Source organism: Oxalobacter vibrioformis, from assembly GCF_027118995.1.
GTDB classification, from domain to species: Bacteria; Pseudomonadota; Gammaproteobacteria; order Burkholderiales; family Burkholderiaceae_D; genus Oxalobacter; species Oxalobacter vibrioformis.
In genome coordinates this window covers 2,005,686-2,063,356 of sequence record NZ_CP098242.1, presented here as the reverse complement: position 1 = coordinate 2,063,356, position 57,671 = coordinate 2,005,686, and the positions used below count along the sequence as shown (strand labels likewise).

The 57,671-nt window shown below is 54.4% G+C and carries 48 protein-coding genes (2 of these 48 cut by a window edge); 11 read left to right on the top strand and 37 right to left on the bottom strand.

Going from position 1 to position 57,671, the window contains the following annotated elements; genetic code table 11:
- The 4 genes from NB640_RS10115 to NB640_RS10100 form a co-directional block, all read right to left on the bottom strand.
- Positions 1–494, bottom strand: partial view of a hypothetical protein gene (locus tag NB640_RS10115; RefSeq protein WP_269308582.1) — the start only. It extends 685 nt beyond the left edge of the window; 494 of the gene's 1,179 nt are visible here — the first part of the coding sequence; its start codon is at positions 492–494; its stop codon lies off the left edge, out of view.
- A gap of 170 nt (positions 495–664) precedes the next feature.
- Positions 665–1,216, bottom strand: a complete 552-nt coding sequence (locus NB640_RS10110; protein WP_269308581.1) for a hypothetical protein — start codon at positions 1,214–1,216, stop codon at positions 665–667.
- Between the two features lie 10 nt (positions 1,217–1,226).
- Positions 1,227–1,799, bottom strand: coding sequence for a hypothetical protein (locus NB640_RS10105; protein ID WP_269308580.1), 573 nt, complete (start codon positions 1,797–1,799; stop codon positions 1,227–1,229).
- A gap of 612 nt (positions 1,800–2,411) precedes the next feature.
- Complete coding sequence (locus NB640_RS10100) at positions 2,412–13,799, bottom strand: retention module-containing protein (RefSeq protein ID WP_269308579.1); 11,388 nt, start codon at positions 13,797–13,799, stop codon at positions 2,412–2,414.
- A 427-nt stretch (positions 13,800–14,226) separates the two neighbouring features.
- Here NB640_RS10100 and miaB point away from each other — a divergent pair, with 427 nt between their 5' ends.
- The 5 genes from miaB (at position 14,227) to NB640_RS10075 (ending at position 18,469) form a co-directional block, all read left to right on the top strand.
- A complete protein-coding gene (gene miaB / locus NB640_RS10095; protein ID WP_269308578.1) occupies positions 14,227–15,576 on the top strand; it encodes a tRNA (N6-isopentenyl adenosine(37)-C2)-methylthiotransferase MiaB in 1,350 nt (449 codons plus the stop codon).
- 4 nt (positions 15,577–15,580) lie between these two features.
- Entirely contained in the window at positions 15,581–16,171 is a 591-nt protein-coding gene (locus tag NB640_RS10090) for a hypothetical protein (RefSeq protein ID WP_269308577.1), read from the top strand.
- 158 nt (positions 16,172–16,329) lie between these two features.
- Positions 16,330–17,421, top strand: a complete 1,092-nt coding sequence (locus tag NB640_RS10085; protein WP_269310447.1) for a PhoH family protein — start codon at positions 16,330–16,332, stop codon at positions 17,419–17,421.
- The gene (gene ybeY, locus NB640_RS10080; RefSeq protein WP_269308576.1) at positions 17,418–17,882 is read left to right on the top strand and encodes an rRNA maturation RNase YbeY; all 465 of its coding nucleotides are present in this window, start codon (positions 17,418–17,420) and stop codon (positions 17,880–17,882) included. The genes NB640_RS10085 and ybeY overlap by 4 nt, the downstream gene beginning before the upstream one ends.
- Before the next feature lie 11 nt (positions 17,883–17,893).
- A complete protein-coding gene (locus NB640_RS10075; protein ID WP_408637960.1) occupies positions 17,894–18,469 on the top strand; it encodes a DNA-3-methyladenine glycosylase I in 576 nt (191 codons plus the stop codon).
- Between the two features lie 67 nt (positions 18,470–18,536).
- On the opposite strand, the gene NB640_RS10070 is transcribed toward NB640_RS10075, so the two are convergent.
- Positions 18,537–19,649: a porin gene (locus tag NB640_RS10070; RefSeq protein ID WP_269308574.1), complete on the bottom strand. Its 1,113-nt coding sequence runs from the start codon at positions 19,647–19,649 to the stop codon at positions 18,537–18,539.
- 456 nt (positions 19,650–20,105) lie between these two features.
- Between NB640_RS10070 and NB640_RS12950 the strand changes: the two genes are divergently transcribed.
- From NB640_RS12950 to NB640_RS10055, 3 genes are all read left to right on the top strand, one after another.
- Positions 20,106–20,474: a porin gene (locus NB640_RS12950; RefSeq protein WP_332880243.1), complete on the top strand. Its 369-nt coding sequence runs from the start codon at positions 20,106–20,108 to the stop codon at positions 20,472–20,474.
- An 89-nt stretch (positions 20,475–20,563) separates the two neighbouring features.
- Positions 20,564–20,926: a hypothetical protein gene (locus NB640_RS10060; protein WP_269308573.1), complete on the top strand. Its 363-nt coding sequence runs from the start codon at positions 20,564–20,566 to the stop codon at positions 20,924–20,926.
- Positions 20,927–21,088: 162 nt separating this feature from the next.
- A complete protein-coding gene (locus NB640_RS10055; protein ID WP_269308572.1) occupies positions 21,089–22,186 on the top strand; it encodes a porin in 1,098 nt (365 codons plus the stop codon).
- A 410-nt stretch (positions 22,187–22,596) separates the two neighbouring features.
- Here NB640_RS10055 and acnA read toward each other — a convergent pair whose 3' ends face one another.
- The 15 genes from acnA to fliF all read right to left on the bottom strand — a co-directional run bounded on the left by acnA (position 22,597) and on the right by fliF (position 37,541).
- Positions 22,597–25,320 (bottom strand): aconitate hydratase AcnA, encoded by a 2,724-nt coding sequence (gene acnA / locus NB640_RS10050; protein WP_269308571.1) that lies wholly within the window; start codon positions 25,318–25,320, stop codon positions 22,597–22,599.
- 91 nt (positions 25,321–25,411) lie between these two features.
- Positions 25,412–25,801 (bottom strand): hypothetical protein, encoded by a 390-nt coding sequence (locus tag NB640_RS10045; protein ID WP_269308570.1) that lies wholly within the window; start codon positions 25,799–25,801, stop codon positions 25,412–25,414.
- A 144-nt stretch (positions 25,802–25,945) separates the two neighbouring features.
- Entirely contained in the window at positions 25,946–26,857 is a 912-nt protein-coding gene (fliR, locus tag NB640_RS10040; RefSeq protein WP_269308569.1) for a flagellar biosynthetic protein FliR, read from the bottom strand.
- Positions 26,788–27,057 carry a flagellar biosynthesis protein FliQ gene (fliQ, locus tag NB640_RS10035; protein ID WP_269308568.1) on the bottom strand — a complete coding sequence of 90 codons (270 nt, stop codon included), beginning with the start codon at positions 27,055–27,057 and terminating at the stop codon, positions 26,788–26,790. Before fliQ ends, fliR begins: the two co-directional genes overlap by 70 nt.
- Before the next feature lie 10 nt (positions 27,058–27,067).
- The gene (gene fliP / locus NB640_RS10030; protein WP_408637926.1) at positions 27,068–27,838 is read right to left on the bottom strand and encodes a flagellar type III secretion system pore protein FliP; all 771 of its coding nucleotides are present in this window, start codon (positions 27,836–27,838) and stop codon (positions 27,068–27,070) included.
- Positions 27,822–28,268: a flagellar biosynthetic protein FliO gene (gene fliO, locus NB640_RS10025; protein WP_269308567.1), complete on the bottom strand. Its 447-nt coding sequence runs from the start codon at positions 28,266–28,268 to the stop codon at positions 27,822–27,824. The genes fliP and fliO overlap by 17 nt, the downstream gene beginning before the upstream one ends.
- Positions 28,268–28,849 (bottom strand): flagellar motor switch protein FliN, encoded by a 582-nt coding sequence (gene fliN, locus NB640_RS10020; protein WP_408637925.1) that lies wholly within the window; start codon positions 28,847–28,849, stop codon positions 28,268–28,270. The genes fliO and fliN overlap by 1 nt, the downstream gene beginning before the upstream one ends.
- Entirely contained in the window at positions 28,830–29,852 is a 1,023-nt protein-coding gene (gene fliM / locus NB640_RS10015) for a flagellar motor switch protein FliM (protein ID WP_269308566.1), read from the bottom strand. Before fliM ends, fliN begins: the two co-directional genes overlap by 20 nt.
- Positions 29,853–29,877: 25 nt before the next feature.
- The gene (gene fliL, locus NB640_RS10010) at positions 29,878–30,408 is read right to left on the bottom strand and encodes a flagellar basal body-associated protein FliL (RefSeq protein WP_269308565.1); all 531 of its coding nucleotides are present in this window, start codon (positions 30,406–30,408) and stop codon (positions 29,878–29,880) included.
- A gap of 313 nt (positions 30,409–30,721) precedes the next feature.
- On the bottom strand, positions 30,722–31,939 hold the full coding sequence (locus tag NB640_RS10005; protein WP_269308564.1) for a flagellar hook-length control protein FliK: 1,218 nt from the start codon (positions 31,937–31,939) through the stop codon (positions 30,722–30,724).
- Positions 31,940–31,955: 16 nt separating this feature from the next.
- The gene (gene fliJ / locus NB640_RS10000; RefSeq protein WP_269308563.1) at positions 31,956–32,405 is read right to left on the bottom strand and encodes a flagellar export protein FliJ; all 450 of its coding nucleotides are present in this window, start codon (positions 32,403–32,405) and stop codon (positions 31,956–31,958) included.
- A 23-nt stretch (positions 32,406–32,428) separates the two neighbouring features.
- Positions 32,429–33,838, bottom strand: coding sequence for a flagellar protein export ATPase FliI (gene fliI / locus NB640_RS09995; protein WP_269308562.1), 1,410 nt, complete (start codon positions 33,836–33,838; stop codon positions 32,429–32,431).
- The gene (locus NB640_RS09990) at positions 33,838–34,728 is read right to left on the bottom strand and encodes a flagellar assembly protein FliH (protein WP_269308561.1); all 891 of its coding nucleotides are present in this window, start codon (positions 34,726–34,728) and stop codon (positions 33,838–33,840) included. Before NB640_RS09990 ends, fliI begins: the two co-directional genes overlap by 1 nt.
- A complete protein-coding gene (gene fliG, locus NB640_RS09985) occupies positions 34,721–35,734 on the bottom strand; it encodes a flagellar motor switch protein FliG (RefSeq protein ID WP_269308560.1) in 1,014 nt (337 codons plus the stop codon). Before fliG ends, NB640_RS09990 begins: the two co-directional genes overlap by 8 nt.
- Positions 35,727–37,541 carry a flagellar basal-body MS-ring/collar protein FliF gene (gene fliF, locus NB640_RS09980; protein ID WP_269308559.1) on the bottom strand — a complete coding sequence of 605 codons (1,815 nt, stop codon included), beginning with the start codon at positions 37,539–37,541 and terminating at the stop codon, positions 35,727–35,729. Before fliF ends, fliG begins: the two co-directional genes overlap by 8 nt.
- Positions 37,542–37,816: 275 nt before the next feature.
- Here fliF and fliE point away from each other — a divergent pair, with 275 nt between their 5' ends.
- Positions 37,817–38,185 (top strand): flagellar hook-basal body complex protein FliE, encoded by a 369-nt coding sequence (fliE, locus tag NB640_RS09975; RefSeq protein WP_269308558.1) that lies wholly within the window; start codon positions 37,817–37,819, stop codon positions 38,183–38,185.
- 212 nt (positions 38,186–38,397) lie between these two features.
- Here fliE and NB640_RS09970 read toward each other — a convergent pair whose 3' ends face one another.
- The 12 genes from NB640_RS09970 to NB640_RS09915 form a co-directional block, all read right to left on the bottom strand.
- Positions 38,398–39,195: a flagellar brake protein gene (locus NB640_RS09970; protein WP_269308557.1), complete on the bottom strand. Its 798-nt coding sequence runs from the start codon at positions 39,193–39,195 to the stop codon at positions 38,398–38,400.
- Positions 39,196–39,276: 81 nt separating this feature from the next.
- A complete protein-coding gene (locus NB640_RS09965; protein ID WP_269308556.1) occupies positions 39,277–40,038 on the bottom strand; it encodes a flagellar brake protein in 762 nt (253 codons plus the stop codon).
- A 158-nt stretch (positions 40,039–40,196) separates the two neighbouring features.
- Entirely contained in the window at positions 40,197–40,532 is a 336-nt protein-coding gene (locus tag NB640_RS09960) for an EscU/YscU/HrcU family type III secretion system export apparatus switch protein (protein ID WP_269308555.1), read from the bottom strand.
- On the bottom strand, positions 40,519–41,652 hold the full coding sequence (gene fliK / locus NB640_RS09955) for a flagellar hook-length control protein FliK (protein WP_269308554.1): 1,134 nt from the start codon (positions 41,650–41,652) through the stop codon (positions 40,519–40,521). Before fliK ends, NB640_RS09960 begins: the two co-directional genes overlap by 14 nt.
- 5 nt (positions 41,653–41,657) lie before the next feature.
- The gene (locus NB640_RS09950) at positions 41,658–41,981 is read right to left on the bottom strand and encodes a flagellar protein FliT (RefSeq protein ID WP_269308553.1); all 324 of its coding nucleotides are present in this window, start codon (positions 41,979–41,981) and stop codon (positions 41,658–41,660) included.
- 3 nt (positions 41,982–41,984) lie between these two features.
- Complete coding sequence (gene fliS / locus NB640_RS09945) at positions 41,985–42,476, bottom strand: flagellar export chaperone FliS (protein ID WP_269308552.1); 492 nt, start codon at positions 42,474–42,476, stop codon at positions 41,985–41,987.
- A 36-nt stretch (positions 42,477–42,512) separates the two neighbouring features.
- Positions 42,513–44,525: a flagellar filament capping protein FliD gene (gene fliD, locus NB640_RS09940; RefSeq protein ID WP_269308551.1), complete on the bottom strand. Its 2,013-nt coding sequence runs from the start codon at positions 44,523–44,525 to the stop codon at positions 42,513–42,515.
- Positions 44,526–44,750: 225 nt separating this feature from the next.
- Positions 44,751–45,374, bottom strand: a complete 624-nt coding sequence (locus tag NB640_RS09935) for a flagellar protein FlaG (RefSeq protein WP_269308550.1) — start codon at positions 45,372–45,374, stop codon at positions 44,751–44,753.
- Positions 45,375–45,691: 317 nt separating this feature from the next.
- The gene (locus NB640_RS09930; RefSeq protein WP_269308549.1) at positions 45,692–46,105 is read right to left on the bottom strand and encodes a HigA family addiction module antitoxin; all 414 of its coding nucleotides are present in this window, start codon (positions 46,103–46,105) and stop codon (positions 45,692–45,694) included.
- A 113-nt stretch (positions 46,106–46,218) separates the two neighbouring features.
- Positions 46,219–47,238 carry an SEL1-like repeat protein gene (locus tag NB640_RS09925; protein ID WP_269308548.1) on the bottom strand — a complete coding sequence of 340 codons (1,020 nt, stop codon included), beginning with the start codon at positions 47,236–47,238 and terminating at the stop codon, positions 46,219–46,221.
- Positions 47,239–47,314: 76 nt separating this feature from the next.
- Positions 47,315–48,748, bottom strand: a complete 1,434-nt coding sequence (locus NB640_RS09920; protein WP_269308547.1) for a flagellin N-terminal helical domain-containing protein — start codon at positions 48,746–48,748, stop codon at positions 47,315–47,317.
- Positions 48,749–49,087: 339 nt separating this feature from the next.
- The gene (locus NB640_RS09915) at positions 49,088–51,778 is read right to left on the bottom strand and encodes a tetratricopeptide repeat protein (RefSeq protein ID WP_269308546.1); all 2,691 of its coding nucleotides are present in this window, start codon (positions 51,776–51,778) and stop codon (positions 49,088–49,090) included.
- 298 nt (positions 51,779–52,076) lie between these two features.
- Here NB640_RS09915 and NB640_RS09910 point away from each other — a divergent pair, with 298 nt between their 5' ends.
- Positions 52,077–52,826: an FkbM family methyltransferase gene (locus tag NB640_RS09910; protein ID WP_269308545.1), complete on the top strand. Its 750-nt coding sequence runs from the start codon at positions 52,077–52,079 to the stop codon at positions 52,824–52,826.
- Positions 52,827–53,008: 182 nt separating this feature from the next.
- Here NB640_RS09910 and NB640_RS09905 read toward each other — a convergent pair whose 3' ends face one another.
- The 3 genes from NB640_RS09905 to NB640_RS09895 form a co-directional block, all read right to left on the bottom strand.
- Positions 53,009–53,149, bottom strand: a complete 141-nt coding sequence (locus tag NB640_RS09905) for a flagellar protein FlaG (RefSeq protein ID WP_269310444.1) — start codon at positions 53,147–53,149, stop codon at positions 53,009–53,011.
- Between the two features lie 399 nt (positions 53,150–53,548).
- Positions 53,549–55,060: a flagellin N-terminal helical domain-containing protein gene (locus tag NB640_RS09900; RefSeq protein WP_269308544.1), complete on the bottom strand. Its 1,512-nt coding sequence runs from the start codon at positions 55,058–55,060 to the stop codon at positions 53,549–53,551.
- 163 nt (positions 55,061–55,223) lie between these two features.
- On the bottom strand, positions 55,224–55,559 hold the full coding sequence (locus NB640_RS09895; RefSeq protein ID WP_269308543.1) for a hypothetical protein: 336 nt from the start codon (positions 55,557–55,559) through the stop codon (positions 55,224–55,226).
- Between the two features lie 37 nt (positions 55,560–55,596).
- Between NB640_RS09895 and NB640_RS09890 the strand changes: the two genes are divergently transcribed.
- Positions 55,597–56,502, top strand: coding sequence for a tetratricopeptide repeat protein (locus NB640_RS09890; RefSeq protein ID WP_269308542.1), 906 nt, complete (start codon positions 55,597–55,599; stop codon positions 56,500–56,502).
- A gap of 137 nt (positions 56,503–56,639) precedes the next feature.
- On the opposite strand, the gene NB640_RS09885 is transcribed toward NB640_RS09890, so the two are convergent.
- Positions 56,640–57,341, bottom strand: a complete 702-nt coding sequence (locus tag NB640_RS09885) for a UPF0149 family protein (RefSeq protein WP_332880212.1) — start codon at positions 57,339–57,341, stop codon at positions 56,640–56,642.
- Between the two features lie 63 nt (positions 57,342–57,404).
- Positions 57,405–57,671 carry the end of a heme biosynthesis HemY N-terminal domain-containing protein gene (locus NB640_RS09880; RefSeq protein WP_269308541.1) on the bottom strand. It continues 924 nt past the right edge of the window, so only the last 267 of its 1,191 coding nucleotides appear in the window; its start codon lies off the right edge, out of view; it ends in the stop codon at positions 57,405–57,407.

Genomic DNA, 57,671 nt, shown 5'->3' with positions numbered 1-57,671 from the left:
GTGCCTGCCTGCCTTTTCCCCGTGCCCTCAGACGCCCCTGTAGCAGGGCGTGTCGCAGACGGCAGGCGTGAAGGCACAGCGGCAATAGATGTCACCGCTTCACCCGGCTGCATCTCGATGGTCTGTGGCACCCTTTCCGGGGTCACAGCAGGAGACACCGCCTGCTTTTCGGTCTTTGCCGTTGCCTGGGGCTTTACCGGCGTCACAGACTGCATCTGCACCGCCTTCACAGCCTTATCCGGCCCCGCAGGCAGGGCAGTCCCTGCCACGGCCTTCTTGCGCGTCACAGGAGCGCTTGCCGCCTTTGTCGGCGGGGCAGACTCACGCCCCTTCCAGTCACCCACCGTCTCGCCATACAGCTCGGCCAACTCCCGTTCCGCTTTCGCATCCCTGCCTGAAACCACATCCGCAAAAACACCCCCGACTGCCACCATACCAAAAAAGCACAGTCCCGCTGCCAGCCCCCGCAAAAACCATCCCTTCGCCTGCACCACGACTCCTTTCCGAAAACAAAAACACATACCGCGCCTTTTCATGATACTGCGATTTGGCGAAGCCCAAACCACAAAACACGAGGAAAGCCGCATAAACAGCATCAACTGGCCCAAAAGAAAAAAACCATGCCCGCAATGGACATGGCTCACAAACCAGACCGGGTTTCGCCCTATGACTTAGCCTTCATCGCCTGAAGCACCCGCCCGAAAAGCGCATACATCTGCTCGATATACTCTACCGCCGAAATACGGCCCATCCTCGCGCGGCCATCCAGCACGCCGATCTCCTTCTCATAGTCTGCCATCGCCTGCTGGTAGCACCCCAGTTGCCCCTTGCAACGCTGCATCACCTCGTTGCGCCTTTTCAGCACATCATCCGGCGTCACCCCCTGCCAGGGAGACTTTTTCACGTCAGACGTTCCGTCGCCACCTGTTAACACATCATCTGCAATCGCGATCAGCGCCCGGGTTTCCCCGCAGATCACCGCCACCGCCTGCTTCGGGCTGGCCTGCCCGATCCGCGCCTCCGAAATCCGCTGGGAGTGCGGGGTGGCCGCCGAGCGGAAAACATCCAGCCTGCCAAGTCCGTCAAGGCAGCGCAGGCGATACTGCAAAGCCGGGTAAAGCTTATCATCCAGGTCTGCCTGCGTACAGGCCGCCTGAGAAAGCAGCGGGAAAATCATGCCCGCAGCAAGCAACACCATCCGGAAAATGCGTTTCATCCCGCCTGCCCTATTCATTGATAATCTTCAACAGCTCCGTATACAGCTCACAGGTCCGGTTCACATACCGCGCCGCCATCACATCACCCGAGCCAGCCTGCGCTTTCAGATTGATCAGCTCGCGCCGCAATGGTGTCAGCTCGCGCCGCGCACAGTTTTCAATCCGGCGATTTGGCAGGCAGATCAAGTCATACTCCGCTGCCAGCGACAGCATTTTTTCCGGCGTACACTTATCCCAGGGATTTTTCAGGGGCGCCGTCTTCCCATCCCCGCCTGCCAGCACATCATCTGCAATCGCAATCACGCCAAAAACCCCCTTGCAAACACCATCCCAGTCCTTTGCCGCGATCATCTGCCCGATTTGCGCCGATTGCTCCGCTGCGGCTGCCTCATACACCGGCATGCGCTTCTCACCTTTCAAAAAACGCAAACGCATATTCAGATTCTGCTTCACCAGCTTTTCCGCCATCTCCTCCGTACAGGCAGCGCCTGCCGTTGCCTGCACAAGACATCCGGCCAGAAAAAGCACGCAGAGACAGCGCCCCATCCATCCTGCGTCAAAAAAACGTTTCATCCTGTCCATGACACCCCCTGAAAAAAAGGCCATGCCCACTGTCCCTGCAGACAGCATACCAAAAAACACACAACCGGCATCATCTATCCGTCAAACCAGACACAGGTTCCGCGAAAAAACCGCAAAACACCGGCCTTTTCAACACCTGTACAAATGAGCGAACCATCCGGAAAAGGAAAATAGAATCCATAACATCATCTGAAAGTGGGTGCTGAAAGACCACGGAAAAACATTTCCGCAGCCTTTCAGTCCATTCAGGGGATAAACCTTTTCAAAACATCCTGTATTGCCGGCTGCAACAACAATACGGGAAAATTATTTCCATGCGGCAATAATCCCACAGGTGTTTCCGTATGTCAATATTTACTTGAGGAAACATTCAAAAAATCATGTCTGACATCCCCACAGGAAAGCACGCCATCCACGACTTCATTTCCCCCCCTCGCGTAACGTTTTCGTAAGCCGCAGGTGAAGCAAACGAAAACCTGCCCTAAAAAAGAAAACAGCCCCACCCGGATGGGGGTGAGGCTGTAAAACAAAGAAAAAACCGGTTAATGAAGTGAACCTGAAAAGCCGCAGGAAAATATTCCTTCCTCCGGCCTTTCAGTGTTGCCCATTCGATCAGAACTTGATCTGGTCGTTCTGGATCAGCTGGTCAAAGAGGTTCTGTGCCTGGGAGCTCAGGTCACCAGACAATGCCCCGACACCATCCATCACGATCGTGGCCAGATGGACAGCGTCTCCTGTACCACTGCTGCCATCCACATCAATGCTGAGGGTTACCGTGGTTTTGCCATTCGCATCCTGCGTAATGGAATCAAACTTCAGGTAACCACCATCCAGGAGGCTTGCCGAGTTGTTACCCAATCCGGCCTCAGAGAGCAGATCCTTGACATCGAGAATATCCCCGGTACCATCATCGCTGACCTTGAAGCCGCTGATCGTATCACCCTGAGTCACATCGGCAAGATCACCCTTGGCATAGCTGACCGTGGTCTGTCCATGACCGGCAAGCAGGTTAATGGTGTCATCACCAGCACCGCCAAACACGATGTTGTCAGAGCCACTGATATTGATGATGTCATCACCGGCACCCCCATAGACCCGATTTTCGTCACCTTTCACATGGATCGTGTCGTCTCCGGCATCACCATATATCTGGTTATGGTCACCCTCAACCGTAATGCTGTCATCACCGGCGCCAGCATGGATCTCGTTGCTGTCACCATCCACAACAATCTTGTCGTGGCCGGTGCCGGCAATGATCTGGCCGCTGTCCATGTCGCCATGGATATTCGCACCGGCATTCCAGCCGAATTCGCCAGAACCATCGTGATACGTGCCACTACCCAACTCATAGTCAATGGCGGAAAGCGTGATATCCAGATGACCGTTTTGGGTATTGCCGCCAAAGTCATCCGCACCGTTGAAGGTGAAGCTGTCAGTGACACCTGCAGCCAGGCCGGCTTCATTCACATGGTACTCATACTCGTAGGTCGTGATTGTACCGTTCTGATCCGGCGTACCCTTCACAAGCAGCGTACCGTATATACCCTCAACCGTGTAGATGGAATTATCGTGATTCCATGAACCGGCGGCAACACCGACGACAGACGCCAGGCTCACCAGATCGCGGTTTGCATCATTGAAGGAGAAAGAGCCCTCGATAATCCTGGCAATCTCCTTGTCAATCACCGCATCGTTTGCCACTGGTGCCTGGTTCGGCTCCGGCCCAAGCGTCAGCTTGCTTTCCAACTCAGCTGAAGTCCAACCCTTGCCATCCGTGACGGTAATGGTCAGCGTCTCTTCCCCTGTGGTCGGTGGCGCGGTGTTCTTGTACTGGTCATACAGCTCGTAAGTGTATGAACCATCCGCTTTCACCGTCCACTCGCCATAGGTACCCTTGACCGTCCATCCGTCAGTGGCATTACCCGTTACATCAGCCGCAAGGCCGGAAGGCGCTTTCACGCTGGCGATTTTGATCGCATCGCCATCGGCATCCGTGACATAGCCGTTTGGCAGCAATGTCTTGCCGGAAATATCCGTATGACCGCGAACGGTATCGAGAATATCCGCTGGCGCCTTGTTGCCATGAACCACGCCATCAATGTTCGGGTTGGCAATAACATCCACCGTGACATCAGCCGGATCGGAATAGGCATACTGCGTGCCGCCATCGCCATATCCGCTTCTCTCTTCGGAAACACCGACCACCGTGATGTCAGTTGACGTCGTACCGTCACCCGGCACATTCAGCGTGATGGATTTATCCACATGCGCTGACTTGTCGCCCACATCAACCATGTACACCTTGTCACCCGGCTGGAAACCGGCAGCAATCAGCTTTCCGGAATCGATAACCAGTGTGCCGCCAACCACCTCGACACCATCTGCCACCTTCACGTAGAAGTAGTGGTTCTCGGAACCATCCACGTCGGCAAAATCCGCATCCAGATCCACCGTCACCTGGGTTTTGTGACCGTCAATGGCTTTCGCATCACCGGCATCCGCACCAGCCACACCAGTTGCAGCATCCGCTGTCGCCGCAATCGTGACCTTGGAGCCATCAAGCGTCAGGTCCTTCGAAGCGCCGGACTGATCCTCAACCTTGACCGTCGTGTTGATGTTCAGGTCATTGTTGTTGTGGTAGTTCGGATCGAGCTTGATCTGGTAATCCTTGTCAAAGTCAAAGCCGTTCGGGAACTTGATGCTGTCAACCGGATTGACACCATCATAGATCGAGACAGTCGCCACACCCTTGCCGTCAACACTCGTGATCTTCAGGTCATACACCTTGCCGTCATAAATGAGCTGGCCAACCGTAGTGCCGACATCCCCTGCCGCATGGCCGCCCTGGGTGATGGTGTGCTTGACTTCCACGATCTGCTCGTGGTTGCCCTCCAGCACCGCTTTCAGGCTGCCGCCATCCGTTGCCGTCAGCTCAAGATCAACAGCCGTGCCGGTGCTTTCCACCAGGTGCGTATCCTTGAGTTTCGCGCCATCGGTCTCAACCGCGCCGATCTTCACATCCACCGTCTGGTTGACATTCTCTTTCCAGTTGTTGTCAAGCGTCAGTTCCTTGTCAGCACCCTGGCCGGTATTGGTTTCAGCCGAAATACCGCCCACCTTCAGCGTGTCAGCCACATCCTTGCCGGTATCCTTCGCTTCAACATTGAAGATGACATCGACCGGGTTGCCAGCAGATGCCGGGATCTTCACACCGTAGTACAGCGTGCCGTCCGCGCCAACGATGGTCTCAACAGCGTATTCCTGACCACCGATGGTGACAGTCTTGCAGGTGATGTTGGTGCTTTGCTCCAGCACGGCATAGTGTATCTCGCTGCCGTCATTATCAGCAAAGTCCAGCGTGACCTTGACAGTCGCCTCCTCACCGCCTTTTGCAGCCGGCTTGCCGTATTCGGACTCATACTCCACGCCCGACACCGCCGGTGCATTGGCAACCGCATCAATAATCACCTTGTCTGAGCCGGTGTAGGTTTTCTCGTCGCCTGAAAGCTGGTCTTTGACTACCACATTCCAGGAAACAGAGCCATCCTCGCTGCCATGCCCATCTGCCACAAAACGCAGGCCAAGATCATCCAGGAAATCCTGGATGGCAGTTGAGTCGTCCAGATCAATACCCTTATCCTTCAGCAAAGACAGGATATCGATCGTCGTTGTGCTGCCGCTCTCAGAGAGATAATCGGTCAGATCAATGCCCGCATTCCCGCTGACAACATCCCCGTTGGTATTGTCATACGAGACCTCAAAGCCGGTGAGTTCATCATGCTGGCCCAACGCCACGCCAAGACTGATTTCACCGCCGACTCCCTGTTCATCGCCCTCATAAGTGTTATTGACACTTCCGGTTACCGTCGCGCCGACAGTGGAGTAAACAACATCTACACTGCCATCAATGGTCCAGGCAAGGTTGTTGTCGGTGTTCAGCTCCCAATTGTCAGCACCACCTGTATTGTCCTCCCTGCTCAAAAGACCGGTGCCAATACTGATCTCGCTGTACTCGCCGCTCATGGCGTCCTCGTTCACCTTGACAGTGACTTCAGCCGTCCACTTGCCGTCTCCATCCTCGTCTTTCAACTCGACCTGGTAGTAGTACTTGCCATCCGGTCCCTGGACGATGGGATAGCTGCCGTCAGGCGTATACTGCCCTGTCACTTCCATCAGGCCATAGTGTTTCTCGGAACCATCGGAATCGGCAAACTCACCGGAAAGAACAACCTTCACCGAGCCCTCGTTGCCGTGACCATCCTTGCTGCCCATGGCAGAAGGCTCCGGGTCACCCGGATTCGCACCGGCTTCCTTGTAGGAAACCGAGCTGTCCATATCCATCGGCTTCTGGGCCACCGCATCCACGATCACCTGGGTGGTATCACTGTCAATTGACGTACCACTGCCATCGTTGCTCTTGAAGCCTTCCACCTTCAGCTTGACATCCGTATCATCAAAATTGACGCCCGGAACAAAGCTGACACCCTCATCGTACTGTTCCTTGGTTATGGTAACTGTAGTGCCGTTGCCGATTTCCAGCAGGGTACCATCGCTCAGCTTGATATAGCCTTCACCTTCTTCAAGCGTAAAGGTGAAAGAGCCTTCTATACCATGGTTGCCGATGCCGCCAATGGTGATCGCACCACCGCCGGCTTCTGCCGGGTAGCCGGAATTTGGATCGCTGGCATCAGCCAGGATACGGTCGCCATTCATGTCAACCAGATAACCCGCGTCGTCAACCAGCGAGCCATCCCGTGCGATCAGCCAGCCATCATTACCGATGTACGGCGAACCATCCGGGTTGACCTTGTTGCCATCCTTGTCGGTCAGGTAACCATCAGCATCCTTGTAGTAGTTGCCGTCAGCATCGCGCAGGCTTTCGGCCGGGCGATATGCCAGATGGGCATTGGGCGTGTCATTCTCATACACTGGCTCCACATGCAGATCGTAATGCGTGCCGCCATGTGTCCAGTTGTATTCGATGTCCACTTCACCACCAGAGGTATAAGCGGCGTTATTGTTGATATCAAGCTCTTTATTGCCAGCCTCACCGGTGAAAATCTGGCCATTGTCATCCTGCTCCAGGGCAAGCGCGCCCACTTCCATGCCGGAATCATAGGCATTCGATCCGCTAAGGGCATGCAGGAGATCATGATCACCAACAAACTCGACCTCAACAGTCACCGTGCATTTCCCGTCAGCGCCAATATCATCCACATCCACCGGAACGCGCCAGTATTCCTTGCCGTTGAGCATGTAAATATCTGCGCCTTTCACGGTCATGTTGGCAATGACTTCCACAAGTACATAATGCCCTTCAGACTTGTCCGCATCAAACGGATTGCCGAAGTCGACCGTCACCATCATCTCTGCCTCGACAGTCTTCTGATTCGGGGTAGCCGCATCAGAGCCAGTAACATCGATATGGTCTACATCATTATCAACATCAGCCGGCTTCTGGGCCACCGCATCCACAACAAGCGGCAGCTTCTGGTCACCCGTTGAGCCTGGCGCACCCGTATCCGGATTGACATAGTCCACCTTGTAATCCAGGTTGACATCCTTGTCGCTGTAATTGTGGTTCGGCACATAGGTAAGATCCGAGTTGCCGCCCAAAAGCTGGTCTGTCAGACCCGGATTGGTATCGGTATTTTCAAAGGTTACCGTTACCTTGCCGTTGGCATCTACCTTGACTTCCATGCCATCCACGTCCAGTGCCGGATTCACGACAGGCTTGCCATTATCCCAGACAATCACAGGCTCGCCATCAAACATGAGCGTGCCTTCCTTGCTGTCAAAGGTAAACTCAGCCTTCGTAATGTCGGCATTGCCATTCTCGCTCAGCGAAATCTGAGCGCCGCCAGCCCTGGTCTGGTCATAGCCGGTCGGGCTTTGATCATCACCAAGATGGGTCTTGGGCATATCGTTTTCATACAGCGGCTTGCCACTGATACCGACACCGCCGATCTGGCTGAATTTGACGTCTACCGCCGTACCCTGATCGAAACCAATATTGTTCTTGATATTGGTTTCCTGGTTGGTCTCGTTGTCAAAGACATTGGAATCCTCGACAGCCATGCCGCCGATATGGATCGTACCATTCTGTGAGCTGCCATCGGTCTTGAAAGTCACCTCAACATCCAGCTCGGCCTTGCCGTCGCCATCCTTGTCAACCACGTAATCCCCTGGCACCGGCACCTTGAACCACGATTTACCGCCATACTGCTGGTACATGTCGTCCGTGATCGGGATAGTGATCCTGTTGCCGTTCTCATCCCAAATCGTGACAAATTCCGGCTTGATACCCAGAAGATTGGCTTCCACCATCACATAGTGCAACTCCGAACCATCGGTCGCATCCTGGAAGGTGATGTGCGCCTTGACAACCACATCCTGCCCGTATTCCACAAAACCGTTTGCCGCCAGATCCTTGATGGCCACATCAGCCACGTCCGGTTGCTGTGCCACCGCATCCACGATGATGCCCAGGTCGTTATCCTGGTAGCCCGTACCCTGGTCATTGCTGTTCTGCCAGGTCTTCTCGGCGCCGGAATCATTATCCTTGACCGTGATGTCGTATTTGACATCGATATCGTCACTGTTGAAGTTATAGCCCGGCTTGAAGACAAGCGTCTGCTCGCCGCCATCGGCAAGCCCCTTGACCGGAATTTCCACACTCCAGGTACCATCCGGATTCTGCGTGGCTACATAGGATTTACCATCATACTCAACCCGCATCTGGTCGCCCGGATTGACGGACTTCGGAATATCCTCGCCGTTCATCAGGTCAAAAGTCAGCTTGACTGTTGCAGTTTCGCCATCGTGAACGCCGCTGACAATAATCTTGGCGCCACCATCCGTATCCGGCGTAAAGTTGCCGGTATTTGCATTCGGCGTCAGGTTTTCAGAAATGACACCACCGACAATCTTCACACCCGGATCAGATGTGACCACACCGACTTCCACCTTGGTATCGTCAGTCTGGTACGCTTGGTTGTTGCCCGTATTGGCTTCCGAATCGGTCGCCTTGTCATCGGCCATTGCACCGGTCTTGATAGTCAGGTCGGCATCCTTGTCGAGCGTGGTGCCATCCGGCAGCTTCACTTCAACCTCAGCATCAACAACCTTGCCGCCTACCTTGTCAAGGAACTCATTCAAGACAGGGATCTTGAAGTAATCCCCGCCCGAAGGCACTTTGGAACCGGTGCCGTTGACAAGCGCACTCTGGGCCGCATTCCAGTCGGCTACCGTCCAGCCATTGGGCAGGTTATCAACCGTGAAGGCGCCACTGATGCCATCAACCGTAATCGTCATCTCGCCATTGACAATAGTAATGGTCTGGTTGATTCTGCCCGCGCCCTTGACCGTGATCGTCTGGTCACCGAGCGTGTCCAGCGACACATTTGGTGTATTGCCGCCACCATCATAGGTACCCTTGATACCGGATTTCTGGATCAGCAGGAAATGTGATTCACTGCCATCCTTGTAGTCCTGGAACTGCACATCCTTGACCGTGATGGTAAATTCGCTGCCGATCTTCGCGGCGTCATTGCCGTGATAGCTGGCCGTATCCTTTACGTTACTGACCGGCAGATCCGCCACCGCATCAATAACAACCGTGCCGACATCCACTGTCTGCGTAGCCGAATCCGTAGAAGTATCGGCATGCGTATCCATTGTCACCTTGACATTGGTCAGGTCGGTATCGTCGTTCGCCACCGGCTTGTAGGTGATCTTCGCCTGATCGACACCATTGCCCGTCTGCGCAGGCAGGTGATCTGCCGGGATCGTCAACTTGTAGCTGCCATCGCCCGTCTTCTCCAGATAGCCATCACCCAACTCATAAGTGTGACCGTTGTAGGTAAACGCCCCCAGCTTGCCGTCACCACCCTTGAATTCAAATTCCATGATAATCGGCTTGTCACGGGTCTCGCCGGTCTTCGTGCCGTGGATATGGTCGCTCGTGTTGGAGCTGATCGTAATAACAGCATTATTGGGGCCATGCGGATCACCGGAATGATCAACCGTATTCTGGTTACTCCAGCCATCTTCATAGCCAGCTGTTTTGTGGCTGGTGATGTCGTTGGAAACATTGACCGTGATCGTCCCATCCTTGAAGGTATAGGAGGTATTGTTGTCATCCCTGACCTCGTTATCAGGGATGTTGGTTTCAGTTTCCTCGGCCATGCCGCCAACCTTGATCTGCAGGTTCTGGTCTTTTTCGATACCCTCAGGCAACTGAAGCTCAACCTCGGCTGTTACCTTGCCATTACCGTCTTCAAGGAAATCATTCGGAACCGGGATCTTGATAAACTCATTGCCGGCCACCCCGGTTGCATTGGCGTCGGTAATCGCGCCGATATTCACCGGAATCGTCGGCGAAACGGCTGCACCGTCAATTTCAACAATTTCGCCGTCAACAATCTTGATGAGCATCTCTTGGCCATTGCCGTTGGTCAGCTTGATGGTCTGGTCAGGCAGGGTGGCGTAGCCGGTGGTGCCATCACCAAGGGTCACGCCCTTGTTGCCGATCAGCAGGTAATGGTTTTCCGAGTTGTCTTCATAATCCTTGAAGGTCACTTCGGTCGTCGTGATCTTGACCTTGTCGCCATTGCCGGCAGCGGTGTTGTCGACATTGTTTTCGTTCTTGCCATAATCCACCGCATTGTTTCCACCCACACCCGGCTTGTCAGCCACGGCATCCACCACCACCGTGGCAGTATTGCCGCCATTGTCATGCGTGGTCTTGCCCTGGTTATTGGTTTCATAATCCGCCATCTGGTCAGCTGTATGGTTGCTTCCCTTGAGATCATCCCAGGTATTGCCGCCATCCGAACTGATGATCTTGCTTGCGCCGGAATCCGGGTCCACAATCTGGGCAACATAATCGATGTCTACATCAACGTCGCTGACATCGCCTGTTGTCGGCGTGTATTTCAGGCTGCCCGTGATATCACCCAGGCTCTGGCCGGGCACATTGACCGTACCCAGTACGTTACCTGCCGCATCAACAATCTGTGCCTGGGTATAGATAACCTTGCCACTCGTATCGGTATGGTAGGTAAAGAGAATACCGCAGCCGCTCGGCATATCCACCCCGTTGAGGCTGACCTTGCCGTGCGTATCGTCATACTGGAAGACAATCGCTTTGAGGGCATCCGGATTGGTATTGCTCACACCACCCTCTTCCACGAGCGTCAGCGTAATCTTGCCGCCCGGTGCGGTCGCATTGTTCCCCATATTCTTGTCCGGCTGGTTGCCTTCGTAGACAGCCGAGGTGCCGATACTGATGCCGGAGTGGACACCACTCACAGACAGGCCAATATTTGGCGCATTACCGACCGAAATATTGTTGCCATAGTCATACTCTTCGCCACCGAGCGAATCCTGATCCACCACGGTCACAGGCTTGACCCAGACTGTCGAGTCTGCCACATCGCCGCCAGTCGCTGGTGCGGTAATCGGCATTTCGACCTCGAAGTGGCCATTATTCTCGGTAACCTTGGCGCCAGGAACAGGATCACCGTTAACATCGACCACCTGCCAGCCGCCGTGGCCATCACTGACAACCTCCAGCAGGATATACTCACCCGCATCCGCGTCACCGCTGGTCGGGCTGAGAACATTGTCTACCGGCAGATTGGCGCCACCCTCCGACTTGAAGATGGCATTGATCTCATTTTTGCTCAGCACATCAACGCCGCTGTCAACCGTCCAGCCGTTTTCCAGTGCTTTGGAGATATTCAGCACCACATACTTATGCTCGCCTGCGCCCAGATCGTTGAAGGTAACACCAGCCACGATAGCGATGGTCTCACCTGCCGCCGCCGCACTGCCGCCGTTATAATCCGCACCGGCAGACACATTGGTCGCCATGTCCGCCACAGCATCGACCACGATGGTCGAAGAGCCGGTATACACGGCTTCAGCACCTGCGCTGGATTCGACGGTTACCTCGTAGGAGAAGGACAGATCCGCATCGCTTTGTACGGCTCCCGGCTTGAAAGTCAGGTTCAGGTCATCCAGGCTGGTCCAGGGATCAGAACCGCTTTGCAGCGTGATCGTCACGTCGTTGCCGCTGATTTCAACCAGGTAGGTATTGCCGCCTACCGGGAATGTCTGCCCGTTAGTAACGACACTGCCGTCCGACAGCAACTCACCAGCCGGGAAAGTGAATTTCACCTCGGTAATGTTTTCTGTTACGCCCTGGTTGTTGCTGCCGGAAATTTCCAGCGAGATCGGCGCACCGTCGGCATCCTTGGTGGAATCGGCATCCACACCGGCATTGCCGCGCTCACCGTTTTCATCAACGTCACCCTTGACCTGGGCATAATCCGGATCATATGAGCCAGTCTTGTGCTTGCTGTCATCATTATCCTCTGACGCCCAGCCTGCCTTGATGGTAAGCGTGGAATCAACAGAGTCGACAGTGATCTTCACATCACCTGCCGCATTGCTTTCGTTCCAGGAAACATTGTTGTCAGTGTTCGGATCCTGATCAGTCGGCGTTTCTTCTGCCTTGGCCATGATATTGAGGTCAAGATTGATATCTTTTCCAAGATCCGCAGAATCACCCGTTGCCTGGTATACACAATCCACTTGCGCGGATGCACTACCGCCTTCCACTGCGCCGTAATCGCCCCAGGTCACCTGATCAGGCGGAATCACATAGTACGTCTTGCCGCCGATTTCAATGGTATCAAAAGCCTTGAAACTGCCGTTGTCCATGTAACCCAGTTCGCCCTTGCCGTCAGCTGGCACTTCAATATAAAGCGAATGCGCCTGCGAGGTATCCGTATGCGTTGGATCCACGTCAAAGAAGGTCGCACTGATCGAGACATTTGCCGTTGCCTTGACGTTGGCATCTGTCACATTGGTCCCTTTCTTTTCGATGTCGGTCTTGGCCCAGCCGTCTGCCAGCTTTTCTGTTGCACCAGCGCCATCGATAACAATATGACCGGTAATCATACTGTTATCGGCATCGCCTTTCACATCTTCCGGACGGTCTGCCACGGCATCCACCACGATCGGGAAACTGCCGGTCAATTGACCGGTGCCGCCACCATTGACACTGATATCAACAACCACATTAATCATCATGTCAACATCACTGTCCAGCGGCGGAACAAGATAAACGCCTGCACCATTAAAATCGCTCTGATCAAAATGGAAAACACCATTGGCATCTGCGGCGACTTCCATCCCGCCCTGTGCCGGATCGCCAATATACAGCTTGGTGCCCGGCTCAAAACCACTCAGATGCACCTTATCCACTACCGTGGTGCCTCTCCCCTCAAAATTGAACAGGATCTGGCCCGCATGCAGGCTGCGATCACCCCGTTCCGCATTCTGGCTGTCGGCCTGGTTACGATACGGCTGACCATCCTCAAAGACATAGCCGACAAAAGTACCATCACCCAGCTCGGTGCGAATTTCGAAATCAAAATCACCACCCGGCGTTTCACGGCCGTCATACTCTTCCGGACTCCGGAATTCATAGCCGAAGGTGCCGGTATCAAAACCCGGGGTCACGTTGCCGCGTGCGGCAAGCTGCTCTACCACCACAAAGCTGCCGCCTTCTTCGGCACCGCCTGTGCCGCCTGCACCCGGACCTGCTGCCGCTGCTTCCATCAGCGCTGTCGGGTCTTCGCCCTTGGCAATGGCTTCTTCGATCTGCTGCTGGAGCTTCTCGATATCCCCATCTGTTGCGCCTGGCGCCTGGGTCTGCCCGGCCTGTGGCTTGGAGGCCTCAGCTGCCTGGGAGAGCACCACACCGTCCATCGGCAGGCTCTGGCCTGCGCCCAGGGTGGCAAAGCCGCCTCTTGAAAAATCGATATGGGCGTTTGCGCCATCGGCTGTCTGGATGGTCTCGCCCGCATATACTTTGTCTCCGGGCTTGAGGGTCCGGATAACGCCGCGCTCGTTGATCGCTGTGACGACCCCGTCGACGCCCTTGACGGTTCCTACCACTCTGCCGGATTGCATGCTTGGTGTGGCCATTTTGTTCTTCCTCTATATATAAGACTGTTTATTAGTTGTTCGTTTCCTGCCGCCCCTGCCGTTCCTTCTATCGGCTTGTCGTAACGGGCCACAGGCCATAAAAACTGTTTTGCGAAAATGCACGGTTTATGCACGCACTTTTTCTGATACCACAGAATATATCCAAATTTATGAGCGGGATATATTGTACTTTGGTACTAATTTTATTGCTTTGTAGCAATTTTGCGAAGGCAGTTCAGCGGGATTTTCCCCCAAATACAGCATTTCCGCACAGAAAGAAAAAACCGCCTGAAACCCATTGTAGCGTCACTTCGCCGGGTCTGCAGGAAGGCGGCAAAAAGACCCTGTTTTGCCTCCCGGGCAAAAAGCGCATACACTTCCCCTTTCGGTATTTTCTGCACGCAAAAACACACACCCGACCAGACCCATGCAAAAGAAAGTCTTTATCCGCACCTTCGGCTGCCAGATGAATGAATACGACTCCGCCCGGATGCTTGATCTCCTGGAGGCCGAAAGCGGCTATGCCCGCGCGGAATCACCGGAAGACGCCGACCTGATCCTTCTGAACACCTGCTCGGTGCGTGAAAAGGCGCAGGAAAAGGTCTTTTCCGATCTGGGCCGCATCCGCAAACTCAAAAACGCCAGGCCAGGCCTCCTGATCGGGGTATCGGGCTGTGTGGCCTCGCAGGAAGGCGAGACCATCATCCGCCGTGCGCCGTATGTCAATCTGGTGTTCGGCCCGCAAACCTTTCACCGCCTGCCCGCCATGATCAAGGCGTATGAGCGCACCGGCTCTCCACAGGTGGATATCTCCTTTCCCGAAATCGAAAAATTTGACCACCTTCCCCCGGCAAAAGTGGAGGTGCCGGTTGCCTCCGTTACCATCATGGAAGGCTGCAGCCACTTTTGCAGCTATTGCATCGTGCCGTACACGCGCGGCAAGGAAATCTCGCGCCCGCTGGAAGATATCCTGGTCGAAATCGCCGGGCTGGCTGACCAGGGCGTGAAAGAAATCCTGCTGCTCGGACAGAATGTGAATGCCTGGCGCGGCATAATGGATGGCGGCGAAAAGGCTGACTTTGCGCTATTGGTCGAATATATCGCCGACATACCCGGCATTGAGCGTATCCGCTTTGTCACGAGCCATCCCACCGAATTTTCACACCGGCTCATTGAAGCCTATTCGCGCGTGCCCAAGCTGGTAAGCCACCTCTACCTGCCTGCCCAGCACGGCTCGGACAGGATACTGGCAGCCATGAAGCGCGGCTATACCACGCTGGAATACAAGTCCATCATCCGTCGCCTGAAAGCCATCCGGCCTGACCTGCTGGTCTCCAGCGACTTTATCGTCGGCTTTCCCGGCGAAACCGATGCCGATTTTGAGGCCATGATGCGCTTTATTGACGAAATCGGCTTTGACAACAGCTTCAGCTTCCTTTACAGCCCGCGCCCTGGCACCCCGGCAGCCGCCCTACCGATGGATATCCCGCTGGATGTCAGGAAAGAACGCCTGCAACGCCTCCAGGCCAAGATTGATGAACACACCCGCCGCTACAATGCGGCGCTGGTCGATACCACGCAGCGCGTATTGATTGAGGGTCGCTCGCAAAAGAACCCCGGCCAGTTCCAGGGAAAGACCGGCAGCAACCGGGTGGTCCATATCACGGTAAAGGACACCTCGCCTGTGGCAATCGGCGACTTTGCCGATATCTATATCACTGACGCGACCAATTACGCCTTGCGGGGTATCCCGGCGGCGGACAGGATAGTGGCGTAGCATCATGCGGCGGCTCCTTGTCCCGGCCCTTGTCCTCTTGCTGGGCGGCTGCGTCTCATACCAGGGGCTGCCATCCGGCTGGGAAGCCATCGAAAAGCACGACACCACCGATGATTGCGCTTCCATTGCGGGGATGTATGCCAATCAGGGCGAATACCCCGATGGCTCGCCGGTATACCTCACCACGCTGCTCATCCCCGAAAAAAGCCGAAAAGGCGCCTTTACCACCGGTGTGCTTGAGAAAGCCGATACCATCACCCTTACCCGTGACAAGGGCACCGCCTTTCTCATGCGCATGAAAGGCGAAGGACTGGATGCGCAAAAAAAGATCGACCGCGCCAAAGGCCACTACCGCTGCGTGGAAGGGGTCATGCAAATGGATGACACCCACGGCAGCCAGGATGGCGTCATCGCCCGCAGCCATTTCACCTTCCGCACCCTCTACCGCACAAACGACTGGCTCACCATCAAAAGCACAGGCATGGACACCACCCTGCTGGTGGTTATTCCCCTGAACCAGTACGAGTACCGCTGGGCGCGCTTTGCCGTCAAAAAACCGGAAGCCATCCCCGCCCCGGAAGAAAACGCGCCCTGAGAGATAAATCGCGTTTTTTTGACAAAACACTTTGTCATAACCCGTCTCATCCATATAAACTAGGCTGAAATCCAGGCTGATCCGTCTTAACTGCAACCATCGTGGAGCGTACCGTGAAAAATACCCGGCCCCAAAGCAAACCCAGGAAATCCGGCAATGTGAAAAAAGAGCCGAATGTACTCTACTTTTCCCCGGAGCCGCAGGACAATTCCCGGCTGGCCAATCTGTGCGGCCCGATGGATGAAAACATCCGCCAGATCGAATCCGCCCTGGATATCGAGGTCAACCGCCGCGGGGGCAAATTCATCCTGACCGGAAAAGAAGCCTTGAAGGCGCTGCACCTGCTGGAACAGTTTTACGCCATGTCCAATGTCCCGGTATCGATAGACGATATCCAGCTTGCGCTGGTGGAGGTGCGGGCGGTTCAGACCAATCTCGCGCAGGGCATGCCGGTGGGCATCATTGCCGACGCCGAGGTATCAAGCCCGGTGCTCAAGACCCGACGGAGCGATTTGCGCGGGCGCACCCCCATGCAGGTGGAATACCTCAAGACGATCCTGGAACACGATATCACCTTCGGTATCGGCCCGGCCGGTACGGGCAAGACCTACCTGGCAGTGGCCTGTGCAGTGGATGCGCTGGAACGGGAAAGCGTACAGCGGGTCATCCTCACCCGCCCGGCGGTGGAAGCAGGCGAACGGCTCGGCTTTTTGCCGGGCGACCTGGCACAAAAGGTCGATCCCTACCTGCGCCCGCTGTACGATGCGCTGTATGACCTGATGGGCTTTGAACGCACGCAGCGCCTTTTTGAAAAGCAGGTGATTGAGATCGCCCCGCTGGCCTATATGCGCGGGCGCACGCTCAACAATGCCTTTGTCATCCTCGATGAGGCGCAAAATACGACGCCTGAGCAGATGAAAATGTTCTTGACGCGTATCGGCTTTGGCAGCAAGGCGGTGATCACCGGCGACATCACGCAGATCGACCTGCCGAACCACCAGAAAAGCGGGCTGATCGACAGCCTGCATATCCTCAAGGATGTCCGCGGCATTGGCGTGACCCACTTTACCAGTGTCGATATCGTGCGCCACCCGCTGGTGGCCCGGATTGTGGAAGCCTATGAAAAGATGGAAGCCTTCAAGCGCGGCAATACCCTGAAAAAAGCAGACGCGGCCTCCCCGGCACAGGAAGCGGAAGTACCCGCGCCCGCACCGAAAAAAACCGCCGCCAGAAAAACGAAACAGAAATGAAATCTCCCATTCCCCTTTCGCTGTCCGTCCAGTACGCCGACCTGCGGGCAAAGGATATCGCTTCCCGCCAGCAGATCCGCCGCTGGGTGAAAGCAGCCATCAGGCAACCGGCCATGCTGACCATCCGTTTTGTTGATGAGGCGGAAGGACAGGCGATCAACCGGGATTTCCGCCACAAGGATTATGCGACCAATGTGCTCACCTTTACTTATGACGCGCCGCCGTACGGGGAGGATGAAAGTGCCGCTGCCGAAGCGGATATCATCCTTTGCACGGATGTCATCCTGAAGGAAGCGAAAGAACAGAAAAAAACACCGGCGGCCCATCTGGCGCATCTCATTATCCACGGTGTTTTGCATGCACAGGGGCATGACCACGAAACGGATGCCGACGCCGAAAAAATGGAAGTACTGGAAACCGCCATCCTCTCGCGCTTTTCGATTGCCGATCCTTACGCATGAACGATCCTGCCATGAAAACCCGCTGCCCCTGGGCGCTTGGGTCCCCGGAAGAAACGCATTACCACGACACCGAATGGGGGGTGCCGCTTCATGATGAGCATACCCTTTTTGAGCTGCTCACGCTGGAAGGCGCGCAGGCCGGACTTTCCTGGCAGACGGTTCTGAAAAAGCGGGAAGGCTACCGCAAGGCGTTTGCCGGCTTTTCTCCTGAAGCGGTTGCCGCCTTTACCGCAGCTGATGTCGATCAACTGGTCGGCAACCCCGCCATTATCCGCCACAGGAAAAAGATCGAATCAACCATCAGCAATGCCCGTGCCTTCATGGAAACGGCGGCGGCGCACGGCAGCTTTGTGCAGTATGTGTGGGGATTTGTCGATGGCACCCCTATCAACAATAGCTGGACAGACACCAGCCAGGTGCCCCCGCATTCACCGCTTGCCGCCACCCTTTCGAAAGACCTGAAAAAACGGGGATTCACCTTTGTCGGCCCGACCACCATGTATGCCTTCATGCAGGCAATCGGGATGGTCAACGACCACCTGGTTTCGTGTTTCCGGCATAATGAGATAAAACACGCCAAACGTTAATCGTTTGCGTTTTTCCCGGAGAAGCCATTACCCCCCCGGGAACAATATGCATCCCGCGACGCCGGTATCAGAACTTGTGCGTCATGCCCACCTGCACGGCGGCGATACTGTCGCGTTCAAGACCGCTGTAGTAATTGCCGGTGGCCTTGTCATCAAAATCCGTATAGGAAACCTGACCATAGACCGAGGTGCGTTTGGAGAGATTGTAGGTATAACCCAGGGCATACTTGTACGTATCCCTGCTGCCCCCGTCAAAGCCGGCCATGGTTGCACCCGTGCTGCGGTTTTTGACGTCTTTCAACCGGGCATACTGGACAGACGCATCCAGTTGACCGGGACCGATATCCCATTCCAGGCCAAGCATCCAGACCTGCTCATCCGTACCCGGATTGGTTGTATTCTTATAGTTGATACTGCCGTTGTTCCGGTACCCCTTGTTGTCGGTATCCTCATACAGCAGCGTGACGCGGGCCGGACCGAATTTGTAGCCCAGACCAATGTTCCATACCGAAGAATCATCCGAATCCGATGTGCGGCTCCAGTTGGCCGTTCCCTGGAAAGGCCCGTTGTCATAGCTGAGATTAATGCCGTAGCCATCATTGTCTTTATCCGCACCAACTGCACCCGCTGTCGGATTGCCCTTGGTATTTTCGCCAAGCGTATAAAGCAGGCCAAATTTGAAGCCACTCCATGTCGGGCTGTCGTACCGTGCCGTATTGCTCACACGGGCAGAACGCTGCGAGCTGTAGATCATGGCGCCGACACCATACTGGTAGAAGGGATCAAAGCGGCGGATCGTTTCCGTGCTCAGTTCATTGACGCGGCCAAAGCGGATCTTGCCCCATGTGCTGCTTTCCAGGCCCATATTGGCAGCGCCGTCCCAGTCAACCCCGGTATCACCCTTGGCACCGCGGCCAGCCGGAATGCTCGAGTTACCGATACTGCCGTCATTAAGATCAAAACGGCGCTCCAGTTGAAAGATGGCTTTCAGCCCGCCACCCAGGTCTTCCGAACCCCGAAACCCGATTTTGTTATCCTGGTTGGTTCCCATGTAGACATCACGGCCAGTCTGCTTGACATAACCGGTATCCACAACACCGTAAATCGTGACATTGGACTGTGCAAGCGCGCCGCCGGAGCAGGCTGCCAGCACGGCCAGTGCAATTAACTTTCTTTTCATAAGCGTTTCTCCTTGTTTTGCCCTCTGTGGCATGTTGATATTGCCGGAAGCCGGTTACGCTATCCGGACAAATCTATCTTGATGGGGATTTATGACAACCCTGTGACAAACCGGAAAAGGAGCGGATGATGACGGTAAAAACGGAAAAAAGTGTTGTTTTTTTTCATCAGGAAGAAATCGCCGGATTTGTCATCGGCCTGTCATATCACTGCCGTATGCTGGAAGCTGCCAAATAAAGCCAGTCTTTATGAGGTATGTTGAAAATCCTTTGTACAGGGCGTGCCGTTATCCAGTGCGCCCTTTTTTATGCTGAAAAAACAGGCAGATATTGCATAAAAACAATACTTTCAAGCGTAATTCCCCCTTTTTCAGACATATCCGGAAAAAAAGGAAGACCACCCCTGCCAAATTGGATGAAATTGCCCCAATGCAATATAAGTTGATTGGCAGAAAGGGCTGCCTATTGTAAACAGCAAACAAAAAACGCTTTTAAAGGTTGAGCAGAACAGACATGAAAAAAATACTATTCGGGCGGCGCTTCTTGGCGCAACAGCCGGCCTTGCCCACGCACAGACAAACCTGACGATATACGGCATTATTGATACCGGCTATATCAAGGTAGAGGGCAGCGATACCCGCATGGGCCACAATTACTCCAGCCGGATCGGCTTTCGCGGCTCGGAAGACCTGGGTTCCGGCTATCGCGCCACTCTCGAGATTGAAGAGCGCCTGGACCTGAACAATGGCAATAACGGCACCCTGCCCGACTATGACGACCAGGTGCATGGCCGTCCGCGTGGCAATACCCAGTACCAGGGCGCCTGAAATAACCAGAGCGTGTTAACACGCCCTGTAAATCAATCACAGACAAGAGGTAACAATGGGATACGAATTTTCACTCTACAGCCAGATGGATGATCCGGCGAACATCCTGCCCATGCTGCAAAAAAAATGGGAACAGACACTGGAAGAAATCAGGGCGGCCACCTCCGAAGGCCTACCGGCAATACAATGAAATTGATGAGCTGAAAAAAAGCGAAATCATACCGATAGGGGAAGAATCCAGCTTTGCCCTGATCAACCTGGAAGACAGGAAATGGCCCGAGAGGGCTGCTTTCAGCCTGCATACGGCCAGTCCCGGCGGCACCCTGCCTGCCGGCACACCCTATATCCTGATCCTTTCCTATTTTAGCAGCCGTCCCAATCATCCGCTTTTGGCAATCACGCAGGATATCCTTGCGTCGCACCATCTTCCCTGCCTGACTGATGACTTGTAAAATAAGGACTTTATTGTCGCTGAAATACAACAGCAGGTGCCATTTTTCCTCCCACATACACCCTTTTTGCGCCACATCAAACCCATCCGCAGGGTTTGCCTTACGTTGATACCATCAACGTGCACAGGCACACCTTTACCTGGTATGTCGAGACAGAAAATCATGAAAAAAACCATCATCCCGTTTTCCATCCTGGCGATCTTTGCCGGCCTGCTTCCCCAAATCACCCATGCACAGACAGCCGTCACGGTGTATGGCTGGGTCGACATCGGCTATGTCGGAGAAACCGGAAAAGACTGGCGAATGGATGAAAATGACAGCAACGCCTTTGGCATCAAGGGCACAGAAGACCTCGGCGGCGGCAACAAGGCAACCTTTGACATCCAGACCCGCTTTACCCTGCAAAACGGTGAGCTGGAAAGCAGCGAAGGGGTGGAATGGGAAGGTGCCTCCAACATGGGGCTGGCAGGCCACTGGGGCAGCCTGCGTTTCGGACGCATGAATGAGGTACCCACCGAAACTTTCCGGGTACTGGACCCCTTGAACCAGGATGGCGCGGCCAGTATGCTGAGAAGCTCACAGCGCTCGGTGCGTATCGGCAACACGGTGCGCTACGACAGCCCTGTCTGGAACGGGCTGTACCTGCGGGCCTCCTACTCGCTCGGTGAAGACGGCCATCATGCCGAACCCGGCTCCGCCTCAAAAGCCGGTGCGGACAATGACGGCTATGCCGCCTCCTTAAGATATGACCGCGGCCCGCTTTTCCTTTTAGGCAGCTGGAGCCGCCGGGCAGACTCCAATGACTCTTACATGTGGAACCTGGGCGGCGCCTATGCCTTCGGCCCGGTCCGCTTCTCGCTGGGCTATGAGCGCACCCGTGACAAGGGCTGGAAAAACGGCGGCTACAGCAACCATGCGCTGGCAGCGCAATACGGCGGTACAGAAGGCATCACCTCCCGCCAGGACTCCTGGATTGCTGGTCTCAAATGGACTGTCGGCCAGGGCACGGTGGATGCGTTTTTCAACTATGTCAGGCTAAAAGATGCTGATGTGGCCGGCACCAGCGCATCCCTGAGCGATGACTCCGCCCGCAAATATGGGCTTGGCTATACCTACAACCTCTCCAAGCGCACCCAGGTCTATACCCGGGTTTCCTACATCGACTTTGGCAGCGGCAGCATGGCTGCCTATTACCGGGGCACCGGCCTGGACAATGAGAATGTTACTACCTTCCAGCTTGGCATGTTCCATAAATTCTGATGTCGGCATGTGCTCGCCAGCGCAAACGCCAGCTTGCTCCTGTTAGCTGAAACAGCCCCGCAACGCTGATTTTCATGCGCTCCAGGCTCAGCCTAATCCATTGACTTTAAATAATTTTCATGCAACCATGAATTCATGGTCATGATCGTGAAAGACTAACCCTGGCGCTGCAGGGACGATATACCGGACAAACCATACAAACGGCAGGTGGCATTCGCCCCACACACGGTCGGCAGTAAAGGAGCAGTCCGCCCTACCCTGCCCCCGGTTCTTTGTATAGTTAATGCTTCGTCTTATGACGATGCGCAATTTGCCACGGCCTGCATACGGTTCCCCTTGCAGGCCTTTTTTTGCCTGAAAAAAGCAAAATCCCCCGTAAAGGGGGATTTGCAGGATAAAAATGACAGGCTTTATGCTGCCAGCAACTGGCGCAGCACATACGGCAGGATACCGCCGTTGTGGTAATAATCCACCTCGATTGGCGTATCAATACGAAGCAAAAGCGGTACCTCCTGCGACGTGCCGTCAGCCCGGTGAATGACCAGTGTCACATCCTTTAAGGGACTGATGGTTTCCAGGCCCTTGATATCAAAAGTCTCATCGCCTTTCAGCCCCAGCGACTCCGCACTGTCATTGCCCTTGAACTGGAGCGGCAAGACACTCATGCCCACCAGGTTGGAACGGTGGATACGCTCAAAGGAACGCACGATCACGGCCTTCACCCCCAACAGCTGCGAGCCTTTGGCCGCCCAGTCGCGTGATGAACCGGCGCCATACTCCTCGCCGCCAAAAATGATGGCAGGCACCCTGTCCTCTTGGTAACGCATGGCGGCGTCAAAGATCGACATCTCCTTGCCATCCGGCTGGTGTACCGTAAAGCCCCCCTCCTTGCGCTTGCCTTCGGCATCGGCCGGCATCATCAGGTTGCGGATGCGGACATTACCAAACGTGCCGCGCATCATCACTTCATGATTGCCGCGGCGGGCGCCGTAAGAGTTGAATTCAGAGCGTGTCACGCCATGCGCAAGCAACCATTGCCCGGCCGGCCCTTTCTCCTGGATGGAGCCGGCAGGCGAGATATGGTCTGTCGTAATCATGTCGCCAAAGATAGCCAGCGGCCTCGCGCCGGTTATATTGACAGAACCGGCCTGCGGTTCCATGGTGAAATTATCAAAGTACGGTGGCTCGGCGATATAGGTCGACTCCGGCCAGTCATACACGTCGCCGGTGGCAAAACCGCCGATTTTTTCCCACAGCTCACCCGGTGCGCCCTTGATATCGGCATAATTGTTGCGGTAAGTCTCGGCATCCAGCGCAAAATGCATGAACTGCGCCACTTCCTGCGACGTTGGCCAGATATCCTTGAGATAAACGGCCCTGCCGTCGGTGCCTTTGCCCAGCGGCTCGGTCATCAGGTCCCTCGTGACATTGCCTGCGATCGCATAGGCGACGACCAGCGGTGGGGAGGCCAGGAAATTGGCGCGGATATTCGGATGAATGCGTGCTTCAAAATTGCGGTTGCCTGACAGAACAGCTGCCGCCACCACATCATTTTTCACAATAGCTTCATTCATCGCCGGGCTCAGGTCACCCGAATTGCCGATACAGGTGGTGCAGCCATACGCCGCTACCTCAAAGCCCAGTTGCTCAAGGTAGGGCAAAAGGCCAGCCTTGGTCAGATAATCCGTCACAATGCGTGATCCGGGCGCCAGGGACGTCTTGACGGTCGGTGACGTTTTCAGTCCGGCTTTTACCGCCTTTTTCGCCAGGAGACCGGCGGCAATCAATACCGCCGGGTTGCTGGTATTCGTACAGGAAGTGATCGCGGCAATCAGGACATCCCCATTGGAAAGCGTCGACCCATCGGACGTCTGGTATGCCACGGCAAGGTCTTCGGCCTTCTTGCCAAAGCCGTCTTCCTTCACAGGCTTTGAAAAGAGCGTGGTGAACTGCTTTTTAAGGTTACCCAGCTCAATACGGTCCTGCGGACGTTTCGGCCCGGAAAGCGAAGCCGTAACGGTACCCAGATCCAGCGTAATCACACGGGTATAGTCTACCTGCCCGGCTTTAGGCATGCCAAACATTTCCTGCGCCTTGAAGTAGCCTTCCAGTGCATCGACTTCTTCGGCAGTGCGTCCGGTCTCGCGGAAATAAGCGACCGTGGCATCATCCACCGGGAAAAAACCAATCGTTGCGCCATATTCGGGCGCCATGTTGGCAATGGTTGCCCTGTCCGTTGCCGAAAGCGAGGCAGCGCCTTCGCCAAAAAATTCAACAAATTTGCCGACAACGCGCTCACGGCGAAGGATTTCCGTAACGGTCAGGACAAGGTCGGTTGCCGTGCACCCTTCGGAAAGCTGCCCGGTCAGGTTCATGCCGATCACGTCCGGCGTGAGGAAATAAACAGGCTGCCCCAGCATAGCGGCTTCAGCCTCAATACCGCCCACGCCCCAACCAACCGAGCCAACACCATTAATCATGGTGGTATGCGAATCCGTACCCACCAGGGTATCCGGATAGTAAACCTCCCCTTTTTCCGGATCGGCACGGTGATACACACCACGCGCCAGGTACTCCATGTTCACCTGGTGAACGATACCAAAGCCCGGCGGCACCACACCAAAGGTATCAAACGCCTGCATGCCCCATTTCATGAACTGGTAGCGCTCATGGTTACGGTCAAACTCCAGCTTCATGTTCAGGTCAAGCGCATCAGGACGGGCAAAATAATCAATCTGCACCGAATGGTCAACCACCAGGTCAACCGGCACCAGCGGCTCGATCTTTTTCGGGTCCTTGCCCATTTTCACTGCCACATTGCGCATGGCTGCCAGATCAACCAGCAGCGGAATGCCGGTAAAATCCTGCAAAAGCACACGGGCAACCACAAAAGGGATTTCATTGGTCCGTTCGTCATTGGCGCGCCATCCGGCAAGCTGCTTCACATGGTCCTCGGTAATTTTGACGCCATCGCAATTACGCAGCACGGATTCCAGCACAATACGAATGGAAACCGGCAGGCGGGACAGATCAAGATTCAGCGCTTTGCCAAGTGCTGGCACGGAATAAAAACGCCCCTTGCCGGATTTGCCGATCGGGAAATCCTTGAGGGTGCTCTCGGTAATGCGGGACATGCGTTCTCCAAACAAGAATGGCTCTAAAAAAAGAGCCATTCAAGAGTTAGTCAAGACCGGTATTATAGCGCCACAGGCACCGGTATGAAGATTATTTGCTGGAAGCGAGCCTTCTGGTCTGCTCGGGATTCCGGCACTCATTGGCAAGCTGGCGACCTTTCTTGGAATCAAACAGCATGCTCTTGGAAGGAATGCTGATCAAGACCAGACCATCAGGTTTGTTCTCAAAGCGCTCTGCGCCTGTCGAGGTTTGCTGGCGGTTCATGCGGTACATCTTGTTGCGCCAGCGGAGGTTGACATAGCTGTTGTCACCGGCATTTTTGTACACCGTGAGCTTGTCGCCAAGATCACACTGGTAAAGCGCGCTGACATGACCCGCTGTGGCAAGCTCTGCATCCTTGTCATTGGCATGGGCAGTGTTGAAAGACATGGAGAAAGTCAATCCTGCGACAACGAGGGAAGCGGTCAGAAATTTTTGCATCGTATAGGCCTCATACTAAAAAAATTGGCTTGCACCTGATCCAGGCACATCGGCAGTTTCCCTTGAAATACTGGTTAAGCCATCCAGGGAAACAACCTGCTTATTATGGCATAAATTTTACAAAAAAAGGGGGTAAAGTCTTGATTAATGTGGAAAAAGCTCCGCAGACCCCAACTGGCGGATCAGCCCGAAAACCTCCGTGAAAATGACTTCAAGCGGCGCCTCCATGTAGGTGAGCATCAGCGCAATCATGAAAAAGCCCACGGCAATGGTCACCGGAAAACCGATACCGAAAAGATTAAGCTGCGGCGCAGCACGCGTCAGAATACCAAGCGAGGCATTGGTAACGAGAAGCGCGGCCAGGATCGGCAATGCCAGCTGCAGGCCATAAGAAAAAATCGCCCCCCCCCACTGGACGATCAGCCAGAAACCATCCTTTCCCATCGGACCGGCAGCAATCGGCAGCGTGGTAAAGCTGTCGACCACGACAGAAATCATCAGCAGGTGAAAATTTGCCGCAATATAAAGCGTAAGCACCAGCAAGGCGAAATACTGGCTGACGGCAGAAGATTGCCCCCGGGTCTGGGGATCATAAAACGTGGCAAAACCCAGGCCCATCGTCATGCCCACCGCCGCACCGGCCATCTCCATCGCCGAAAAGGCAAAACGCATTGCCAGGCCCATGGCCGCACCAATCAGAAACTGCTGGATGAGGATCAGAAAACCCGCATAGGACATCGGGTCAACAGCCAGCTCGACCGGAACCGAAGGAGAGATGATAAGGGCGATGCAAACGCCGATAAGCACCCGGATACGTGCAGGAATCCCGCTGGCGCTGAAAAGCGGCGCAGCGGCAATCATGCCGAGAATACGGGTTAGCGGCCAGATAAAGGACGAGACCCAGATCAGCAGGTCATTGCTGTTGAATGTCACCATGGCAAAATCGGCCTTTTTTCCATCTGCCTGACCATGAAGGCTGATGCGGCCTAACCTGCCATGAAAGGAATACCGGTAAACACCTGCCGCATGAAATTGGTCATGACGGTTATCATCCACGGCCCGGCAATAACCAGCATGACAAAGATACCGACCATCTTGGGAATGAAAGACAGGGTCATTTCATTGATCTGCGTGGCGGCCTGGAAAATACTGACAATCAGGCCGATAGCCAGTGCTGTCAGCAAAAGCGGGGCTGCCAGCATGAGGGTGACTTCCACACCCTGGCGTCCCAGGGTCATTACACTTTCAGGTGTCATACGCGCCTCGTCAGTAGAAACTCTGAGCCAGTGAGCCGATGATGAGATGCCACCCATCCACCAGCACAAAGAGCATCAGCTTGAATGGCAACGCAACAATCGCCGGGGATACCATCATCATACCCATCGACATCAGCACACTCGCTACCACCATATCAATAATAAGAAACGGCAAAAAAATCGCAAAACCGATCTGGAAAGCTGTTTTCAGTTCGCTTGTCGCAAAAGACGGGATCAGCACACTCATTGGCAGATCCGCCTCATCCTGCACCGCAGGGATATCCGCCATCTGGAGAAACATTTCCAGATCGGCCTTGCGGGTCTGTTTGAGCATAAAAGCCTTTAACGGTACCTTGCCCTTTTCATACGCCTCAACCATCGTGATCTGGTTTTCAGAAAACGGTTTATAGGCATCATCGTAAATCTTGTTGAAGACCGGCGACATGACAAAAAACGTCATGAAGAGCGCCAGCGCCACCATCACCTGGTTTGGCGGTGAGCCTTGTGTACCGATTGCCTGCCTCAGGAGTGATAAGACAATGATAATCCGGGTGAAGCTCGTCATCAGCATGAAGGCAGCCGGGATAAACGTCAGCGCGGTCAGGAAAACCAGCGTCTGGATGGAAAGGGAGTAATGGGTAGCACCACCGGATGCAGGCGTTGCCGTAAAAGCCGGAATACCCTGGGCTGCTGCAAAAAGCGGCAGCGAAAGCAGGGAAAATGCCAACAGGGTCACAACCTGTTTTTTGCCGCTTTTCACCTGATTATCCCTTGTTTTCATCTTTTTGACGCTCGATGGTTTTTTTGAGCCATGCGGCAAAGGGAGGCGAATTCGCATCAGACGCTTCTTCCGGCAGCTCCTGCTTTGGCATGGTCGCCAACGTGTTGATCTGGCTGGGCGTCACCCCCAGTATCAGCCAGTGATCCCCGATTTCGACCACCATGACCCGCTCACGGGTGCCAATGGAAAGCCCGCCAACCACCTTCATCTTGACGCCTGAGAGGGTACGGTTAAAGCCGGTACGACGGATCAGCCACCAGGCGCCCCACATCAGCCCCAGCACAACCAGGAGGCCAAAGATGCCCTGCAACAGGTAGCCTGTCGTGGAAACCGGGGCCGTAGCAGCCGGTTTAGCCGTTGACTGAACCTGCGCCCAGGCAACCGAACCGGTCACGGCAAACAGAAAAAACGCGGTAAAAAACGTGCGCATCAGCGGTTTAACTTTCTGATCCGTTCTGCAGGCGTAATCACGTCAGTCAATCGAATACCGAATTTGTCATTGACGACAACCACTTCGCCCTGCGCAATCAGGCAGCCATTGACCAGCACATCCATCGGTTCGCCTGCCAGGCCGTCCAGCTCGACAACCGACCCCTGTGCCAGTTGCAGCAGATTCTTGATCGGCAGCTTGGTACGACCCAGTTCAACGGTCAACTGGACCGGAATATCCAGGATAAAATCAATATCGCGAACACGCTCTCCCTCCATCGTTGTCGCACTGAAATCCTGGAAATTGCCTGGGGCTGTTGTTGAACCATTGGTCAACGCAGACATGGCAGCCGCGGATTCGGTCTGCTCAGCCATAGCGGCACCCCAATCGGCACCCTCGTCTTTATCTTCGTCTGCCTCCGCCTGTTCAGCCATGGCAGCGCCCCAGTCTGTCCCACCGTCCTGCTCAGCCTCTGTAGCCGCATCTCCTGCTGCCGCCGCTTTGGCAGCTTCTTCTTCCGCGAGAGGGGCATTCCAGTCTTCTGCGGCACCTGCTTCTGGTTTACTCGTCGTCTCCGGCATTGTCCTCTCCTAGTACTGGTCCTGAGGCTTCTGCTGAAATACTGATCAGCCTTTCCACCTTCAGCGCGTATTGTCCATTCATTTTGCCATAAGTGCATTCCATGATGGGAACACCGCCCACCGTGGCTTCTATTTTTTCGGGCACATTCAGCGGAATGATATCACCGACACGCATATTCATCAGCCCCTGCACATCAGTCTTTGCCGTGCCGAATTCAGCAACCAGCTCAACTTCCGCTATCTGGATCTGCTGCTTCAACAGCCTGATCCAGCGCCTGTCCACTTCCAGTGCCTCACCCTGCATGCTGGATGTCAGGACATCACGCACCGGCTCGATCATCGTGTAAGGCGTACAGATATGGATCGCGCCGCCGTTATCCCCCAGGTCGATCTGGAAAGACGTGGATACCACCACCTCGCTCGGTGTGGCGATATTGGCAAACTGGGTATTCATCTCGGAACGGATGAACTCGAATTCAATGGGGTAAATCGGCTCCCACGACTTGGCATAGTTTTCAAAAATGATCCCCAGGGTACGCTGGATCACCCGCTGCTCGGTCTGCGTGAATTCACGGCCTTCCACACGAAGATGAAAACGGCCATCCCCGCCAAAAAGATTGTCAATGATCAGAAAAGCCAGTGAGGGTTCAATGACAACCAGTGCAGTCCCCCTTAAGGGCTTGATATGCACCAGGTTGAGATTGGTCGGCACGACCAGGTTACGGATGAATTCACTGTACTTCGAGACACGGACAGGTCCAACCGAGACCTCGGTATTGCGGCGCAGGAAATTGAACATGCCGATACGCAACAAACGCGCAAAGCGCTCGTTCATGATTTCAAGCGTCGGCATGCGGCCACGGACAATACGTTCCTGGGTAGCGAGATTATAGGAGCGGACGCCCGCTTCTTCCTCGACGACCTCAGGCTCGTCTTCAATGCCGTGCACCCCCCTTAAAAGGGCATCGACTTCTTCCTGCGAAAGAAAATTTTCAGTTGGCATATCCTGTCACTAGAAATGACTCACACTACTGCACAATAAACGAGGTGAAAAGCACACTCTGGACTTCCATCGGATAATCCCCCTGGAAAAACGGCTGCTTGACCTGCTCGGCGATTTCCTGCGCCAGCTTGACCTTGCCTTCCGCTGTCAGCACTTCTGCTGCCGGCTTGCTGGAAAGCAGCATCACCAGGCGGCTCCTGATAAGCGGCATATGCTGCTTGAGCTTGGCGGCATCTTCTTCATCCGCCATCTGAAGCGTAATTGCCGTTTGCAAAAGCTGCCCATCCTCACCCTGCAGATTGACCGTAAAAGCATCAAGAGAAACAAAAACCGGCCCGGCGTCTTCCTTCTTTTTCTTCTTTTTCTTCTTGGATGGTCCTGCATCCTCATCCTCAGCGGCTTCAGCATCCGCATTCTTGATATGCGTCCACCAGTACCAGCCACCGCCTGCGCCTCCCAGGATAAACAGGACGAGAACAATGAGAATGATCAGCTTGCCCTTACCCTTCTTTTTCCCTTCTCCGCCTTCAGCCGACGCTTCTTTTTTGGTTGCCATAACGTGCCTTTCCTGTTTTTCCTGAATCCTTCTCTGCGGTGGATAATCAATCTGATCAAAGCACCAGCTGTCAACATAAGCTGATCACCAGATAACCCACTGATCTTCCTATTTTACAGCCTGTCGATACGCAAGCAAGTTAATGGTCTCCAAAAAACAACAGATATCTGTCTGTTAACGGATGTTTTCCCTTTACCTGGCTTGAGCCTTTTTCAGGCAAAACACCGGATGGCAGTCCGGACCTTATGCAAAAAAACCTGCCTCCCTTTTACGGAAACAGGTTTTCCGGATTCCCTGCCGGCAAAAAACCGTATCAGGCAAAGGTGTCAACCAGTCCTTTGGATATCATTCGTCCTGATGCCGGCACATCGGTAACCGCTGTCAGATTGCCGATATCGCCATCATCACCGGTTACACCAGCCGTTCTGCCGCCGGAAGAGGATGCCTGTCCGGACTGCTGGTTACCTGAATTTTCCGCGCCCACCTGCGCCTGGCCAAGCTGGATACCTGCGCCTTCCATCATCTCCCGCAGTCGCGGCAATGAGCCTTCCAGGGCCTGCCTGACATCCGGGTTGGCCGAGAAGAAATTGGCCGATGCATTATTGTTCGACACGCTCACCACCACCCTGACCGGGCCCAGCTCCGGTGGATTCAGTGTCAGCGAGGCACTCTGCTGTTCCTGTCCGACCATCCACAGGACACGCTGTCCGATAGCCTGGTTCCACTCAGGAGAACCCATCTGCTGCATGACGCGGGTGGCGGCCGGATTAGCTTCCACCGTCATCGGCGCCACGGTTGCCTGCTGAACCTGTTGTGTTGACATGGTTGGCACCGGCTGCTGCGTCTGTGAAACCGGCTGTTGTTCAGCCACCGGTTTGACTGCGGCAGCTGCCGTATCCGTTGCAGCCACCTTCGGCGCGACTGCCTCGGCAACCGGCTTGTCAACCGGCGTTTTCATATTTTGCCCGGCATCGGCCTGCACCTTGTCATAGGTCACCTCATCGCCACCTTCCTGTGTATCACGCTTGACGTTGCCAGCCTCAATCTCATCTGTCGCCCGCATCTTCCTGCCGCCAGTGGACTCTTCCTCTGTTGCCGCCAGCACCAGCGCTTCATCCGCCAGCTCGGCCGTATCATTGCCCGGCGCCGGCTCCACCGGCACAATCTGCGCACCGGCAGTTGCCGCCATGATCTGGGCAAGCACTGCCGCATCATCTTCCACAGTGACGTTATCGTCTGACTTACCAGGCAGTGTGGCCTCAGCCGTTTCGCCTTCTTTTACCGGCTCTTTTGCGCTTGCCTCATCCGTCGTGTTCTGACCTTCATTTGAAGATGATGGCTGCTTTACCGCCTCTTTGCTGTCAGCCGGCATGATCTGCTTTTCCGGTTCGCGTGCTGCCATCTGGCCCTTGAGAAGCGCCTGGAAAGGGTTTGACGCATCATTCCCCTGGTTTTTTGCGCTCGCGCTAGATGTCATATTCCTGCCCGCATCCAAAAGGGGCTGAACAACCATCAACAATGACATATTCATCTTCCGTTCTCCTGTATTACTGCTTTAATTTCGCCATACGGGCTTTTCTGCTGTTGAATTCATCCGCTTCTTTCTGTTCCCGCCTGCTGGCTTTCTTCATTTCCCTGACTTCCGCACGTTTTTGCAGGGTTTCGTAAGACGCTCTTTTCTTCTCACACTCCTGCCACGCGGCTTTTGCTGCATCAATGCGCTCCTGCGCCTGCTGTACCACCTTTTGCTGGCCGCTTATCGCCTCGTCCAGCTTGTCAATAAAATTATGGTAGTTCTGGTAATCCCTCGCAGAAAGACCGGTCTTTCTGTTTTCATCAAAACGTCCCATATAATCTTCCCTGTACTGCAAAAGCAGGGTCAGTTTCTGTTCTGCCTCGGCGCCTGCCCTGATCGTATGTCCCAGTACAACCGCCGCTTTTTCCACCTCCTCTGCTGCCAGGCTGATTAAGGTTTCCATCGTGGAGGACTTGACCATAACTGCTCCGCCCTTCCCCAGACCTATTCAAAAACCCCGGCCAGCTCTTCTAAGCTTTCCGCCACATTCGAGCGTTCCATGATGTCCTGCTGCAAAAAGCCCTCAATCCTGTCATGCCGTACAATCGCTTCATCAAGCACCGGATCGCTGCCAGCGCTGTAGGCGCCCACACTGATCAGGTCACGGCTGCGCGAATAACGCGAGCTCAGCTGCTTTAATTTCCTTGCCAGTTGCTGATGCTCCGGCGTGGCAATATTCTGCATGGCGCGGCTGATTGACTGCTCAATATCAATCGCCGGATAGTGCCCTGCCTCGGCCAGCTCACGATTGAGCACAATATGACCGTCTAAAATCGCCCTCGCGGCATCTGCAATCGGGTCCTGCTGGTCGTCCCCCTCGGTAAGTACCGTGTAAAAGGCGGTAATCGAGCCGCCACCTTCCTTGCCATTACCGGCACGCTCCACCAGTGCAGGGAGTTTCGCAAAAACTGAAGGCGGATACCCCTTCGTTGCCGGCGGCTCACCCACTGCCAGCGCAATCTCGCGCTGCGCCATCGCATAGCGTGTCAGCGAATCCATGATCAACAGCACACTTTTACCCTGGTCACGGAAATATTCTGCAATCGTTGTCGTATACGCCGCGCCCTGCAAACGCATCAGCGGCGGGGTATCAGCTGGCGCAGCCACCACAACAGAACGCCTCAACCCCTCTTCACCGAGAATCTGCTCAATGAATTCCTTCACCTCGCGGCCACGTTCACCAATTAAGCCCACCACAATCACATCCGCACTGGTATAACGCGCCATCATGCCAAGCAGCACACTCTTGCCAACGCCCGAACCGGCAAAAAGCCCCATACGCTGACCCCGCCCGACAGAAAGCATACTGTTGATCGCCCTGACACCCACATCGAGGATATCTGTAATCGGGGCGCGACCCAGCGGATTCATGGCCCTCACCGCCAGCGGGGCCGAATGCGCCGCATTGAGCGGCCCCAGGTCATCCAACGGGCGGCCTGTCGCATCCACCACGCGGCCCAGCAACTCTTCACCCACGGGCAAATGCCTGGCCCGATCAGTCGGCCTTCTGCGGGGATGGCTTACCGAGCCCAGCTGCGGCAGCGCTTCCATCGCCTCCACCGGAAACACCCGGGTACCGGGAACAATCCCTTCCACATCACTTTGCGGCATCAAAAGCAGCTTGTCCTCTTCAAAACCCACGACCTCAGCTTCAATTCGCATCCCACTTGGCAACGGCACCCAGCAGGCACTGCCGATCGGCAGCTTTAACCCCACCGCCTCCATTACCAGACCGGTCACCCGGGTCACCCGGCCGGATACCTGCATCGGCTCCACAAGCGGCAACAGCGCCCGGCAGTCATCCAGATATGACTGCCAGCGTGCAAATCCCGTATTGGCCGCTACCGTATTCATTATTCCATCCAGTCCGATGTTTGTCCCAGGTTGGCAGACAAACGCTGCCAGCGCGTTGACAGCGAACTGTCAATCTGGTTGCTGGCCGTTTCAACACGGCAGCTTCCGCGAGGAACCTGTTCTTCCACCAGCCGCCACCCGGCAGCCTCCAATTCTTCACCCATCGCCTTTTTGACAATCGCCGCATCTTCCGGGTTCAGGTACAATACGGCCGGCTGTTGCAGCGAGGGCAGGTAACGTACCGCGTCAGCTACCACCGGCACCATCAGCTCCGGCTTGACCTTCAGCGCAGTCTTCATCATCGCCTTGGCAAAATCCAGTGAAAGTGCCAGCAAATCCTCTGCTATCGTTTCATTGGCCCTTGCCACATCCTCGGCAAAGCTTTCAGCTACCGTTTTCAGGGTGCGAATATAATCATCACCCTGCGCTGTTCCTTCCCGATAGCCTTTTTCAAATCCTTCACTCTCGCCCTTTTGGCGCCCTTCCTCGAGCCCTTTGGCAAGTCCTTCCTCGTATCCGCGCGCCTGACCTTCCTCCTGCCCCTTCACGAGCCCTTCTTCCAGGCCGGCGCGATACCCGGCTTCCTGTGCTTCCTTGCGCATGCCTTCGATCAGGGCATGCACATCCTCAACCGTTGCCTCGCTGACCGTCGGCTCAATCTCGTCGCCTTTTTCATCCGCCGCCTCAAGCAGCGGATGATCCTGCTCGGGAATCGTTTCTGCCACTGGCTCAGCCACCACCTCTTCCGGTGTCAGCGGCGCACCAAAATCCCGGTCAGCAGGAGCAATCACCTTCTTTTTGGCCGCACGCTCTGCAGCCTCTTCCTCAAGTGAGGCGATCTCCCACCGCTGAAAGGCGGTCTGCTTCTCTTTTGGCAACGTCTTATACAAACTGATCGTCTCCCTTACCACCTATTACAATCTGGCCCTCATCCGCAAGACGGCGTACAATTGTCAGGATTTCCTTCTGGTTGCCTTCCACTTCAGACAGGCGTACCGGTCCTTTCGCGTCCAGATCCTCGCGCATCATTTCAGCCGCACGCTGCGACATGTTCCTGAAGAATTTCTCACGCAGTTCTTCACTGGTGCCTTTGAGGGCAATAATCAGCGTATCGGACTGAACCTCGCGCAGAATCGTCTGGATACCGCGGTTATCAATATCGATGATGTTGTCAAAGACAAACATTTCATCCATGATGTCCTGCGCCATTTTCTCGTCGTACTGCCTCAGGTGATCCATGACGCTGCCTTCATATTCGCTGCTCATGAAGTTCAGGATCTCTGCCGCCGTCCTGACGCCGCCCATCGGTTTCTTCTTCATATTCTCGTTACCGGTCAAGAGCTTCGTCAGCACATCATTCAATTCACGCAATGCCGAAGGCTGGACACCATCTAACGTCGCAATCCGCAGCACCACATCATTTCTCAGACGCTCGGCAAAATATCCCAGCACCTCACAGGCATGATCCCGCTCCAGATGCACAAGGATCGTGGCAACAATCTGCGGATGTTCACTTCTGATCAGATCAGCCACCGTCTGACCATCCATCCACTTCAGGCTTTCAATACCACTTTCATCCCGCGCGCCTAAAATACGGGTAATCAGGCCGGCAGCCTTGTCATCACCCAGCGCCTTGGTCAGCACATCGCGGATATACGAATCCGTATCAACACCAATATCCGTGTTTTTCGAGGCTTCCGCCATGAACTCGATCAATACCCGTTCGAGATCTCCTGCCGGCACCCCCTTCATCGTTGCCATGGCAGCACCGAGCTTTTGCACTTCACGCGGCCCCATGAATTTCATCACCTCGGCCGCCTCATCAGCACCGAGCGCCAGCATCATGATGGCGCTCTTTTCCGCGCCATCCATTTTTCTTGGTGTTGAATCAGTCATTTCCCAGCCACTCCAGAATTATGTTGGCAACCGCTTTCGGATTTTCACGGGCCATATTCCTGGCCACATCCAGCAGGTGCTGATACGCTTCCTCAGCTTCAGATACCGCTGCCCCGGTAAGCTGGACAATCGCATCCACATCACCTTCCTCGGCCTTCTTCTGCATGGCAGCCAGATCAGCCGCTTTCGCCTCGGCCTCGGCCTTGGCAGCCTCCTCAGCTTCCTTCTTCTTCCGGTCGGCTTCTTCCCTGCCGGAAAGCTTGTAAATCATCGGCTTCAGGAAAGCCATGTACAGCCAGAGGAAAACCGCCGCAATAAGAACATATTTACCGACATCTTTTGCAACCGTGTAGGTTTCCGGCCGCTTCCAGATCGGCGGGCCATCATCCAGCGGCGCAAAGCGGGTATTCAGTACCGACAGGCTGTCACCACGCTGCGCGTTGTAACCCATCGCTTCCCTGACCAGCCCGGCCACTTCCTCTTTTTCAGCCTCGGTCAGCGGCACCAGCCCTTCCTTGCCGTCTTCATCCTTGCCCAGCTTGTAGTTTACCGCAACAGCGACCGTGACGCGTTTGAGCTCACCCATTGCCGCTTTCTGGGTATACCGCAGCGTCTTGTCCACTTCATAATTGATCACCGACTCCTTCTTGCCTTCCAGGGGCGTATTGCTGTTACCCTGGCCAACCGGCGTAAAGACACGCTGTCCCGGCGGCGCCGTCTGCTGCTGCCCCGGATTTTCCTGGATCAGTGGCGCTGTCGGCGGTACAGGCGGCTGATTGGTCACCGCGCCCGGAATGCCACCGGAAGGGTCTGCTGCCATCTTCTGCTGCTCTGTGCTGTGCTGGCTGCGAATCGAAGGCGTATTTGGCGCCTGGTTTGGCTTGTAAATCTCCTCAGCCTGCTCACTCTTGGAAAAATCCACCTCAACCGTCGCTTCCGCGCGAACATTCTTTTCACCCACTACCGGCGCCAGGATGGACTCAACCCGCTTGACGATATTCTTTTGCAACTCCTGCACATACTGCATCTGCTTGGCATCCATCTTGTCGCTTTCCGTCTTGTCCTTATCCTGCCAGGAAAGCAACTCACCATTCTGGTCCACCACCGTCACACTGCCGGCATTCAGTCCCGGCACACTGCTTGCCACCAGGTGCACAATCGCATTAACCTGCATCCGGTCCAGCGAACGGCCGTGATACAGTGTCAACAGCACCGAGGCGGTGGGTTTTTGCTGATCGCGCACAAAAACCGATGCCTTGTGCATGGCCAGGTGTACGCGTGCATTCTGGATCGCTTCCATCGACTGGATCGTCCTGCCAAGCTCACCTTCCAAAGCCCGCTGGAAATTGACCTGCTCCAGAAATTGCGAAGAACCGATCTTCTGGTTTTCCAGCACCTCAAAGCCAACGCCGCTTGCCTTTGGCAGGCCTTCCGAAGCCAGCTTCAGGCGCAGGCCGTGTACCATGTCAACAGGCACAAGGATCGAGCCGCCGCCATTGGTCACCTTGTAAGGAATCTGCATCTGCTCAAGCGTAGAGATGATGGCCCCCCCATCCTTTTCCGCAAAGCCCGAATACAGGACCCCGTATTCCGTTTTCTGGGTCCACGTCCAGATACCGGCCATGATGGCGATCACCACCGCAATGCCGACAATTAGCGCAATATTCCGGATACGAGGCTCGGCAAGACGCTCCCGCGCCTGCGCGATACGCGCGCTGATGCCGCTGGCCTGAGTCTCTGCACTGGCTGGCGCATCCGCCGCTGGTGGCATACTGCCCAACACTCCTGGTTCTTCCGCTACTGCCATCTTCGCCCTCCAGGCTGACTGTAAGTGAGGTAAATCGTTGTTTTTTATTATTTCTCATCCCCGCCAAACGCATTAAGGGGAATTATGAGTAACACCAATTGTCCTTCTTAAGACCCGTTTTCAAACCGTTGAATAAAGCGGTTTTTTGCCACTTTATCGGTGCTCCGGACGCCCGATCCAGTGCTAAAGTGGCTAATGTGTGTCAGTCCGTGAACCAATCAGCCGGAATCGGTCAACACACACAAACGGGAAAATCATCCTGAGGAATAAAAAACATGATGGCAATTAACACCAACCAGATCCAGGCCATGCTGGAGCAGATCAGGGGCACAGCGTCCCAGGTCACGCCACCGTCCAACCGGGTTCAGAACATCGCTGATCAACTGGTCAACGAAACTGACAAGACCCAGGCAACCGGTAAAAGTGACTTTGCATCTGCGCTTCGGGCCACCCTGGACAGCGTCAACGAACTGCAGGTTAATTCTGAACAACTGGGTGAGCAATTTGCACTCGGCAACGACGATGTGCAGCTGTCTGATGTCATGATCTCCATGCAAAAAGCCAGTATTGCGCTCCAGACGACCGTTCAAGCCAGAAACCGCCTCGTTTCCGCCTACCAGGAAATCATGGGCATGCAGATCTAGGCGCTGCAGCCCATCGCCATAAAAACAAAAGGCCGTTATCCATACGGCCTTGAGAGATTTCTGTCCGCCAAAATGGCGGCTTTTGCTTTTTCATAACACGCCTGGAAGCGGTATGGCTATCTTTCCATTATCGGTATCCTTGTTGCAGTGGCAGTGGCACTGTCGCCCCCTTTACTGAAAAAACCAAAGCCTGATTCCCGGAAAAACGATACTCACCCTTCCTCGCTGTCAGTACGCATCCGGCGCTGACGTTCAACATCAGCCACAAAACGCCGGATTTTTACCGCCTCCGCATCGTCCAGGTCCGCAAACTGGCAACCGATACGAGAAACAGGCCCTCCCCGCTTTCCCGGCACCATCATCATATTGCGAAAACGGATATTCACCATAACCGGACGCGTCTCCGGCAACCGCAACTCACATCCCTGATAAAGCGCATTCACCCCGTAGCTGATCGCCCCCGCCTCATCAATCAGCGTCATACCGCCCACGCTGATATCCCTCACATTCGCTGTGATCTCCCTTTCAGAACCGGCCGGTATGCGGATCAGTGCATGATCGAGCGCATGGCGAACAGATTCCCTGCGCTGGTAGCGCACAATAGACTCCGGCAGTTCCATCACCAATGCCGGACGGCCGTTAAACGAAGCCTGCCGGAGACGATTGGCGCGAAACGCAATTCTTACCCGGTTGATGACAGCCTCAAAGCTGATTCCCCGGCTTTGCAGTGCAAGCCGGTTCTGCGCTGGCGACGCGGCACAATCCAGAAAAACACACCCGTTCTTCAGGTCCACCCCCAGCACACAGGTAATCACCGTTTCTGCCGAATCTGCAAAACGCATCCTCAGCCGTTCGGCCTTGTCCTGCATACTGCGAAGCATGCAGGCAATCTCGCTTGGGGAATGAATCTGAAACCGTTCAGGGTGGTACGTCATGAGCCAGGGACAATATAAACGGAAAATATAACAGGTAATGATAACCGCATCCCGCCCGATCGCGAAGCAGATCATGAACCGCCATAAAAGCCCAGCCCGTCCGAACCTGACAAAAAACCGCCTTGAAGGCGGCTTGCTTTCTTATTCCATACTGCGTCAGCCCGTCAGCATTTTCTGCTGGCGTTCCAGGCGGGTGATATAGCGCTGGATCAGGGCAGATTCTGCCGAAGAAAGATCCACAAACTGGCAGCCGATGCGCCGCTGGTGCGAGGTATCCGGCATCGACACCTCATGGGAGTTGCGAATTTCCAGCGTCACCGTCAGAGGCTGAGTATCCGGCAGATCAAGGCGGCAATTCCGATAAACCATGCCCACCGTATTATCCACCATCATCGAAGCATCAATCACACAGGCGCCATTCGGGCTCAAATCCCGGATATTGCCCACCGAGTGCATGACATGGCCATTCACTTCCACCGGAATACGAATCGTGCTGTTTGAAACCGGGACACGGAAATGATCCCGCCGCTGCAGGCGCACCAGCCTTTCCGGAAAAGGTACGCGCAAAGCCTCCCGCCCCTCATAGGTATCCGCAAACACCTTGTTGGTCGTAAAAGAAATCTTGATCCGGTCAAGAACCCCTTCAAAACTGATCAGATTGCTTTTGAGCGCAATCTGGTTTTGTGCAGGAACCGGTGCCGTATCCAGTAACAGCATCCTTGCCTTGACATCCACATTGAGCACGCTGGTAATCACCGTTTCCATCGTACCGACAAAACTCATGCGAATCAGCTGCTTGTTAGCCTGGATACCTTTCAGGATCCGGCCGATTTCGAGCGGCGAATAAACCTGGTACTTTTCCAGCGTTTCCTCAAATGACCGGCCAGGATTATCAGCTGAGGGGTCTTTTATTTCCATTCATTCATTCCAGCTGAAGTCAATCACTCTGCGATCAGGGCAGCAATAGAATTTCCCCAAAAACACATATCTTCAACAAAAAAATTTCCACACATCAACATCTATTAGAATAATACAAGATGCCAAAAGATGCACGGAAGAAACAACGTTTATTGGAATTATTTTTCCTCGCGAATGGATTCCACCTTGGGAATATCCAGCTTGGGAGGAGGAGGTGATCGTCTTGCCGCCTGTCTCGCTTCGACATGATAAAGCCAAGCCATCAGTTCCGCAACAACACGGTAAAGTAAAGGCGGAATATCCTGATCCAGTTCAACCTGCATCAAAAGGGCAACAAGCTCCTTGGACTGGTGAACAAAAACACCGCTTTCATTGGCGCGGCGAATGATCTCCTCTGCGATCAGGCCGCGCCCTTTCGCCACCACTTTCGGCGCCCTGCTGCCTACCTCATAGGCAAGCGCCACCGCATTTTGCTGTGTATCAGGCTGTTTCATCACTCACCGTAAAATAATCCAGCTTCGCGCCCGCTGTCTCAAGGGCCGAAACCAGTTCCGGGCCAAATTCCCGCAAAAGTGATACCGAAGCCTCATCAGCTGTGCCCAACTGCACCTGCACCGTATCGCCTGTGAGGCGCATCGTTGCCGTAATCGAGCCCAACAGCGGCAGATTCACCCGAAGCACACTTTGCCAGCTGCTCTGCTCAGGCTCTCCATACTCGCGTTTTTCCCGCGGCGTTTCATCTTCCACTTCCCACTCAATCTCCTGGCCCGGCCAGAATTCCCCCTGCCAGATCACCTTGCGGTTCTCCAGCGCATCCAGTTGCATACGGATCATGCCCGCTGCATCGCGGTCAATCACCTGCTCAAGCCTGTCCGGATGCTGCTGTTGCATGACAGAAGACAATTTCGACGCCGCCTTGCTCATCAGCGAGGCAACCCAGCTTTTTTCCTGCAATGTCTCCAGCCGGTTCATCTGCTCTTCCGGACGGGCAATCGCTTGTTGCGGGTTTTGCTGCAGATTGGCCAGTTTTGCCTGGGGCTCTTCCATCAGCGTGGCCTGGGAGCGCGTTCCCGCTACCCATTGCGCCAGATGCGACTCATAAAAAAGCCCGCTGGTGCTGAACATATTCGAAAGTATCGTTTCAAGCTGGGCAGCAAGACCTGACGGCAGCATCAGCGCTGCCGCCGGTGAATTGGCCGGTGTGGGAAGCAGTGGCGTGCGCCCTGCCAGGGTAGCTGTAGAACCATCCTGGGAGAGCGAGCGCAGGATATTATCAATCAGGCGGCCCGTATTTGAGACCATCGAATGCGCCGCCGGTTCCCGCTCGAAAAGAAAGGTCAGACGGGGTTCCCTGGCAAGCAGGGTCAGTGTCACCTTTTCCCCCACCTTCGCGTCAGCCGGCAGATCCATCTGCACAACCGTATCGGCCACCCTTACCATCGATGTGCCGCTTTCACTTTGTGAAACGATTTCGGCTGCCACCGGGCGGCCGACTGCCAGCGCCATCAGGCGCGCATAAACATCCTGTCTGGGGTCACCCGCTACAGAGACCTGTTGAGCACTACCGGTCGGATTGACAGGGCGCGTGCCGGTGACGTCGCTCCGCAGCTCCATAAAACCTAGCTAACGTAAGCCTGCTGTACCTTACGTGTCGTGGCAGAATGATAAATCAGATCAGACAACTCCTTCATCCTGGGATCAGCGAGTTCCCGGATACGGCGGTCATCCTCCAGAATTCTCTGGATCATGTCCATCTTGAGCTGAATTTCATCCTCCGTCAGACCATCATGATGGTCGCCTGCCCGCAGGGTATTTACATAAGTCGAACACTGCAACTCCAGATCAACCAGCGTATCCCAATCATTCATTTCAGCGGCCTGGACCATCAGGCTCATGACAGCGGAAATCTTGTCATACACCGCCATTATCACGTGCTTGTCCATACCTTATGCCCTCATCCGGGTCAACACAGGTTTTGCAGGCAAGAGCGGATCCTGTACACTTTGCGGAGCAATCTGGGCCTGCGCACCCGCCATATTTCCGTCTACCGTAGAACCAATCTCATCCCATGCACTTTTGATCTCGAGCAAAAGCCCCTTTACCTCTTCCAGCATGCTCGCATCATTGCGGACATGCGCCTCAAAAAGACGGCGGCGCATATAGTCATACAGCGCATCCAGATTATTGGCTAATTCGCCGCCCGCCTCCCTGTTCAGGCTTTCCTGGAGCCCGCTCTGAATAATCGTCACCGCCTTGACAATAGCCTGTCCTTTTTCCTCGATGTTACCAGATTCGATATGTTTGGCCGCTGTCGCAATCGCCAAAAGCGCACCATCAAAAAGCATCGTAATCAGCTTGTGCGGGCTGGCTGCCAGCACCCCCGTTTCAATACCCACCTTGGCATAAGCATTTGCGCCGTGCCGCGAAGAAGCGAACATATATTCTCCCTAACTTTTTAATAGACCAAACTACGCTTACTTACTCTTGCTCTGGTTCCACAGGCTTGACAGCGTCGCCAACTGTGTTGTCAGATAACTGCTGGTCGAATTCATTTCGGCAAGCAGTACGTCAAGCGCCGTAAATTTCGCACGGTAAGCTGCCTCTACCTGCGTCAACCGTTTGTCCCAGTTTTCGTATTGCTTTGAAATCGACTCCAGCGACTTGTTGACTCCCTCGATACGTGAATCAATCACGCCGTCATCCTCAAGCATCGTCTTCGCAATCTCGGAGAACTGGTAGGCAAAACCCTGAGTGAACGTTACCGTACCATTGATAACATCCCCTTCCTCCCCGGTAATCTTCAGCTTCATGCCGGCCGCATCGCCAGACTTGGCTGTCAGAAACTGGCCACTGCCATCCGCCTCGATACCGTCAATCGTACCTGCCACATCCTTTCCGCCTTCCGAGCTCGCCTCGGAAAAGAAAGAAGCCGATCCAATCGAGACGGTTGAAACCGAGCCATAGGTATTGGACTCAACCCGGACATTGCCGTCATCATCCACCTTGACATTCACGTTGACACCGGAATCTTTGTACTCCGCATTGATCTTGCTCTGAAGATCAGCGGCAAACTCTTCCTTCGATTTGTAATTGCGCTGGTCCAGCGTAATGGCCTTTGCCACCCCGTGAAGATTCACACTGATTGAGCGTCCACTTTCACTGGCGATACCAGACAAATCCAGATTCGAGACATTCAGTGCGGAATACCCCTTCGTGGCAACCTGCCTGATATTCACCTCATAGCTACCGGGCTTGGTCGTATCCGCCTGGCTTTCAAATTCAATATTATCCGTGCCACTGATACCTCCCTCGACAAACATACCGACAAAGGCCTGGAAATCCTTCTCCAGCGCGGCATTGAGCTTGGTATTATCAATATTGAGCACACCATCCTTATCCAGCGTAATGCCAATATCCGACAGCATCCGGTAGCCGACCTCACCGCCCAGCACCTGAGAAAACACCGATTTGAGCTGCGTCTGGACCGAGCGCACAGCCGAATCACCCGTTAACACAGAAGCCGCCTTTTTTTCCGGATCATAAGCCGTCATGCTCTTTAAGCTGTTCACCAGCGTATTGTAGGCCCCAACAAAATTTTCCACCGCCGTCTTTGCGCCGGAAGTATCCTGTTTAACCGTAATCGTCGATGCCTTTTCACTTTCGGCCAAAAGCGTGAGCGTCACTCCCGTAATCGCGTCACTGACCGCATTTTTCGATTTGGTAATCTCGATCCCATCCAATGTAAAGATTGCATTTTGCGCCTTGACAGTCTGCTGCATCGCCTGGCCTGCGTCTTCAGCCGGATCATGGTTCAGGAGATCCTTGAGCGCCTGGTCAGCATCATCACTGACCGTGATTCTCATGCTCTGCTCTTCGCCCGTCTCGTTACTGGTCAACACCAGGCGGTACGGGTTCTCCTTGCCATCATTGACAATAGAAGCCGTCACACCAACGCCGGCTGCATTGATTGCATCACGGATATCTTCCAGTGTGCTATCCGCAGCAATATCAACAGACTTGGCGCCTGAGTCATTGGCTTCAAATGACGCCCCGGTATACTTGCCGGTCACCTCATCATAAGTACCGCCAGACACCTTGCCAAACTCGATCGTGATCGAACCACCGCCAATCGCCTCATTTGCCTTTGCCTGGCCTGCCGCCGCCAGCTTCTGCGCCTGTGCAAGCTGCTTGACAAAAAGAGAATATGAACCGCTGGATGCCTTGGAAGAAGCTGTCAGCGATGCGATTGACTCGTCTGACACAGACCCTGTCGTATTCTGGTAGGTGCTAGAGGAAGAAAGAGAGTTCATCACACTCTGGAAAGACGAAACCGAGCTTTTCAGCTGGCTGTATGCGGAAAGTTTCGTATTGTAGCTTGATTCCTTGCTGGCAAGCAGCGCAACCGGTCGCTGCTCCACTTGCATGAGCTGCTCGATAATACTTTCAAGATCCAGACCGGAACCGACGCCGAGTGAAGTAATAGCCATCTTTAGTCTCCTGCATTTACACTGCTGACAGTTTCAGCAATTTATCTGCACTTTACCCGATCCTGTGCACTGGCAAGCCTGAAAACAAACGGGTTTATATGGCTTACTTTTAGCTGATTCCCTGGACGCGGGCATTGTTTGTGTACATTTCAGCGCCCTTTCAGGCACCCCATGCATTTCTTAACGGCAATATCACCCGGATACTTTAGGGCAATATGCTGTCAATTATGCGCGGGTTTCGACAAACATGCCCGTCATCTTGCCCAAAGACTTGGCAAGCGCAAGTGCTTCCTCAGAAGGCAACTGCTTGATGACTTCCTGTGTTTCAGGATCAACAATCTTCACAACCACCCGGCCCAGATCCTCATCAACGGAAAGCGACAGGCTGGTTCGCATGGAGGCAAGTGATTCGGAAATATTATCGACCACCTTCTGGGTACGCTCTTTTTCGGCCTGTTTTGCCGCCTCATCTGCCGCAGATGGCCGCTCCTGGCGCCCTCTTTCTGCCTGTGCCGTGCGACCGGCCTCTTCCGAATGCCTTGCCGCTCCCTTGTTTTCCGCCTGACGCGTTTTTTCAGTCTCAGACTTCATCTGGCTGGAAGCCAGGCGCACCGATACATCCGGATTGGCCTGTCGGCTGGTATCTTTAGGCTGCTGCTGGATATCAGCCTTATCAGCTGATTTACGTGTCGCCCCCATCTGCTCCGATTCAGCCACCTGCGGCACCGCATTGACCGTCTGCACAGCTGTCTGCTCGGACGCTTTATTCTGCGTCGCCTGGGGAATAACGCCACTGTCCACCGCCGGCCTGCTGCCGACTGAAGTGTTTCCAATGGTCCTGATCTCCATGTTACTCTCCTGTATTATTCTGCCTTTCAATCCCGGCTTTTAGCCAGGCAATCTTGTAACCCTGCCTGCACAGCTTTTTTGCCCTTTTTCCAGTCCCCGATCCGATATAAAAAGGAGCTGTACATTCCGGTTACCCGTACACCCCTTCCTGATAAAGTGTGTACTTCCTGATAACTGTGTTAACGGTAAAAAAACCGAAACATTTAGGGCTGACATGCTTTTTTTTCAACTTTTTTAACCAACCAGATTTTTTAATAAAAAATCATATAAAAATCAACAACTTGAAAAACAAACACCCATAAAACCCGACAACCACTTTACGCGACCGCCCTCGGCTGGATACGCTCAAGCGCATCCCCCAGATTGATCCGGCTGACCCGCAAATCATACTCATCCTGCAGCCCCATCCAGAATTCCGGCGCATTCCCGAAATACCGCGCCAGACGCAAGGCCGTATCTGCCGTGATACCCCGCCTTTCCCGCACAATCTCATTAATGCGCGGCGCAGGCACCTGCAGTGCAATAGCCAGTGCACTGGCCGTGAGCCTCATTGGAAGCAGAAACATCTCGCGCAAAACAGCGCCCGGATGAACCGGACGAGCAGCATCTGTCCTCCCCGCCTCAGAATTTATCTCCCCTAAGGACAACCTTTTCTCCTGTATAAATGCCTGCCGGACAATAACCAGCACCTGATTCCCTGCACAAAAACATGCAAATGATATAACGAACATCGTTAAACGTCAAGCGCTTTACCAGAAATGAAATACGCTTAACGTTATACATAATTAATATACAATAAAAAAGGGCGACAAAACGCCCTTTCCCAAACGCTCCTTATACCAGCCTAATGCCCTTCCAGTTTCTTAAGCTTGCCGATCGCATCCGCGCTGCCATGCTCTGCCGCCAGGCGGTACCAGTAAAGCGCCAGCTCACGGTCCGCCTTCACATGACGCCCTTCATCATAGGCACGCCCCAGCGCATACTGCGCTACCTCATAATTCTTTTCCGCTGCCAGGCGGGCCAGTGTCAGCGCTTTTTCCACATCCTTTGGCACCCCCTGCCCCCTTAATACCTGCCGCGCCAGTGCAAATTGCCCAGGCGGAAAACCCTGGGCCGCCGCCAGGCCATTCCACTCAGCCGCCAGTCCGTAGTCTCTGGGCACGCCATTGCCCTCGTAATACATCATGCCCAGACGCCATTGCGCCACCTCCAGCCCGTGCTGCGCTGCACTGGTATACCATTTCAGCGCCGAAGCGGCATCCCTGCCAACTCCCCTGCCATCCAGATAACAGTCCCCCAGCTTTACCTGCGCGGGAGCAAAGTCTTTCTCTGCTGCCTGCAAATACCAGTGAGCGGCTTTTTGTGCGTCCTGCCCTACCCCACGCCCCTTCTCATACAGACGGGCCAGCTCAAACTGGGCCGCGGCATTATGCTGTTCTGCCGCCTTTTTCAGGTAATCCGCCCCTTTAGCAGCATCCTGCGATACACCACGGCCCTTGAGATACATCCTGCCCAGCATATACTCCGCATACGCATAGCCCTGCTGGGCCGCCATGCCAAACCACCTGAGCGCTTCCGCATCATTTTGCGCAACCCCTTTGCCTGTCAGGTACATATGTCCCAGCGTCGCCTGGGCATGCACATGCCCCTCTTCTGCCGCTTTCATGTACCACTCGATTGCCCGGTCATACTCATGCGGCTGGGTATCTTCCCGGTCAAAAATATCACCAGTTCCTCCCTGCGCCGTCACAGTACCGGCAGCAAGCTTCTCCTGCGCACATGCCGGATAAACCGTGAACGCGGCCAGAAAACAGGCAGCGAAAAAAGCCGGGAACCAGCCGTTATCTTTCTGTTTTAGCGACATCAACCGTCCTTTCCCAAACAAAAAGGCAGGAAGCCATGTGGCCGCCTGCCTGAGCAATCCTTAAAAAGCAGGGCAATTACTTCAGGAGTGAAAGCACCGCCTGCGGCGTCTGGTTGGCCTGCGCCTGCATGGCCACCCCCACCTTCTGCAACAGCAGCGCACGTGACTGGTTGGTCACCTCCTGCGCATAATCCGTATCAAAAATACGGCTTCTGGATGCAGAAGCATTTTCAGACCCCACCATCATGTTACTGATGGTTGACTCAAAGCGGTTCTGCACCGCGCCATACTTTGCCCGCTCGCTGGAAATCGCCGCCAGCGCCGAGTCAATCGTATCAATCGCACGCTGTGCATCCTCAAAGGTGGACACACTGATGGCGGCAACCGAATTCAACTGCGAATTGCCCGCCACTTCAATACCGGTCATCGGCGTGGTTTCCGTTACCGTAAATGAACTGGCCGAATTCATCGTCACCGTACCGGCCGCTTCCGTTACTGCCGTATCGGTAATAGCCGCCGATGTCGAAATATTGGCATTGGCGCCATAAGACGCCATGGTAGCACCGGCACTTGAGCCCGGCTTCGCTTGCAGGCCAATCACTTCGCCCGCCGAATTCGTCAGCTTGATCCCGCCGTGAACAGCATCCTCCTGCGCCGTCACACCGGTTTTGGCAGACTGCTGGTTAAAGGCATTCACTACCGCAGAAAGATCGCCATCGGCCCCCACCGTAAAAGATACCGTTGCCGGTGAGGCATTGTTTAAAGTCAGCTCAAAAGAATATGAATCCCCAGCCTGCAGATTGCCCAGATTGACATCAGTCCGGGCAGTGGCAGAAACCCCCGTCGCGTCGGTCTGCGCATTGATCGCGGCAGCCACATCCCTGGCAGAAGCGCCGGCATTCGTTGAAATCGTGGCAGATCCGGCCTTGCCCGAAACCGTAAATTGCCCGGCATTGGCAGCCGTGCCCGGCGTGACAGCGCCACCTTCCACGCGGTTATTGCCATAAACCGAGGTCTGGAAATTCGTCCCGCCAATGGAAACGGTATCACCCGCATTGGGTCCTACCTGGAACTGTTGCGAGCCCATCGTGCCATCCAGGAGCTTCTGACCGTTAAACGTCGATTTGGACGCAATATCATTTAAGCCCGATGCCAACTGGTTGATCTCATCCTGGATCGCCTGGCGGTCTGCTCCGGAATAGGTGGAATTCGATGCCTGAACGGCAAGCTCGCGCATACGCTGCAGCATATCCGAAGAAGTGGACAATGCCCCTTCTGCGGTCTGCGACATCGAAACCCCGTCATACGCATTGCGGATGGCCTGGTTCATGCCATTGATCTGCGTTGTCATCAGCGCGGCAATATTCAGCCCGGCCGCGTCATCCTTTGCGCTGTTGATCCGTTTGCCGGACGAAAGCCGCTCCATCGCTGTTGAGAGCGTCTGTTGCGTCTTGTTTAACTGGCGCATCGTATTCAATGCGCTGTTATTGGTATTGATAAAGGATGGCATATTTATCTCCTGTAATATTTTTGCCTCTCCGTTTTCTGTAGTGGGGCTGGCACTGATTCCATGCACGGCCCTGCATTGGCTTTGCGCCCATCAAGTGGGCGCACCGCTGCTTATCCCTGTTAACGGTCTGTTCGATAAGAAACTTTAGGGTTGAAAAGCAAAAAAGTGAAAAAAAATTGCGCCTCCTCAAAAATCCATTACAAAACAAGGCCCTGAAAAAACAGCGTGTCAATAAAAAATACCCATTTTCAGGAAAAACCGTTCGAAATGCACCACAAAAACAAATCCCCCTGCTGTTTTCACAGCCGGGGGACAAGTGTTTCGCATCATCATTTCACCTTACCGGGTCACAACATCTTGCGATGGTGGAGAAGCTATCTTTTTTTCAAACCCCCTGAAATGGAACACCGCAGCATTTTGCCCGCCGGTATAAAGCGCCCCGCTTCTCTTTGCTATCAGTTGCATCGTCTTTTCAGAAAAGAGAGAAATATGCCCGTTTCGGGGCCCTGCATACCAGTAAGTCGACAGCCTGTGCCTGAGTTCTTCCACGGGCGCAGGTGTCATCAGTGTCGATGCGATGAAGGCGGCAGGCCCGTCCTGTTTCAAAAAAGCAACGCACTGCTCAATCGTTTGAAGCGGTGTATGGGAGTGCTCCACAACCTCCGTTGCAAGAACAAGATCAAAACTGCCGGCAGGAGGGGGGGCACTGTCCCCGTAAAAGGGATCATAAGACGTCACGTCAAAACCCCGGGCATTGAGATACGAGCCAAAAAGCCCATGCCCTGATCCGAAGTCCAGTATTTTAAGCGCACGAAAATGAGGGAACTGCTGTTCAATCCACTGTGCCGTACCGATGGGCCGGTTTTCAGCAAAATCCGGATCACACGACACATACCTGTCATTGTAGATATGCCGCATGAAGTCCTCATTCGTCCAGCTGTCAAAATGCGTCGTAAAGATAAAATCGCAAAAAAAACACCCATGGTAATAAACCGGGATGCCAGACAAAGGTTCCTTCCTGTTATATTCTGCAAGGCAGGACTTGTTGAAATCAACCACATCCAGCAAGAATGCTTTTTCGCCGCATATCTTGCAAAACGTATCAACATGATGCGCCAGCCGACTCTCCGGCTCTATCCTGCCTTTCTCACTAACCGGGTATCCCTGCTGTTTTGCGCCATGTTCCCGTTCACCGCGCACAATTTCGCCCGCCGCCAGCCCAAGCAAATCACTGCGGACTTCCTCAAACACATCGTTCCAGTTTCCCGGCTCCTTTTGCCGGTACAGGCGCATGCCTGGGTACCAGGGGCTGTCTTTCCTGTCAAGCAGCCAGCGCCAGTCAGGTGAAAATGGCAGCATGACCCAGGTCGGCTTTCCCAGCGCACCGGACAGGTGCGCAACACTCGTATCCACACTGATGACCACATCCATCAGTGAACAAAGCGCGGCCGTATCGGAAAAATCCTGCAGCATCTCTCCGTAATGCTTCCATTCAGTCATCGCAGAAAGGATGATTTTGTCGATATCCCTCACATCTTTTTGCAGGCTGATGTATTCACAGCTATCCGGCAAGTACGGCAGCAGATGTGAAAGCGTGATACTGCGGTTATGATCGTTCGCATGCACGAAATTGCCGCTCCAGACCAGGCCCACCCGCGGTTTTGTCTTGCTTCCCAGCCGCTTTTCCCACTGGGCCACCTTTTCCGGATCAGCAAACAGGTAAGGCACCTCACCGGGAATCGTCTCAAGCGTAGTGTGAAACGCCAAAGGCAGGCTCATCATCGGGCAGTACAGATCAAACGGCGGATACTTATCAAGCGTCTGCGGCGTCAATTCCTCACTATGCGCAACCAGCTCATCAACCCCTTCCAGCGTTTCCATCAGGCCAAGCAGGGGAGGCTGCACCTGCAGAATCACTTTAGCCCCCTGCCGGGAAGCCAGTTTGGTATAACGGCAAAGCTGGATCGTATCACCGTATCCCATGTCGTGGGAAAAGAGGAGGGTCTTGCCCTGTATCGATTCTTCCCCCAGCCACAGCCTGCCCGGAACATCCATCTTCCGCAGTTTGAGGGCGCTCACATTCAGACGGGATTCATAAAGCGGCCATCCCTCTTCCAGGTGGCCCTTCAGCAGAAGCGGAAAAGCCTTGTTATAGCGGGCGTGTATATAATCCGGATCCAGCGCCAGCGCCTTGTCGTACAATTCAATCGCAGCATCATACGCGTTTCGCTTGAGCAGGGTATTGCCGTAATTGACATACGCAGATACCAGCTCCGGATTCAGCGCCAGCGCCTTTTCAAAATATTCCAGTGCAACATCCAGTTGCTCACTACCCACAAAAGCCATGCCGATGTCGTGATAAACGTCCGCCGATGAAGGATTCAGCAGCAATGCCTTCTCCAGGCTTTCAAAAGCCGCCTCATGCTGCCTCAGCGCCACAAGAGCCAGCCCGCGATAACGGTAGGCATCGACAAAATCCGGAGCCAGTGCAATCGCCCGGTCAAGGTCTGCCAGCGCCCGCGTATTGTCATTGGATTGCACATACAGAATACCGCGGTTGGTATAGGCCTGGACAATATCCGGATTCAGTTCAATGGCCCGGTCAAGGTCTGCCAGCGCCAGCTCCCTTTCATTTGCCTCCATATGCAGTGCCGCGCGATTGGTATACGCCTCGGCCATATCCGGATTCAATTCAATCGCCCGGTCAAGGTCTGCCAGTGCCAGCACATTTTCTTTGGATTTTACATACAGGGCGCCGCGATTGATATACGCTTTCAAAAAATCCGGTTTCAGCGCAATCGCCCTGCTCAAGTCTGCCAGCGCCAGCACGCTTTCGCTGGTTTCCATATACAGCAAACCACGATTGGCATAAGCCTCCGCAAAGTCCGGATCAAGCGCAATCGCCTTGTCATAGCAGGCAAGAGCCGCATCAAATTGCTGCTGGCCATGCAAATCCAGTGCCTTGAGGAGGTGCGGGAGGGCTTGCCGGCTTTGGGAAGACACGCCAGTTCCGGATTTCATCGCTGCCATAACGGTATCTTTACTTGGAGCATGGTTACATTCCTGTCAGGAGATTTTTCATACGGATGCCTCTCACCCGCCCGGATAACGCCCGGATAATTGTCGCATGCGACTCATGAAAACAGCAAGCCGGGCAAAAGGAAAAGCAGTGTACACGGCCTGCTGACAATCCGAAGCGCTATAATACCGGCTGACAAAAAACAAACGGTCCCTCTCTTGACAGAACGGGGGTTTCACAGGAGACATCCATGAAAAATTCGCTTTTCGCCCGGTTGCCCTTATCCTGGCCGCCACCGATCATGGCAGCATGCTGGTAAACCGCCATGACTACAGACTGGTGGGCAATGGCGGCTATGGCGTGGGTTTTCAGCTCCTTAACACGTCATCATTTGACCATGAAGAAGTCAATCTGCTCCTCCGGTTGCTGGAGCTGAGAAAACAGCACTTCGGAGAAGGCGTCATTGCAATAGACTGTGGCGCAAACGTTGAAGCACACACCATCGAATGGGCAAAATTCATGTATGGATGGGGAAAAGTCGTTGCAGTTGAGGCACAGGAAAGGATTTTCTATGCACTGGCTGGCAACATCACTCTGAACAACTGCTTTAACGCCCGCGCCCTCTGGGCAGCCGTAGGGGCAAATGAAGGCACCATCAATGTGCCCATTCCCGACTATTTCACCCCTTCCAGCTTCGGCAGCATGGAAATCCGCAAAACCGAATCGACTGAATTTATCGGGCAGGCCATCGATTACTCGGAAGAAAACACCCGGAAAACCCTCATGTTATCGATAGACAGCATGGATCTGCCCCGTGTGGATCTCATCAAGATCGGCATTGAAGGCATGGAAATGGAAGCGCTTGAAGGCGCCACCCAAACCCTTGAGAAAATGAAACCGCAGCTGGTCATTGAAAAAATCAAGTCCGATGAACAGGCACTCACGGCATTTCTCTTAGCCCGGGGATACAATATTTTTCCGTTGGGGATCAATCTCTTGGCCATTCATGAGTCAGATCCCCTGGCAGCCATCATGCAGGCACAGCACGAAAAGAGCTGAGAACCCCCGGTCCTGCTTTTCCGGCTGTTTTTCTGTCATCTGTTTTTGGCGGTTTTTTCCGGGGCCGGAAAAAAACGGACAATAAATCACAACACCGCAAGGCACCGGTACACACACCCCGAAAAAAAACCCGGCTGCTTATCGCAGCCGGTGGCGTTTCAATACCTGTTGCCAGCGATCCGTCAAGCCTTTGCCCGGTGAAGGCTGCCATTACCCTGTCCAAGCGATTTGGCAAGCGCAATTGCCTCTTCCGAGGGAAATTGCTTGATGACATCCTTCGTTTCCGGGTCAACTACCTTGACCAGCACACGCCCCCAGATCATCGTCAATCGAAAACTTCAGGGCAGAGGAATTGGAGAGTGAACCCAGCGAATTCGCTATACTTTCCATCGCTGCTTTCACCCGCTCCAGATCCGACGGCTTTCCGTCCCCTTCCGGCTGGCGTGTCAAAAAAGGCATACTCTCGGGGTTCGCCGCCTTTTCGGCACCGGCCACAGCGGTAATCGCTCTGACCGTTACCTGTTCCAGATGTTGCGCTCACGGGAGAACAGGGGCACTTCCCGCTGCCGGCCTGATCCCCGGTGACGGCACACTGTTGCTGATACCCTTGATATCCATAATATTCTCCTGTTACATTCTGCGCCCAAACCCCGACCCGCAAAAAGCGGGTCGGGGTTCAGGTTTTTCCAGCTGTTGCAAGCAGTTCTGTTACATCACCGGTTTTAGCCGATCAGTGACAGGACATTTTGCGGCATCTGGTTGGCCTGTGCCAGCATCGCGGTACCAGCCTGCTGCAGGATCGACGCCCTGGAGAGGTTGGCCGTTTCCTGTGCATAGTCGGCATCCTGGATACGGCTTCTCGCGTTGGTGGTATTCTCCGACGAGATTTCCAGGTTTTCGATGGTGTATTGCAGGCGGTTCTGCAGCGCACCGTAGTTGGCCATTTCCTTGTTGACCGAGTTGATCGCAGCACTGGCAATCTTGATGGCTCTTTGTGCGCCCTCAAAGGTGCTGACATCCAGCTCGGACACCTTTTGCAGGGTACTTGCCCCTGTAAGCGCCATGCCGGTTCCGCCATCGGCTACCACAAAGCTGTTGTCAGAGTTGAATTCGATCTGGCCGGCAATAACAACTGCCGTTTCATCCCCCGCTGCAATCGCCTGCACACCTGTGACAGCCGGGTTACCGGTCGCCGGGTTGGTATAAAGGCCCAGCGTAAGCGCAGTCTCATTGGCCGTAGTACCCTGTACCTTGATGTCATTGCCGCTGATGTTACTCAGCTTGATCACACTGGCGTTGGAATCCCACTCAGCCGTCACACCGGTCTTGCCCGACTCCTTGTTGATGGCGCTGATCAGCTCGGCATTGCCTTCCTTGGTCGTAGCCGACGCACCGATGGTTGCCGTAACAGTCACCGCGTCCGTTGATTTTTTGCCATTGTCAGAATAAATCTTGAATGCCGCAACCTTGTCGGCAGTACCCGTAATCAGGTTGGCCGTCGTTGATGCCGACGCGCTGACACCGGTAAACTCGGTTTTGGAGTTGATGCCGGCGGCAATCTCTGCTGCGGTCTGGTTGGCCGTGGTGACATACGTATCCTTGCCAAGCGCGCCATTCATCGTGATCGTGGCAGCTGAAACGCCATTGGTCAGAGCATCGGTAAAGGCTGCTGCTGCAGTTGGTACCAGCGTCGGACCGGCAGTCGGTACACCGACATTATAGTTACCATACATATTGGTGCGGAAGTTCATCCCCGAAAAAGAGATCAGCTCACCCGCTTCGGCGCCTACCTGGAAGTTTTGTGAACCCATCGTGCCGTCCAGCAGCATCTTGCCGTTAAAGGACGTGGTCTGGGCAAAGCGATCCAGTTCTGCGGTCAACTGGTTAACCTCAGATTGCATGGCCTGCCTGTCAGCCGGGGAGTTGGACGCATTGGAGGACTGTACAGCCAGGGTACGGATACGTTGCAGCATTTCTTCCGATTTGGACAGCGCGCCTTCAGCGGTCTGCGACAGGGAGATACCGTCATTTGCGTTACGGATCGCCTGATTCATGCCGTTGATCTGCGAAGTCATACGGGCAGAAATACCCAAACCTGCCGCATCATCCTTGGCGCTGTTGATGCGCTTGCCGGAAGCCAGGCGCTCCATGGCGCTGGAAAGTGCGGAATTGGTGCCGTTGAGGTAACGCTGAGCATTCAGCGAAGACATGTTGGTGTTGATAATTTGAGCCATGGTAATTTACTCCTTGTATCTACCATTTCCAATTGGCAAGAACCCCTGTTTGATATAAAAAATCGGGTTCTCAACATTGGTGTGCCCTCTTTCATGCCGACCGCTGTTATGAATCGTTAACGGACAGCAACAAAAAGTCTTTAGGGTGGGCCTAGCACATTTTTCAAAAAGCATAAGAAAGAACAGCGGCACTTTTACCCCCTATATCGCGCAATTGCCCGCCAGCACTGGATTTAAAAAAAATCACCCCCCCGGTAAAAAAATATGAAAAAAATTCAGAAAACATGCTTTTTTTTCGAAAGCGCAAATTTTTTATTGCCAAAAAGACAGCAAAATCCGCGTGAAAAAATCCGGCAGATATCGTTTGCTGAACGGCAAGTGAAGCGAACGAAATACCCCAAAAATCAACACAAACACCTTTCCATGCGGCAAAAAAACAACAAACCCTCCCCCTTTCGCCCGTTACCCCATACAATAAAAAGGGAGATTGCCAATCCATATCTCCTCATATGTCGATATATATAAGAGCAGACCCCATGAAAACGCTTTTTCGATCCCTTTACCTGATGGTGGCCCTTTCCCTGGGAAGCCCGGCAATGGCCGACAACTTTACCGATGGCGTGGAATTTTTCCGCAACAAGCAGTACCAGCGCGCGCTTTATGAATTCCAGCAGGGAACCAAAGCCGACGATCCCCGCTGCCAGTATGCGGTGGGCCTCATGTACGCCATCGGCAACCATATTGACCAGGATGATGCAAAAGCCTTCAGTTGGATTAAAAAGGCCGCCGACCAGAATCTTCCGCATGCGCAAAACTATTTGGGCTATATGTATGCAGAAGGCCGCGGCACTCCAAAAGATGAAGCCAAAGCCGCAGAGATGTACAAAAAGGCGGCCGACCAGCAATTCCCGGATGCCCAGTACAATCTCGCCACCCTGTATACCTCCGGCAAAGGGGTGAAAAAAGACCCAAAAGAAGCCATCCGCCTGTTGCGCCGGGCGTCATCCAGAGGACTGCCCGATGCCCAGTATGCGCTGGGCATCATGTACGCCACCGGCTTTGGCGTCAAGCAAAACGAGGAACAGGCCGTGTACTGGTACCATATGGCGGCCAAAAAAGGCTATGCCAAGGCGCAAAACAAGCTGGGCGTGCTGCTTATGCAGGGACGGGGCGCGCAAAAGGATGAGATCAAGGCGGCCAACTGGTTCAAACACGCCGCCCGGCAAGGCTATGCCCCGGCAGAGTACAATCTGGCGCGCCTGTATGAAACCGGCAAGGGTGTGGTGGAAAACCAGGCAGCCGCCGCCGAACTCTACCAAAGTGCCGCCAGCCACGGCAGCACCGAAGCCAGGGAACGCCTGAAAAAAATGCCGATTGCCGAAAACGATTCCATCTTCCAGCAAAAAGGGGCACAGCAGAAAAATACCGGCAACCGGCGCTAAGCCGGATATACAGTTAAATATATGGTGCACTATCTCCTTCCCGCCTGACACAAAATAAGCGGATACCACCCCGCCCCACCGCCAGCGCGGACACCTTGTAATACTATGCCAGAAGAAGACAGGCTGCCAGCACCAGCCTAATGCAGCGTTGGCTGTCCCGAACAGCACTGCTTGAACTTTTTGCCACTGCCGCACGGGCATAGTTCGTTTCGTCCGGTCTTTGCCTTTTTGTTTCGCAGGGGCATCCGGGTGCCAGCGCGGCGGTGCGGCTCAAAATAGCGATAGATATGCGGCACGCTGCCAATCATCCATTCAAGCACTTCTTCCCGTTTTTCCGGCGGGATCTCCGGCGAACGCATCTCCGGTTCCGGATCATGTTCATGCGCCAGCATCATGAACGGCAGCACCAGCCCCCCTTTTTCTTCGCTTGAGATCAGCTCATGCCATCCTGCCGGGCGTAGCATGACACCGTGCAAAAAGCCCGCTGCCCAGTCGTTTCCACTAACAAATCCCGTTTCGTCCTCAAAAAGCAAGGGCTCATAAATCGATTTTTCGTCCAGTGTTCGGGCCAGGTCTTTCACAACCGCATTCCAGTGCCGCATGATAAGCCCCAGTATGTCCGAGGCCTCTTCCATGCTGTCAAAGGCATGGGACTCTCCCAGGATTTGCGGAAGGTATTCACTGGGAAGGACAAGATCCGGGCTGCAGACCAATGCAACAAAAAATCCGTCAAGCATTTCAAGATTCATGGCTGATGGATCGATCTCTGTCAGAAATATCGACAGCCGGTTGAATTCTTCCTCGCTCAACGGATGCGTAACAGACAGGTTACTCATCATAGTTCTCCATGGTTTCGCAGGATTATCAGCATAACAGACACCATCGGCACCAGCAGCAGGTACTCACGCCGCCAGCGCAGACGCCTTGTAATGCTTCGCCGCCTCTTCCGCGTGTCCCAGCGTCTCATGCAGTTGCGCCAGCAACAGGTGGGCTTCGCGGGCAATAGCCCTGTCTTCCTGGTTATAGATCACGCGGTCCAGATTGTTTTGCGCCTTGCCCCAGAGCTTTTCCTTAAAGCACAGCGCGCCCAGCGTGAGTATCAGCTCCGGGTCTGATGGATGCGCCTGCATCCAGGTCTCACAATTTTCAATCTGTTTTAACAGCGCTTC

Coding starts and splice junctions, on each gene's coding strand:
- NB640_RS10110 (WP_269308581.1), bottom strand. CDS start 1,216: ATGAAACGCATTTTCCGGATGGTGTTGCTTGCTGCGGGCATGATTTTC.
- NB640_RS10105 (WP_269308580.1), bottom strand. CDS start 1,799: ATGGACAGGATGAAACGTTTTTTTGACGCAGGATGGATGGGGCGCTGT.
- NB640_RS10100 (WP_269308579.1), bottom strand. CDS start 13,799: ATGGCCACACCAAGCATGCAATCCGGCAGAGTGGTAGGAACCGTCAAG.
- miaB (WP_269308578.1), top strand. CDS start 14,227: ATGCAAAAGAAAGTCTTTATCCGCACCTTCGGCTGCCAGATGAATGAA.
- NB640_RS10090 (WP_269308577.1), top strand. CDS start 15,581: ATGCGGCGGCTCCTTGTCCCGGCCCTTGTCCTCTTGCTGGGCGGCTGC.
- ybeY (WP_269308576.1), top strand. CDS start 17,418: ATGAAATCTCCCATTCCCCTTTCGCTGTCCGTCCAGTACGCCGACCTG.
- NB640_RS10075 (WP_408637960.1), top strand. CDS start 17,894: ATGAAAACCCGCTGCCCCTGGGCGCTTGGGTCCCCGGAAGAAACGCAT.
- NB640_RS10070 (WP_269308574.1), bottom strand. CDS start 19,649: ATGAAAAGAAAGTTAATTGCACTGGCCGTGCTGGCAGCCTGCTCCGGC.
- NB640_RS10060 (WP_269308573.1), top strand. CDS start 20,564: ATGATCCGGCGAACATCCTGCCCATGCTGCAAAAAAAATGGGAACAGA.
- NB640_RS10055 (WP_269308572.1), top strand. CDS start 21,089: ATGAAAAAAACCATCATCCCGTTTTCCATCCTGGCGATCTTTGCCGGC.
- acnA (WP_269308571.1), bottom strand. CDS start 25,320: ATGTCCCGCATTACCGAGAGCACCCTCAAGGATTTCCCGATCGGCAAA.
- NB640_RS10045 (WP_269308570.1), bottom strand. CDS start 25,801: ATGCAAAAATTTCTGACCGCTTCCCTCGTTGTCGCAGGATTGACTTTC.
- fliQ (WP_269308568.1), bottom strand. CDS start 27,057: ATGACACCTGAAAGTGTAATGACCCTGGGACGCCAGGGTGTGGAAGTC.
- fliP (WP_408637926.1), bottom strand. CDS start 27,838: ATGAAAACAAGGGATAATCAGGTGAAAAGCGGCAAAAAACAGGTTGTG.
- fliO (WP_269308567.1), bottom strand. CDS start 28,268: ATGCGCACGTTTTTTACCGCGTTTTTTCTGTTTGCCGTGACCGGTTCG.
- fliN (WP_408637925.1), bottom strand. CDS start 28,849: ATGCCGGAGACGACGAGTAAACCAGAAGCAGGTGCCGCAGAAGACTGG.
- fliM (WP_269308566.1), bottom strand. CDS start 29,852: ATGCCAACTGAAAATTTTCTTTCGCAGGAAGAAGTCGATGCCCTTTTA.
- fliL (WP_269308565.1), bottom strand. CDS start 30,408: ATGGCAACCAAAAAAGAAGCGTCGGCTGAAGGCGGAGAAGGGAAAAAG.
- NB640_RS10005 (WP_269308564.1), bottom strand. CDS start 31,939: ATGAATATGTCATTGTTGATGGTTGTTCAGCCCCTTTTGGATGCGGGC.
- fliJ (WP_269308563.1), bottom strand. CDS start 32,405: ATGGTCAAGTCCTCCACGATGGAAACCTTAATCAGCCTGGCAGCAGAG.
- fliI (WP_269308562.1), bottom strand. CDS start 33,838: ATGAATACGGTAGCGGCCAATACGGGATTTGCACGCTGGCAGTCATAT.
- fliG (WP_269308560.1), bottom strand. CDS start 35,734: ATGACTGATTCAACACCAAGAAAAATGGATGGCGCGGAAAAGAGCGCC.
- fliF (WP_269308559.1), bottom strand. CDS start 37,541: ATGGCAGTAGCGGAAGAACCAGGAGTGTTGGGCAGTATGCCACCAGCG.
- fliE (WP_269308558.1), top strand. CDS start 37,817: ATGATGGCAATTAACACCAACCAGATCCAGGCCATGCTGGAGCAGATC.
- NB640_RS09970 (WP_269308557.1), bottom strand. CDS start 39,195: ATGATCTGCTTCGCGATCGGGCGGGATGCGGTTATCATTACCTGTTAT.
- NB640_RS09965 (WP_269308556.1), bottom strand. CDS start 40,038: ATGGAAATAAAAGACCCCTCAGCTGATAATCCTGGCCGGTCATTTGAG.
- NB640_RS09960 (WP_269308555.1), bottom strand. CDS start 40,532: ATGAAACAGCCTGATACACAGCAAAATGCGGTGGCGCTTGCCTATGAG.
- fliK (WP_269308554.1), bottom strand. CDS start 41,652: ATGGAGCTGCGGAGCGACGTCACCGGCACGCGCCCTGTCAATCCGACC.
- NB640_RS09950 (WP_269308553.1), bottom strand. CDS start 41,981: ATGGACAAGCACGTGATAATGGCGGTGTATGACAAGATTTCCGCTGTC.
- fliS (WP_269308552.1), bottom strand. CDS start 42,476: ATGTTCGCTTCTTCGCGGCACGGCGCAAATGCTTATGCCAAGGTGGGT.
- fliD (WP_269308551.1), bottom strand. CDS start 44,525: ATGGCTATTACTTCACTCGGCGTCGGTTCCGGTCTGGATCTTGAAAGT.
- NB640_RS09935 (WP_269308550.1), bottom strand. CDS start 45,374: ATGGAGATCAGGACCATTGGAAACACTTCAGTCGGCAGCAGGCCGGCG.
- NB640_RS09930 (WP_269308549.1), bottom strand. CDS start 46,105: ATGTTCGTTATATCATTTGCATGTTTTTGTGCAGGGAATCAGGTGCTG.
- NB640_RS09925 (WP_269308548.1), bottom strand. CDS start 47,238: ATGTCGCTAAAACAGAAAGATAACGGCTGGTTCCCGGCTTTTTTCGCT.
- NB640_RS09920 (WP_269308547.1), bottom strand. CDS start 48,748: ATGCCATCCTTTATCAATACCAATAACAGCGCATTGAATACGATGCGC.
- NB640_RS09915 (WP_269308546.1), bottom strand. CDS start 51,778: ATGGCAGCGATGAAATCCGGAACTGGCGTGTCTTCCCAAAGCCGGCAA.
- NB640_RS09910 (WP_269308545.1), top strand. CDS start 52,077: ATGCTGGTAAACCGCCATGACTACAGACTGGTGGGCAATGGCGGCTAT.
- NB640_RS09905 (WP_269310444.1), bottom strand. CDS start 53,149: ATGATCTGGGGGCGTGTGCTGGTCAAGGTAGTTGACCCGGAAACGAAG.
- NB640_RS09900 (WP_269308544.1), bottom strand. CDS start 55,060: ATGGCTCAAATTATCAACACCAACATGTCTTCGCTGAATGCTCAGCGT.
- NB640_RS09895 (WP_269308543.1), bottom strand. CDS start 55,559: ATGGATTGGCAATCTCCCTTTTTATTGTATGGGGTAACGGGCGAAAGG.
- NB640_RS09890 (WP_269308542.1), top strand. CDS start 55,597: ATGAAAACGCTTTTTCGATCCCTTTACCTGATGGTGGCCCTTTCCCTG.
- NB640_RS09885 (WP_332880212.1), bottom strand. CDS start 57,341: ATGATGAGTAACCTGTCTGTTACGCATCCGTTGAGCGAGGAAGAATTC.